This window comes from Pseudomonas fluorescens (assembly GCF_902497625.1).
Lineage (GTDB): Bacteria > Pseudomonadota > Gammaproteobacteria > Pseudomonadales > Pseudomonadaceae > Aquipseudomonas > Aquipseudomonas fluorescens_BQ.
In genome coordinates, this window is record NZ_CABVGX010000033.1 from 1 (window position 1) to 57,671 (window position 57,671).

Genomic DNA, 57,671 nt, shown 5'->3' on the forward strand with positions numbered 1-57,671 from the left:
GCGCAGCAGTCGTGAACATCTCCGTGCGAATGTCGTGGGACGTCTGCTTCGCAGCCGGACGCAGCCTTCGGCAGCTGCTACAGGTTTCATTTACGCCACGGACTATGTTTACACCACGGCCTACGTTTACCCCACGACTATGTTTACACCACGGACCATGTAGCAGCTGGCGCAGCCTGCGTCCGGCTGCGCAGCAGTCGTGAACAGTACCGTGCAAATCCCGTTGGGCGTCTGCTTCGCAGCCGGACGCAGCCTTCGACAGCTGCTACAGGTTTCATTAACGCCACGGACTATGTTTGCGCCACGGCCTACGTTTACGCCACGGACTATTTTTACCCCACGGACCATGTAGCAGCTGGCGCAGCCTGCGTTCGGCCGCGCAGCAGTCGTGAACATCTCCGTGCAAATCCCGTCGGGCGTCTGCTTCGCAGCCGGACGCAGCCTTCGGCAGCTGCTACAGGTTTCATTTACGCCACGGACTATGTTTGCGCCACGGACTATGTTTACGCCACGGCCTACGTTTACCCCACGGCCTATTTAACGCCACGGACCATGTAGCAGCTGGCGCAGCCTTCGGCAGCTGCTACAGGTTTCATTTACGCCACGGGCTATGTTTACGCCACGGCCTACGTTTACCCCACGGCCTATTTAACGCCACGGACCCATGTAGCAGCTGGCGCAGCCTGCGTCCGACTGCGCAGCAGTCGTGAACAGTCCCGTGCGAATGCCGGCGGCGGGCGTCTGCTTCGCAGCCGGACGCAGCCTACGGCAGCTGCTACAGGTTTCATTTACACCAGGGACGTTTACGCCACGGACCCATGTAGCAGCTGGCGCAGCCTGCGTCCGGCGGCGCAGCAGTCGTGAACAGTCCCGAGCGAACGCCGTCGGGCGTCTGCTTCGCAGCCGGACGCAGCGTTCGGCAACTGCTACAGGTCATCACTCAACTACGATGTGGAGTGACACGCCGCTTTCGCGAGCAAGCTTGATCCTGCGGGGAATCGCTAAACTCTGTGTCAGGTTCAGTCTTCCTCGCGAACCGTTGCCACCTCGTCAGCCCGGACTTTTACCTTGGAACCTGAGATGTCTTCAAATTCATAAAAACCATCCTTGGTTTTGGTTTTTGGCATGTCCTTGGTCAGGTACTGCGTACCGTTCTGCAGCGTCACAACCGTTTGCGTCGAGCACCCGGCGAGGGCCAGAACTGCTACTGCGACCAGGGGCAAACCCAGATGTCTGATATTCATAACCACCTCTCATCCTGAAAAACCATGCGATTGCCGGATCCAGCAATCGGTATTTACCTATCGCGGTTGGTGCAGTGGATCACTGGAAAGTTCGATGCCCGCTTAAAAAAACCTGAATAGTGCCGCCGCTTATCCCTTTCCATTTGCGTCGGACCGGCCCTAGCTGGTATCTGTACGCATAACCAGTAATCGCTCGCCATGGCCCTGTTTTCCCGTGATCGCAAACCCGCTTGAAAATCCGCTGTATTACTTGAACAACTTCATGCAAGTGCTTGATTGGCTTGAACATCGGTATGCCGATGTATTGAGCGAAGATGAGCAATCCTTCATCAGGCAGTTCGTCCAGCTGCCCCAGGCATCCCGAGCGTTGCTGGTACGGCTGGTCATGCGCAAGGGTCTGCATTTTCGTGCGAGCAAACTCCATTACATGGAAATTGGCGACATCCCATCGGCCGCCGAGCCTCTACTCGCACTGGGATGGATTGACGAGCACGCGCCACTGCCACTGGACGCTTTATTCGATGTATTGCTCAAGGCAGAAATACTGCAATGTTTCGGTCACGCCATCGAACAACCCAAAGCCAGAAAAAACGACTGGCTGCCAGGACTGACCGAACGCTTCCCCGGGGCGCTCGCCTTTACCCAGTGGTGCCCTGCATTGGCTGATCGCCTGCTCAGCCTGACCGTCATGGACGTGTGTGACCGGTTGCGTTTAATGTTTTTCGGCAACCTCTATCAGGACTGGTCAGAGTTTGTCCTCGCGGACTTGGGCATCTTTACCTATGAGAAGGTCGAGTTCAGCGCCGACTCAAGGGGCTTGCGCAGCCGCGACGATGTGGATGCCTGCCTGTTTCTCCACGGATGTCAGCAGCGATTCGAGGCCGGTGAAGCGGTGCTGGACATTGTCGAACAGGTCAACGGGCTGGCCCTGAACAATCCGTGGCTGCAAAAACGCCGCAACAAATTCCTCTTCCAGATCGCGCAATATTGCGAGCGCAGCGCAGATTTTCCGACTGCCCTGATGATCTATCGCAACTGTGCCTGGCCCGGCTCGCGCCGTAGGCTGATCCTGGTGCTGGAACGCTGCGGTGAATACGCATTGGCCCTGGACATTGCTGCGACTGCCGAGCAAGCACCGGAAAGCGCCGCCGAGCAGCAGCAACTACTGCGCATGTTGCCCAGATTGCGCCGCAAACTCGGCGGGCCGCCGATCAAACGTGCTTCTCGCCGGGACATGCTGCGACTGGATTTGCAATTACCCAGGACTGATCCGCTGCTGTCGGTGGAGTTTCACGTCAAGGCGCACCTGGCCCAAGACCTGGCGCCGGTGCACTACGTCGAAAACAGCCTGATCAATTCATTGTTCGGCCTGCTGTGCTGGCCGGCGATCTTTGCGCCATTGCCGGGCGCGTTCTTTCACCCGTTTCAACGTGGCCCTGTGGATCTTCATCACGAAGACTTTCATGCGCGCCGGGCCGAACTGTTCCAGAGGTGCCTCGAACAGCTCGACGACGGGCGCTATCGGCAGACGATTCGCGAGCGCTATGCGGCCAAATGGGGCGTGCAGTCACCGTTCGTATTCTGGGGCGCACTGAACGAGGAATTGCTCAATCAAGCGCTCGATTGCTTGCCCGCAGACCACCTCAGGCACTGGTTCAACCGCCTGCTGCTGGACATCAAGGCCAATCGCACCGGCATGCCGGACCTGATCCAGTTCTGGCCGCAGGAAAAGACCTACCGCATGATCGAGGTCAAAGGCCCCGGCGATCGTTTGCAGGATAACCAATTGCGCTGGCTCGACTTCTGCCATGAACACCAGATGCCCATCGCCGTATGTTACGTGCAATGGGCGGAACCGAACCCGTGAGTTACAGCGTTGCCGTGCGCGCATTGTGCGAGTTCACCGCCAAGGCAGGCGACCTCGATTTGCGTTTCACTCCGTCGCCGACTGCACTGGAAGGCATCGTTGGCCACCGTACAGTGGCGTCGCGCCGCAGCGAGGGCTATCAAGGTGAAGTTGCCCTGGAAGGTGTTTTTCAGACCTTGAAGGTCAGGGGCAGGGCGGATGGCTACGATGTTGCGCAAAACTGTCTGGAAGAGGTCAAGACGTATCGCGGCGATCTGAGCAGGCAACCGGCCAACCATCGCCACCTGCACTGGGCTCAAGCGAAAGTCTACGGCTGGCTGATGTGCCAGAAACTCGACCTGCAGCACATCAACGTGGCGCTGGTGTATTTCGACATCGTCAGCGAAAAGGAAACCTGTCTGGTCGAGGCCTTCAGTGCCGCAGACCTCAAGGCGTTTTTTGAACAGCACTGCCGCCTTTTCCTCAAATGGGCCGAGCAGGAAATGGCGCATCGCGAGGCACGTAATGCGGCGGCGCAACAACTGGCGTTTCCGCACGCGGAGTTTCGACCCGGGCAACGGCACCTGGCCGAATCCGTGTTCAAGGCCGTGAGCACCGGCCGTTGCCTGATGGCCCAGGCGCCGACTGGCATCGGCAAGACCGTCGGCACACTGTTTCCGATGCTTAAGGCCTTGGCACCGCAACAACTGGACAAGGTGTTCTTCCTGACGGCAAAAACGCCGGGGCGCAAACTGGCCCTCGACGCCGCCCAGGTGATTGTCGACAGCGCCGATGCGCCACCCTTGCGGGTACTGGAGATGATCGCCCGGGACAAGGCCTGCGAGCATCCGGACAAGGCCTGCCACGGCGATTCCTGCCCGCTGGCGCAAGGGTTTTATGATCGCCTGCCAGCGGCTCGTCAAGCCGCCAGTGACCTGACAATGTTGACCCGGAACGCCTTGCGCCAAGTAGCCTTGATGCACGACGTCTGCCCTTATTATCTCAGCCAGGAGATGGCGCGCTGGGCGGACGTGGTGGTGGCTGACTACAACTATTACTTCGACTTCAGTGCCTTGCTCTTCGGACTGGCCCAGGCCAGCAACTGGAAGGTCGCGGTGCTGGTGGATGAAGCGCACAACCTCGTCGAGCGCGGCCGGCAGATGTACAGCGCCAGCCTCGACCAGTCTGCGCTCAATGGCGTAAGAAAAAGTGCGCCTGAAGTGCTGAAGAAGTCCTTGCAGCGGCTCAACCGGGAATGGAACGCTCTGCATAACCAGCAGTCCGGCGTTTACCAGGCGTACGACAAGCCGCCGGAGAAACTCATTCAGGCACTGTTCACCTGCAGCGCCAGCATCGGTGATTACCTCAACGATCACCCGCAGGGCCTGGACAGTGCCCTGCAGAGTTTCTATTTCGACATGCTGCAGTTCTGCTGGGTGGCCGAGCTTTATGACGAGCAGTTCCTGTTCGACATCAGCAAGCGCGACCTCGACCGCAAGCGCAACCTGTCAAACCTGTGTTTGCGCAATGTCGTGCCCGCCGGATTTATCCGCCCCCGCTTGACCGCTGCACGCAGCACCGTACTGTTTTCGGCGACCTTGAGCCCGCAGCACTATTACGCAGATCTGCTCGGAGTGCCGGCAGGCACCGTCTGGATTGATGTCGAGTCGCCGTTCCACGCTGACCAGCTGGCGGTTTCCATCGTCAGCCAGATTTCCACGCGTTTCGTCCACCGTCAGGCCTCGCTGATCCCGATCGTCGAGTTGATTGCCCGCCAGTTCAGCCAGCGGCCGGGTAACTACCTGGCGTTTTTCAGCAGCTTCGATTACTTGCAGCAGGTAGCGCAGTTACTCGCGGAGCAACATCCTCATATCAATATGTGGTTGCAATCGCGCGGCATGGCGGAAGGGCAGCGTCAGGACTTCCTCGATCAATTCACCACGCACAGTCAGGGGGTTGGGTTTGCCGTACTGGGGGGCGCTTTCGGCGAGGGCATCGACCTGCCCGGAGCACGGCTGATCGGCGCATTTATCGCTACGCTCGGGCTGGCCCAGTTCAACCCGGTCAACGAACAGATGAAGCATCGCATGGCGGCCATATTTGGCGCGGGGTATGACTATACCTACCTCTACCCGGGCGTTCAGAAAGTAGTCCAGGCCGCGGGAAGGGTGATTCGGACCCAACAGGATCAAGGGGTGGTGATGTTGATCGATGACCGGTTTGGCGACAGCAAGGTCAAGCAGCTACTGCCGCGCTGGTGGTCAGTCGGCACTGCAGATATGTCCTTCATTAGATAATTGATCGCAGCGTCCATGGGCGGACTCAATAGCCGGTTTGATGCGGGAAATGCTTTTGCCCTTTCCAAATTTTCGGTTTGTTTCATACTCCACAAAAGCATTCTGAAGTGAGAGCTCAATGAGCGAGGATCGAAGCAAAGCCAGTACCCTCGAGGACGGTCGTTTACGCCTGTTGATCGATGCTGTGATTGATTATGCAATCTACATGTTGGATCCCGAAGGCATCATCACCAGCTGGAACGCCGGAGCCAAGCGGTTCAAGGGGTGTGAGGAAGCCGAGATTCTCGGGCAACACTTTTCGCGTTTCTACACCGACGAGGATCGCCGGACCGGGCTTCCGCAACGGGCGCTTGACACAGCGATTGATGAGGGGCGCTTCGAGGGCGAAGGCTGGCGGGTGCGTAAAGACGGCTCCCATTTCTGGTGTCATGTAGTCATCGACCCGATCTTCAGTAGCACCGGAGAGTTGCTGGGCTTCGCCAAGATCACCCGCGACCTCACCGACCGCAAAATGGCAGAAGAAACCCTGAAGCAAAGCGAGCAGCAGTTTCGGCTGTTGGTACAGAGCGTCACCGACTACGCCATCTACATGCTTGCCCCGGACGGACGGCTCACTAACTGGAATCCCGGTGCGCAGCGAATCAAGGGCTACCGGCCCGAGGAGGTCATTGGCCAGCATTTTTCGCTGTTCTATACACCTGAGGACCGCGAGGCGGGTGAACCGCAGCGTACTTTGGACAGCGCTGTGCGCGAAGGTCGTTTTGAACACAAGGGTTGGCGAGTGCGCAAGGATGGCACGCGGTTCATGGCCCACGTCGTCGTTGATCCTATTTGGGGCGAAACCGGCACTTTGCTCGGGTTTGCCAAGATCACCCGTGATATCACCGAAGCGACGCTTGCCCAGCAGACCCTGGAGAAAACCCGGGAAGCGCTGTTCCAGGCGCAGAAGATGCAGGCGATCGGCCAGCTTAGCGGCGGCATCGCCCATGATTTCAACAATCTGCTGACGGTGATACTGGGCAATCTGGAAATCGTGCGCAAACGAGTGGGTGACGACCCGCGCATCACTCGCCTGCTGGACAATGCCACTCAGGGTGCCCAGCGCGGTGTGTCTTTGACTCAGCGGATGCTTGCCTTCGCTCGACGCCAGGAACTCAAGACCGAAGCGGTTGATATACCTCAGCTGATACTGGGCATCAGTGGGCTGTTGCGCAGTTCCCTGGGGCCTTCAGTCGTTCTGGAAACGCGGTTCCCGCCTGCGCTTGAGGCGGTAATCGCGGACGTCAACCAACTTGAACTGGCGGTGCTGAACCTGGCGACCAATGCTCGCGACGCCATGCCCCATGGCGGCAAGATCACCATCAGCGCCAAAACCGAAGAAGCCAGCGCACAGCCACAGTTGCCTCTGGAGAGCGGGCGTTACGTTTGCCTGAGTGTGATCGATACCGGGGAGGGCATGGATGAAAGCACGTTGGCCAAGGCCATGGACCCTTTTTTCACCACAAAAGGTGTAGGTAAAGGCACCGGGTTGGGGTTGTCGATGGTGCATGGTTTCATCGAACAATCGGGTGGCCGCTTTATTCTCAAGAGTCAGAAGGAACAGGGCACGATCGCCGAATTGTGGTTGCCGGTATCCACCCGCGATGCGCGAACCACGTCGGCAGCGCAAGACGTCGCGCCGCCGGTGCCTCGTTTGTGCGTCATGGTGGTGGACGACGACAGCCTGGTGCTGACCAGCACCTGTCTGTTGCTTGAAGACCTCGGGCATCGAGTGATCAGTGCGGTGTCGGCGGCGCACGCGTTGAAAGTGTTAGACAGTGATCAGGCCGTCGATCTGGTGATCACCGATATGGCCATGCCGCAGATGGATGGCGCACAGCTGGCACAAGAAATCAGAAATCTCAAACCGGACCTGCCGATTATTCTCGCGACCGGTTACGCCGAGAGGCTGGAAGGCTTTGCGACTCGATTGCCAAGGTTGTCCAAGCCTTTCACTCAGCTCAATCTGGTAGAGATCATTGCCTCGACGATGAAATAAACGATGCACCGTGGGGGAAATGTTTCGGGCGCAGTGAATTTTTCACCGTCGTGCAGCTCAGAAATATAAGGCCTTGCGGAGCTGTTGATCATGCATCCTCACACTGGAAATTCGCTGGTTCAGTTGTTCTTCGCAGATGACGGACAGACGCCCAATAGTCGCCTGCCGGTGCTGATCTACCAGAACGTCGCGCTTGACTCGGCAGATAAGGCCCGAGCGTTCGAGGTATTGTTCGCTGCTAACGACTGGCCCGCGCAATGGCGCGCGCAAGTATTTGACTATCACCATTACCACTCCAATGCCCACGAAGTACTCGGCGTTGCCAAAGGTCGGGCGCGGCTCAAGCTCGGTGGCCCAGCCGGGGCGGAGCAAGTGCTGGAGGAGGGCGACGTGTTGATTCTGCCCGCCGGTACGGGCCATTGCAGTCTGGAGCAGAGCGCAGATTTTCTGGTGGTGGGAGCCTATCCGCGAGGCCAGGGAGACTACGATATTCAGCGTCCCGACCCCGATACCCACGCCGCGTCCATGGCCCGCATCGCCAAAGTGAAGCTTCCCGATGCCGATCCGGTTTACGGCAACAAAGGTCCTTTGGTCGACACCTGGCTTGCCGTCTGAACTTGTCGGCAGACGGTTCTTCTAACTGCTTTCGATTTCGTGCGTGATTCCCGTGCCAAGAATACTGACTGACATTCCGTTGGAAGAAACCCTCACCGAACATAACGCCAAGATGTTCGGCTCTCCCAAGGAGCGCCTGGATTTCTACCGGCGCGAAATTCAATACGAAACCAGCATCCTTGCCAATCGCACCGACGCTTACCTGACGGCGCAATCTTTTCTGGTGATTGCCTTCGCGTCGTGCATGGCTAATCTCAATCCGGAATGGGGGAAGTTGTTCACATTGGTGGTGCCGCCGTTTCTGGCACTGCTGGGCGTACTCAGTTCTTTGAATGCCTGGCCTGGCATCCGTGCTGCTTATGACATCATTGACCACTGGCATTTCAAGCAAAGTGAGTTGCTGCGCAGCGAACCTCTGATGGGAATGGCCTACGACGAGTCGCCGTTATTCAGTGAGATGGAGTCATCGCACAAGGGCTATCGCAAGTCGCTACTGTTCTCGGTACGCACGCCCTGGATCTTCGCAACGTTCTGGATCCTGCTCGGGTTCTATGCGTTTTATATTCAGGTCACCGACCCGCTGGGTTGAACCCGAAACCTTTAGCAGCTGGCGAAGCCTGCGTCCGCTTCGCCCACTGCCACAGCGTCATCACTTCATTTACGCCGCCAGATGACTCGTACTCATTTCTTTCTTGTACTGAGCTTTCATTTTTTCCATCTCAGCACCCAGCTCTTCCAGGGTAGCGTTGCCCAGCAGCTTCTTCGCCTGCGGGAACATTTCCTCTTCCTCCTCTTCAATGTGGTGCTCAAGTAGTTCCTTGACCACTTTCACACGCCCGGAAAATTCCAGACTGGCCGGATCAGTAGCTTTCAGGTCTGGCAGTACCAGCGCATCAACGGTGCGGTGTTCTTCCTTGGCTTCGTAATACATGATGTCCTGTTCCTTACCCCCCGCTTCTTTAAATGCCGGATAAAGAATTTCTTCTTCAAGACGCGTATGGATAGTGATCTCCATCTCCAGTTTGGCGAGCAGGTCAGTACGTTTTTTCACACCGCGTTCAGTGGACTCGCTCAACTGCGCCAGGATGGCTTTTACGCGTTCATGGTCGGCTTTCAACAGGTCAATGGCGTTCATGGTCTTTCTCTCATCAAGTCAGGGGTTGAGCGCGAACGGTCTCTAGGCCGAATGTCGCTTATACTGATGGAGCATATGTCGTGCCGTTCCGGATGATCTTCAAAACACCTTTTGATTCAATAACTTAAATGCCTTGGTCATTATTGTTGATCGTGCAGGTTGCATGAGCCGGTAAATTGACTCATGCAGTACGCGGCACTACGGTAACAGGCACTTACTAGACCGCGTTTGTACCTTGAACCGCTGATCAGATTCGCCATATTTCTGACTGAACTAGCACCCTCCCGATGCTCCCTTAATACAGACAACCATTGTCTCTATAAACTAGCGAGGATGCAGCCATGCGTGCGATGACTTACCACGGAGCACATGACGTCAGGATTGAAACCGTGCCCGATCCTGTCATAGAAGCACCCGACGATATCATTCTGCGCGTCACGGCCACTGCCATCTGTGGTTCTGATCTGCACTTGTACCGCGGGAAGGTTCCGACTGTTGAACACGGCGATATATTCGGTCATGAGTTCATGGGTATCGTCGAGGAAACCGGCAAGGATGTGACAGCCGTTCAACGCGGTGATCGCGTAGTCATCCCTTTCGTCATCGCCTGCGGCGACTGTTTTTTCTGCCAGCAAGAGCAGTTCGCCTGTTGTGAAACTACCAACAAAGGCCCGGGTGCGAGTCTTAACAAGAAAATCATTCCACCACCGGCGGCCTTGTTTGGTTTCAGTCGTCTGTACGGTGGCGTCCCTGGTGGCCAGGCCGAGTTGGTCAGAGTGCCCAAGGCCAATACCGGCCCGTTCAAAGTCCCCGGCACGCTCGCGGATGAAAAGGTATTGTTCCTCTCGGACATACTTCCGACTGCCTGGCAGGCGGTCCTCAATGCAGGTGTCGGACAGGGTTCAAGTCTGGCCATTTATGGTGCCGGTCCGGTCGGGCTATTGAGCGCTGCGTGCGCCAGAATGCTGGGTGTCGACCAGATTTTCATGGTCGATCATCACGAATATCGGCTCGCTTACGCGCAAAAGACCTATGGGGTTATCCCGATCAATTTTGATGACGATGACGATCCTGCCGACACCATCATCCGTCAGACGGCCGGCAACCGTGGAGTGGATGCGGTGATCGATGCTGTAGGGTTCGAGGCCAAGGGCAGCACGACTGAAACCATACTGGCTACTCTGAAGCTGGAAGGCAGCAGCGGCAAAGCGTTGCGCCAATGCATCGCCGCTGTGCGTCGAGCCGGGGTCGTCAGCGTGCCGGGGGTTTATACCGGATTTATTCATGGCTTCATGTTCGGTGATGCATTCGACAAAGGTCTGACATTCAAGATGGGGCAGACCCACGTGCAGCGCTATCTTCCGGAGTTGCTTGGCTATATTGAAACCGGACGTCTGCAACCGGACGCGATTATCTCTCACAGGATGTCACTGGAGCAGGTCGCTGAGGGTTACAAGATGTTCGACAAGAAACAGGAAGAGTGCCGCAAAGTCATTCTGACCCCGGGATCGAGTGATGTGCCGCTGACCGAGAACGTTACTGACGCCTCGCCAGTTCCGGCCATGTAGGTTGAGCGACCTTCTCCGGCAGTAAAACGCGCAAGCGCCAGGCTTGCCAGCGAAGACCATTTCAAATCGTCTTCGCTGACAAGCCTGGCGCTTATACGTTTATACCCGGGATTCGTTCGAATGCTGCGGACGTTGAGTCGCAGACGCGGACAAGGGCATTGATGGGAACTCTTTATTCAGCAACTGCAGATGCTCGATGGCCTCCTGGTATTTCGCATCCGCTTTCCTGCGCACGGCCTGATAACGATCGAACTGTTCAGCGTCCAGTTCGCTACCTTCCAAGAGTTCAAAGGCAATGTTACTCAATGCCTGTGCCTCTTCAAACAGCTGGCGATTTCGATCCAGGGCAAACGCCCGGCAAGCGCTGTTTTCGTCGCGGGTGGAATAATGAATCATGTCAGGCACCTTTGATCTAGGGGTTCCGTCTCAGGCCATCGCCTTAAGGAACCGGACCGAAAATTCACATCCTGCGCAGGCAGGGCTGGGTTAAAGGTAGGACCGGCAAAGTTGGCGCAGGATTGCAATTTTATGAGGGCAAAAACTCGATCAATCCGCACGTATAAGAGCCGCGCTGATATCAGGCTTTTCGTTTCTTGTGCTGTTCATAACGGGCGAGGATCGGCTGCGTACTGATGCCGTGGGCGAGGATACTTAAAGCCACCACCGACAAGGTCAGGTTCAAACACAGGTTCGCCACCGACGGTTCCAGCCCATGGTTCAAGGCGTAGAACAGATAGTAGAGGCTGCCGATCCCGCGGATACCAAACCAGCCGATCAACAGCCGCTGACGCATGGGCAGCAAACTGCCCCACGGCATGGCGACCACGCAGAGGGGGCGAATCAGGCAAAACAGCACCGCGGCAATCGGCAGCGCCCGCCAGTCCCAGTGCGCGATCAGAACCACGCCAAGCAAGGTGACCAGGAATACCTCCATCGCCCTTTCCACCAAACCACCAAACGCCAGCATGTCGCTCATCATGATGCCGGCGGCTACCTGACTGTCTTCAAGATTTTGCGTATCGCCATGAACGGCGTTTTGTGGGTCGACGTTCAGGTGGCCAACCACGGGTTGCACAAGATGTTCTGCAGGTAATTCGTCGTCGCCGGTGGAGTTGACTTCTTCGTGTCGCAAAGCGAGGCCGGCTGCAAACACCGACAGGAATCCATAACCGTGAATGGCTTCGGCGCCTACGTACGCCAACGCGATCAACGCGAGGGCCAGGTAGTCGTTGGGTGAAAGGGTGCTGTCTTCGTTCTTGATGCGCAGGGTCAAGGTCACCCGGCCGATGCCGCGCCCCATCAGATAGCCCGTCAGAAAACCTGCGGGGACCGCCCATACCACGTCGCGCAGTGCCCATTCGCCGATCCAGCCGGAGCCGCCGCCCTGTTGCAACATCAGCAGGCCGAGGATCACGAACGGGAAGGCAATGCCATCGTTGAGCCCGGCTTCACCGGAGAGCCCGAAGCGCACACTGTCGTCATCGCGGGCATCATTCACCTGCACCAACGCTGCCAGCACCGGATCGGTGGGCGCGAGGATCGAGCCGATCAACACCGATGCGCCCCATGACAGTTCGAACGCGTAATGCAGCAGCAGGCAAACGCCGCCGATGGTCAATACCATCACCGGCCCCGCCAGCCCGTACGCGACTCGCCAGGTTTTATCCTTGAGTGGCAAACGCAGCTTCAATCCGCAGACGAATAGAGAAAATAGCACCGCGACTTCCGTGAGGTGCTCCATCCAGACGGCGGCATCGTCGGTTGCCAGCTGCAAAAATCCCAGGCCCGAAGGCCCGATGGCGATGCCCAGCACCAGGCACACTGCCGAGGTGGTCACCGGCATCCAGCGCAGGTGAGCTGAGGTCAGCGCCAATGTCAGCAGAACCGCACCAAGCACGGCAACCCATACCACGAAACTCACGATGGGCTAGCGCCACAAACGGTCGAAGTGAGCCTGATCAAGGTATTCAACCGACTGTCGCGCGCACGTATTCCGGCGTCAGGACGTTGAACCAGAGCAGAATCATTTCAACCAGGATAGTCACCAGCACCAGCAAGCCCACACCCCACACGCAGGCGGAATTGAGCAAGCCTTGCTGTTTGCGTTCATGCATGAAGGTTGGCAGACCTACGAACAGCAGGAAAGTGGAATACACCCCGGCGGCGCCCAGGACGATGATGGCCAGCCAGCGGCTTGGGTACAGCCCCGCGATGCCAGCGAGGAAAAAGGGTGTCGCGGTGTAGGCTGCAAAACCGATGCACTGGTTCAGAGTAGGGCGTGAATCGAACGCTCGGGACATCCAGCGAATGAACAGACCCATCACTACAACGCCGATGATGATGGTTAGATAAAGCATGAAGCACAGCTGCAGGGCACTGCCTGTACTGAGTTTGACAATCTCGTTTTCCGCCAGACTCCATCCTACATAGGTGGTCCCTACAAACAGGCATACCGCCGGGATCAGGGCGAGCAACAGCAAGTGAGCCAGGTAATGGCGTGGGTGTGCTTCTTCTTCCTTGCGAATATCCGTCCACGCGAAGTTGGGTTGGGTGAACAGCTTGACGATTGGTGCGGACATGACGACCTCCTGATCTGGATCGGCCTGTGACAGAAGCCGCTTAACGTATTGATGTCCGGATTTCGCCTGGGGTTCATTTTTTCAGTGGTGTATCGAGCAGTGCAGCAATAGACGGAATGTTTAATCGCAGTCAGGGTCAACCACGCAGGTATGAATGGGGAAATTGCCATGACGCTCAGTGAATCGGTTGTCGAGTACTTGCGCGACAACACCCTGCTGCTGACCACTGCGGAATCCTGCACTGCCGGCAAAATCGTAACGCTGCTGGCGGAAGTGCCACACAGTGGCGATCTTATCGAGAGCGGCTATGTGGTCTATTCCCCTGAGGCGAAACAGCGGTTGCTCGGGGTTAATCCCTATACGATCGAAACGTTCAACCTGACCAGCTGTGAAGTGGCCAGGGAAATGGCGTTGGGCGCATTGCGCGACAGCACGGCCAACGTAGCGGTGGCCACCACCGGCATTCTCGGACCGGAAGATGTTGATGGCATCCCTGCGGGAACCGTGTGTTTCGCCTGGGCTTTTCAATCCGGAGGCGGGCGATGCGTGTTCAGCCGACGCGAGCGATTTTTCGGGACGCGTTGCGAGGTTCAATTGATGGCTGCAGAACATGCGTTGCGGGAGTTGGAGCATTACCATCGGCGGGCGTTGGCGGGGGAGCGGGAATAGAAGTCTTGCGCGCAGGCCAGAGGGTTCGCAGGTTTCTGATGAGCGTAAGCGACTGCTGCGCAGCCGGACGCAGCCTTCGGCAGCTGCTACAAGGCCCGTGACCGGCGCAAAACCTGTAGCAGCCGGACGCAGCCTTCGGCAGCTGCTACAAGGCCCGTGACCGACGCAAACCCTGTAGCAGCTGGCGCAGCCTGCGTCCGGCTGCGCAGCAGTCGTAAAAATCCAAAGGCGGACGAAACGGTCGCAAAAACCTATAGCATCGGCTTGCCACCGGTGATGCCATACCGCTGACCGGTGATATAACTTGCTTCATCCGACGCCAGCAACACATAAATCGGCGCGACTTCCACTGGCTGGCCCGGGCGACCCAGTGGCGTCTCGGCACCAAAGTTTTGCACTTCCTCATCCGGCATCGTCGAGACGATCAGCGGCGTCCAGATCGGGCCAGGGGCCACGCAATTCACACGGATATTCTTCGGACCCAGGATCTGCGCCAGCCCGCCGGTGAAGTTCGCAATGGCACCTTTTGTCGTGGCATACGCGAGCAGGGAAGGTTTGGGCATGTCGGAATTGACCGAGCTGGTGTTGATAATCGAGCTGCCCGGTTGCATGTGCTTCAGCGCGGCCTGACAGATCCGGAAGATCGCCGTGATGTTCACGTCGAACGTCATCACCCATTCGTCATCAGGGATGTCTTCGAAATTTTCGTGAGTCATCTGGAAAGCAGCGTTGTTGACCAGAACATCGATTCGGCCGAAGCGCTCGACGGTTTTGTCGACCAATGCCTGGCATTGCTCTTTTTTCGCCAGGTCACCCGGCAGCAACAGGCACTGGCGCCCGGCTTGTTCGACCCAACGTGCGGTTTCCTGGGCGTCTTCGTGTTCGTTGAGGTAGGCGACCACGACATCGGCGCCTTCGCGGGCAAATGCGATGGCAACCGCACGACCGATTCCGCTGTCAGCACCGGTGATCAGGGCAATCTTGCCTTCCAGCCGGCCCGAACCTTTGTAACTCTGCTCACCGCAATCCGGGTACGGGTCCATTTTTTTCTGGGAGCCAGGGACGGGTTGAGCTTGTTTCTGGAACGGTGGTTTTGGGTAGTCGATCATCGGAATTCTCCTGTTCAAGGTAAACGAGCCAAAGGGTTGACCCGCTACTTTTGCCTTGAGTTCGGTTGGATTTCCGGAAGTTGACCAACGCCCTGACGACACCAAAACTGGTAGGAGCTGGCTTGCCGGCGATGACGGCGCTACATCCAATATCATCGTTGGCTGAACGACCGCCTTCGCAAGCAAGCTTTGCTCCTACAAAGTCTGGTCATTTCACGGGGCAACCCTATCAAGCGTTACGAGCCCGCAAACTACGCTCCATCCGCGCAACACCTTCCTCCAGCAATGCCCGCGGACAGCCGAAGTTCAGGCGCACGAACTGTTGGCAGGCGTCGCCGAAATCCAGTCCTGCACTCAAACCAACCTTGGCCTGTTCAAGAAAGAATTTTTGCGGATCGGCCAGCCCCAGCGCCGAACAATCCAGCCAGGCCAGGTAGGTGCTTTGCGGCACATTGATGCTGACTCCCGGCAGACGACTGCGAACCGCGTCCACCAGATAATCGCGATTGCCCTGCAGATACGTCTTCAGCTCTGCCAGCCACGGCCCTGCTTCGCTGTAGGCGACCCGCGTGGCTTCCATGCCCAGCGGGTTGACACTGTCGACCATGCCGCAACGGGCATGATTGACCCGTTCGCGGATGGCGCGGTCCTGGATGATCATGAATGAAGTCTTCAGCCCTGCGATGTTGTAGGCCTTGCTGGCCGACATCAGCGTGATGGTGCGGCGGGCGATGTCGTCGCTCAGCGACGCGGTCGGAATGTGCACGCGACCGTCGTAGCACAGTTCGGCGTGGATCTCGTCGGAGATGATCCAGGCGTTCTGCGCCAGGCAGATGTTCGCCAGGGCTTGCAGCTCCTCCCGGGGGAAGGCCTTGCCCAGTGGATTGTGCGGGTTGCTGAGCAGCAGCGCGCCGCCGCCCTTGAGCGATTGGCGCAACGTTTCCAGTGGCGTGGCATACGTGCCGTCCGCCAGCGCGTCGAAGCTCAGCTCGATCTTGTTCAGCCCCCAATGGCCCGGCGCATGCCGCAACGGCGGGTAATTCGGCACCTGCACCACTACGTTCTGTTGTGGCTCGACCAGCGCCCGCAAAGCCATGTTGAAGCCCGACTCCACGCCCGGCAGGAAAATCAGCTCCTGCGGCTGGACGCGCCAGGCGTATTTGTTCCACAGATCGGCGACGATGGCTTCGCGCAATCCCTCCTGCGCCACGCTGTAGCCGAGCAACGGATGCTCCAGACGTCTTTGCAGGGCCTGGACGATCACCGGCGGCGCGGCGAAATCCATGTCGGCGACCCACATCGGCAAGACATCGGCCGGGTAACGGCTCCACTTGGTGCTGCCGGTGTGGTGGCGGTCGAACACCTGATCAAAATCGAAAGTCATGCGCAGTCTCGTAGCAACAGGAGGTAGAAAGGGACGCCATGATAATCCCCCGCACCAGTGGGAGCGAGCCTGCTCGCGAAGGCTGGGTTCAACGCCTGCGCAATGCCTTGCGTCTTCCCGCAAACGTCTATGCTGGGCTAACCAATCCCGCCATTGCCGCGATAGGCACGGAGTCGTCCATGGAGCCCACGTCCCTTTCCGAAAAGGCATTCACGCGCAACCTGCTCGACGTGCTGATTCGCGCCGGGCTTATCGCCGTGCTCGTGTTGTTTTGCTTCGAGATCTTCCGCCCGTTCCGCGACCTGATGCTGTGGTCGCTGATCCTGGCGATCACCCTGTATCCGCTGCAAGAGCGGCTCAGAGGGCCGTTGGGGCGAAAAGAAGGGCGCATAGCGACGCTTATCGTGCTGGTTGCGGTGCTCATTCTGATGGTGCCGGTCTATCTGTTGGGCACTTCGATCGCCGACTCGGTCGACAGATCGATACAGGTGGTCAGGACCGAAGGCTTCGCCATTCCACCGCCTTCCGCGTCGCTCGCCGAATGGCCGTTGGTGGGCAAGCCGCTGTCGGCGATCTGGCTACAGGCGTCGACTGACCTGCCTGGGCTGACCGAGAAATACATCCCGCAGATCAAAGGCGTGAGTCTGGGCCTGCTAGGCAAACTGGCCGGCGTCGGCATGGGTTTTCTGACGTTTATCTTCGCCCTGATCATCGCTGGCATATTCATGGCCTATGGCGAAAGCGGCGCCCGCAGCGCGGTGCAAATCTCATCGCGTTTCAGCGGCCCGGTCCGAGGCCCGAAAATCGCCGGGCTGTGCACGGCGACCATTCGTGCGGTGGCGTTGGGGGTGGTCGGCATCGCGTTTATTCAAATGCTGCTGGTGGGCCTGGGCTTCGTGTTCAAAGGTGTACCCGGTGCCGGTCTGCTCGCGCTAGCTGTGTTGCTGCTGGGGATCATGCAACTGCCAGCTACCTTGATCACGTTGCCGGTGATCGCCTATGTGTTCGCCACAGAAGGCGCGAGCACCGCGACCATCATCTTCGCCATTTATGTATTCGTCGCCGGCCTGGTCGATAATGTACTCAAACCGCTGCTGCTCGGGCGTGGCGTAGACGTACCGATGCCGGTGATCCTGATCGGCGCACTCGGCGGCATGGTCACCGGCGGCATCATCGGTTTGTTCATTGGCCCGGTCGTGCTGGCGGTTGGTTATCAGCTGTTCTGGCAATGGGTGGATGACACCCCTGATGTGGCGACGGGGCCCTGATCAAGCCTCTTCAGGGCAAACGCGGCCTAGTTGCCGCGCTTCCACACTTTGACGTAGTCGATGCGGAACGTGGAGGGCAGGTCGGCGTCGTCGACCACACCGAACCATTGCCACATCGCCTCGCTGTCGAACACGATCTGCATCGGGAAGAAGAAGTTGGTGTTTTTCGCTTCACGGACCAGCACGCCATCGACGTACCAGCGCAGCTTGTCCTGTTGCCAGTCGAAACCATAGACGTGAAAAGTGCTCGCCAGCCGCCACGGCGCGACCCAGGTGCTGCCGTCGCTGAGGTGCTCATCGCTTTGCGGCGTGGCCCAGACGTGGGCGTTCATGTTGTATTTCTTGTCGAAAGCGCCGTCCTTGGTCTTGCCGCCGATTTCGAAGATGTCGATCTCGGTGGCATTGTCGGGCAGGCCGGTCCACGCCAGCCAGAACGCACTGGAACCGGCCGAATCCATGGGTTTTGCCCGCGCTTCGTAATAGCCGTACAGCCCGCGTTCAATGGTGCGGACCATGGCCGAGCTGTAATCCTTGTAGCCCAGTTTCACGTACTTCTCAGGCAGGGTTTCCTTGCGGAAATAGATGTTCAGGTTGCCATTGTTGACGACCGCATTGGTCGGCAGAAACAACGCCGGCTTACGCCCCAGCGAGTCGGTGCCGGTGGCGTTGTTGACATGCCAGCGCGCCGCGTCGAGCGTTGTTCCGTTGAAGTCATCGGAGAGCCGCGTATCCAGCACCCACTGGCCCGCGTTGGCCTGATCGGACAAGGGCACATCAGGGTTGGTATGTTGCGGCACTTCGCCGAGAGGACCGACACGGGTCCACGCTGTGGATTGCGAGGGCACGGCCACTGACCATTTTTGCGCCAGATAATCGAATACGGTTTGCCGCTCGGCCTGCGAGCTCAGCGCGCGGTCGTAGACCAGCACTTCGGCGACGTCACCCCGGAGGATTTCCGAGGTGCCCACTACGTTACGCGCCACGGCAAACGGGCCGATCGGCACATCGGTGATTTCGAGAAAGGCCAGCCTCGGCTCGTAGGCCGTGGTCTGTTGCACACTGATGCCGAAGTTCGGCAGCACGTTGTCGTTGTCGGCAATTTGCGGGCGCGAGCTGAACAAGCGCTGCCAGGCTTTGCCGCCGGCCTGCTCGGTCATGCGCCGTGACACCACGAACACCGTGGCCGGGCCTTTGCTGGTGCGAATCGCCGGGCCGGAAAACGCCGCAGTACCGCTGAAACGCACCACCGGACGGCCATTCATGGCGCTGTCCACCCGCAATGGCAGCGCCGTGGCCGCGACAGGGTCGACGGTCACGGCGGTGGCTTTGGCGGATTTGTCTTGCCAGCGGGTCACGCGGTTTTCTGCATCGACGGTAAGGGTCGAGGCATCAGCAGCGTCGAGCCACAGCACCAGCCCGTTGAGTGGCGGGCTGGAGACATTGGCAAACGCATTCAACGCTGCCGACATCAGCAGCGCACCCAGCAATATTTCCCTGACCATGTGCATCTCCTTCCATCTGAGCCAAAGGCTTACTTGTGGGCAAATTTCAGTGCCGGTTGCGAGCGATAACCGAGCGGGTTGTGTGACTGCCAGCGCCAGCTGTCGACGATCATCCGTTCCAGGTCACGTTCGGCAGCCCAGCCCAGTTCTCGTCCCGCCTTGCTTGCATCGGCCCAGCACTGGGCAATGTCGCCGGCGCGACGCGGGGCGAACTGGAACGGAATGCTAATCCCGGTGACGGCCTCGAAATTGCGGATCATCTGCAGCACGCTGTAGCCAACCCCGGTGCCGAGGTTCCAGACATTCACGCCGCTGCTGTCGCGCAAGGCGTGCAGGGCTTTGAGATGTCCGTCGGCAAGGTCGACGACGTGGATGTAATCGCGCACGCAGGTGCCATCGATCGTCGGGTAATCGCTGCCGTAGACGGTCAGTTCAGGAATGCGGCCGATGGCGACCTGGGTCAGGCACGGCAGCAGGTTGCTCGGCTTGCCTGTAGGGTCTTCGCCGATCATGCCGCTTTCGTGGGCGCCGATCGGGTTGAAATAACGCAGCAACGCGATGCTCCAGCGCGGATCGGAGAGCGTCAGGTCGGTGAGCATTTCCTCGATCATCAATTTGGTGCGGCCGTACGGGTTGGTCGGTTTGCCGGTGCCCAGGTCTTCCAGAATCGGCGTTCGCGCGGGGTCGCCGTAAACCGTCGCCGATGAGCTGAACACCAGATTGAACACCTTCGCACGCGCCATCGACCGACATAGGTTGAGCGTGCCGGCAACGTTGTTGGCGTAATAGTCGAGCGGATTGCTGACGCTTTGCTCGACCGATTTGAGGCTGGCGAAATGCACCACCGCATCAATGTCGAAGTGACTGAAGATGTCATCCAGCAGCTTCTGGTTGCGCACGTCACCTTCGATGAACTCGACCCGGGTGCGGGTCAGTTGCTCGAGACGGGTGATCGACTCGCGACAGCTGTTGCTCAGGTTATCGAGCAACAGCACTTGCTGGCCAGCGTTGATGAGGGTCAGCGCGGTGTGGGAACCGATAAAGCCGGCCCCGCCTGTGATCAGCGTGGTTTTTCTGAGCATGATGTGTGATTCCTGTGCGAGAACCGTTTCAGCGGGAGGTGAAAACCGACTTGAATTCTTGCGGCCAGCGCGGGTGCAGCAGGCTGTAGGCGAGGGCATATGTCAGGGCGCCGATGGCGATGTTGGCGATCAGGTGCACGTAGCCGGTCAGGCTCACTTGTGTGGAAAAGGTCACCACGCTGGCGGCCATCACCAGTGAGGCGATGACGCTGCGGTAGTTGCACTCGACAAATGCGCGCCAGCCGTACCCGATGGCGGTGTTCAGGCCGCGAATCTGCAGGGGCGTGATGATCAGCATGCGGATTAACAGGGCCAGCGCTGCGGCCATGCCGCCGTAGACCGGGCCGAGGCTGTAAACCAGCGCCAGGGCGAGCAGGGTGGTGCCGACTTCAGCTTTGAGGGTGAGGCGGCTGCGATTGACCGCGACCAGCGCAGTGGTCGCATACATGGCCAGGTTGCCGAGTGCGGCGGTGCCGGCCAGCACTTGCAGCAAAGGAATGGCGTCGGCCCACTTGGCGCCAAAGATCAGCAGGATGATGTCGTCGGCGGTCAATGCGATGCCGATGAACAGCGGCGTCAGCAGAAAACCGCTAAGCGCGGTCGAGTTGCTGATGATGCCGATCAGCCGCGAAGAATCCGCGCTGCGTCGGGCGAATGCCGGCAAGGCGTAACTCATCAAGCCGTTGTAGATCGCCGTGCGCGGCAGATCGATGATGCGCATCGCCAGGTTGAACATGCCGACGGCGCTCGCTCCGGCAGTCATCCCGAGCACCACGTTGACGCCGCGTTGCAAGGTTTGCGAACTGAGTACATTGATCGCGACCGGCGTGCCCGACCTGAGGGTTTCGCGCAGGAACCGGGTGTCGATATGGAACGCGATCCGCTTGGGCTCGCCACGCATCAGCACGATGACCGAAACGAACTCCATGATCAGCGCCTGCGCGATCACCGCCCAGGCGCCAAAGCCCCACAACGCCACCGCAATGCCGCCGACACCGCCCAGCACCTTGCCCAGCAGCGTACGGGTGGCGAGCATTTTGAAGTTGCCGCTGCGGCGCATTTGCACCACGTACACCCGAGCCATCATGGTGAAAAGGATCTTCACCGATGCAACGGCCGTCATCCATGCCAGCGCCAGCGAAGGTGCAAACTGCAGCGCCAGGCCGCTGATAAGCAGAATCGACACCAGACTGATCAACACGGAAAACCAGAACGCGGTCGAGATATGCCGGTCGTCCAGCTTTTCCTGGCGCACCAGCGGATCTTCGAGCACGGAGGAGTAGATGATGCCGACCACTTCGACAATGGCGATGATCACGGTGCCAATCCCCAGTTCCGCAGGCGACAGCAGGCGGGCATACACGACGAACGTGATCATCGAGAGGAAAATCAGGCCGAATTTCTCGGTGAAGATCCAGATCAATGTAACCAGACGATGATTGGCCATGGAAGGAACCTGGGTATTCGAACAAAAAAGAAGGAAAGCAACGAACCGAAGGAACCAGCACCCGTAACACCCGTAACACCCGTAGCACCCGTAGCACCCGTAGCAGCTGCCGAGCCTGCGAGGCTGCGTCCGGCTGCGCAGCAGTCGTAAACCCAGACGATGCGGCGCATCAGGGAAACCGCGTTTACCGGATTTGCGAGTGCTGCGCACTCGGACGCAGGCTGCGCCAGCTGCTACAGAATTACGGGGTCGGGGGCGCGTGGTCAGAGTTCGCGTTGTTACGGCCGCATAGTCGGTTTTCGCGTTATCACGGACGCGTGGTCAGGTTTCGCGTTATCACGGACGCGTGGTCAGGGTTCGCGTTATGAGGAACGCGTGGTCAAGGGTTCGCGTCGTCAGCACCCGTAGCAGCTGCCGAGCCTGCGAGGCTGCGTCCGGCTGCGCAGCAGTCGTAAAACCAGACTATGCAGCGCATCAGGGAAACCGCGTTTACCGGATTTGCGAGTGCTGCGCACTCGGACGCAGGCTGCGCCAGCTGCTACAGAATTACGGTGTCGGGGGCGCGTGGTCAGGGTTCGCGTTATCACGGACGCGTGGTCAGGTTTCGCGTTGTCACGGGCGCGTGGTCGGTTTCGCGTCGTCAGCACTCGTAGCAGCTGCCGAGCCTGCGAGGCTGCGTCCGGCTGCGCAGCAGTCGTAAAACCAGACTATGCAGCGCATCAGGGAAACCGCGTTTACCGGACTTGCGAGTGCTGCGCACTCGGACGCAGGCTGCGCCAGCTGCTACAGAATCGCGTTATCACGGCCGCGTAGTCGGTTTTCGCGTTATCAGGGGGCGCGTGGTCAGGTTTCGCGTTATCAGGGGCGCTTGGTCAGGTTTCGCGTTGTCACGGGCGTAGTCGGTTTCCCGTCGTCAGCACTCGTAGCAGCTGCCGAGCCTGCGAGGCTGCGTCCGGCTGCGCAGCAGTCGTAAAACCAGACTATGCGGCACATCAGGGAAACCGCGTTTACCGGATTTGCGAGTGCTGCGCACTCGGACGCAGGCTTCGCCAGCTGCTACAGAATTACAGTGTCGAGGGCGCATAGTCGGGTTTCGCATTTTCACGGGCGCGTGGTCAGGGTTCGTGTCGGACGCGGCCAGGTCAGGGGGCTTTGCGCAGTGTTTTCATCCGCGCATACAGGTAGCGCAGGGTCGGTTTGCCGTTGAAGAAAATCAGCGTCTGCCAGGAGTGCTTGAGCATCTTCTGAAAAACCTTGATTACCTGTGCGTGTTCGCCGCGTCGGGAGAACGTGCCGAGGAAATCGGCATGGTTGGCCAGCACAAAATCAATGCGCTGCTGGCGTGTCAGCCGGGTGCCGTAAAGCTCCAGGTACAACTCAATGAACTTGAGTTTGTGCGGGTAGTATTTTTGCGGCTGCGCGGTGATGTTGCTGGCGTTGACGCCACGGCGGATCAACACTTGCGGCACGGTGTGAACTTCCCAGTGCTCGGCGATGCGCGTCCATAGCAAGCGGTCTTCGGCGTAACGCAGCTTTTGATCAAAGCCGCCCAATGCAACAATCGCCTCACGCCTGACGACCACCCCGGAGGTGCCGTTGATGACGTTCTCTCGCATGAAATCGGCGAAGTGATTGCCGCTTTTACAGCGTTCTTCACGTTGCTCCTTGCCGTCACTGAACACGCTCAGTTGATAGCAATCGATCAAACCGACCCGATGCCCCGTGCGCGTCAGCTCAGCGTACAGCGCCAACTGCTTTTCGAGCTTTTCCGGGTGCCACTGATCGTCGGCATCCAGAAATGCAATAAAGGTCTCCTTAGCCTTGAAAATGCCTTTGTTGCGCGCACTCGCGGGCCCCTCGTTGGCCTGTTGCAGCAGCGTCACGGGAAACGGCGCCACAAAATCCCTGACCATCTGCGGCCCTTCGTCGCTGGAGCCGTCGTCGACGATGATCACGTTATCCGGCAAGCGGGTTTGCTGGCTCAGCGATGCCAGTGTCTGCTCGATGCTGGCGGCGGCGTTGTACAACGGAATGATCACGCACACTGTTCCGGGTGATGGGGACGCGTCGTTCAGCATGGGCTTTTCTCCTTGGACCGGGTCCCGGAGGACAGGCTCTGTTGACGGACCGCCTGGGCCGGCGCATACGCGTAAGGTGCCGGCGCGGGGCGTCTGGCGTGGTGGTGGCGGAAGGTCAGCGCCAGCGTGCAGAACACCAGGAACTCCGCAGAACGGTAGTTCGGGATCACGTACGCCACGTAATTGGTGACGATGAACAGCGCGATAATCACCAGTGCACTGGCGCGAAACTGTGCCGATCGGTCAGCCGTCACCGCGCGGTACTGCTTGATCAGGGCCTCGGCGAACAGCAGGACCAACGCCGCCAGTTGCAGCGCGCCACCATTGAGCAAGGTTTCCATATAACCGCTGTGCGCATTACCGATGTAGCCCCAGCGCTTGATGAACTCGTCAGCATCGGGGCTCGACCAGAACGCGCCATAACCGTAACCGTTGAGAAACTTGCTATCGATCAGTGGCGTCAGCAGTTCCCAGATGAGCGTGCGGTCGGTCAGCGACGGATCGCGTCCCATCATCTCCAGCAGCAGCGTGTAATTGCCGTACATGAAAGCGCAAATCAGCAGATAGACAATGGTCGCGGCGAAGAACGCCAGCATCGATCGATTGACTCGTAGGCGGATCATTGTCAGGAAGTACCAATAGCTGGCCGCTCCTGTGACGATCAGCGCAATGCCGGTGGCCGACTGCGCAAGCAGAATCGCGACCAGCGAAAAGCTTGCATACAAAATCGCCATCAGATTGCGTTGGCGGATCATCGGCAGCAGTAACAGGATCGCAATCGCGTTGATCCGCGCGCCAGCGTTCTTCTCGGTGAAAATCCCTTTGAACGCGCCATCGCGAATACCGCCCGAAATGAAAGCGATGTCCGGCCTGATCACGGCGAAGATCAGCCCGATCAACGCTGCGGCGCCAATGACCGAACCGATCATGAATGCAATTTTCTCAATGCTGTAGTTGTAGGCAACGAACCCGGCAAAGAACACGACGCTGAGCATCGCGATAAAACGCTTCAAGCTCAGCATCGGGTCACTGGACCAACTGATCGAGGCGGCCACGCATGCAAGGAACAGCAACAGAAAGAAGTTGTTGCGGTAGAAGCTTTTGCTCAGGAACACCTTGTTGCGGATGAAGAAAAACAGCGGGACCAGCAAGGTGACCAGTCCGCCGATCTGATTGACCACGTTGCCCTCCATGTCCCTCTGCGCATCGTCCAAGGCAGCGCCTTGCCCGAGGAAAAAAGCAATCACCTGGATGTAGAACAACACGCCGAACAACGTAAACCCGTCGCGCAGCGTGGAGTACCTGACTTCCAGCTTTCTCATGAGCGTTCGCCCCCCAGCAGCGCTGCCAGGTAGGTGTGTACGGCGCGACCGCTGACAAACCGGTTGGCGGCGGCGAGGCGCGTCTTGCGATGCTCTTCGCGAGTGGCGCTTAACTCACCGGCGATTGCGTGCGCCAGCGCCGCGGGATCGTCGACGTCCACCAACGGTGCGACGGCGCCATTGTCGAGAATGTCTTGCGGACCGTGCGGGCAGCGCGTCGAGACTACCGGCGTACCAGTCGCCAATGCCTCGACCAGTGCATTCGGGCTGCCTTCAAAACGTGACGACAATACAAAGCAATCGGCCGCCGCGACTTCGGCCATGGGCTGGCGCGTGTAGCCCGGCAGATCAACGCGGTTGGCCACCCCCAGTGCAGCCGCTTGTGCCTGCAACTGCGCCCGAAGGTTGCCTTCGCCGAAAATAATCAGACGCGTGCCTGAATCCGGCAGACGAGCAAAGGCTGCAATCAACGTATCGAAGCCTTTCTGGGGAGCCAGACGACCTACCGCAACCACCACCGCTGTGGTTTTATCCAGCAGCCAGGGGTGGCTGGGCAGGCCGGGTGGATTCTCGAGGAAATCATTATCGAGCACCGGATTATCGGCAATCGTCACATCGCGTTTGCGCGCAATTGTTGTATCGACCAGGTCCTGCGCGACGCCGCGTGATACGCAGATGACCGGGTTGGGAATCAGCCGGTAGAGCAACGGCGCCAGCCAGTACGCCGCGCGCACCGCGACCGCCGGGTTGACGTGTTTGTCGTGGGAAAATGCATTGCGTTCGCTGACGTGCAGGCGCTGCAGCGTCCCGGAAAGCAACGAGGCAGCAATGGCCACCACATTGACGTGGGTCAGGGCGGCCAGATGCGCATCGAAACGGTTGTGCCGTAAAAAGCGCGCCAGCGCCGGGACTGCACTGGCGCTACGCGGGCTGTTCAGTTCAACCTGTTTGACCCGTGGATCGACCAAGGCGACGTTAAGTCCGCCACCGGTGAGCAGCAACAGCGTGACGTCATTGCCAGCGTCGACAAACGCTCCGGCCAGCCGTGCCATCATTTTTTCGGCGCCGCCAGCGCTGAGGTCGTGGAGAATGATCAGCAGCTTTTTCATGATTGGTTCCATACCTGGTAATAAGCCTGCGCAGCGTGATGGCTGGTGTAGGGTCGTACGGCGTCGGCCAGCGATTGTCCGCCTGGCGTGAGCGCGGCAGACATCGCCAGGCTTTGCAGCAAGCCTTCGGCGAGCGCCGGCACATCGTTGACCTTGACCAATTGCCCGAAGCGGCCGTGATCGAGTATTTCTCTTGGGCCGGTTTCACAGTCGCAGGCCAGCACCGGCGTGCCCAAAGCCAGTGCTTCAATCAGCACCGTCGGCATGCCTTCATGGAAGGAGCTGAGCACCAGCAGCCGGGCTCGTCGGATCAGCGGATAGGGGTTGCGCAAAAAACCAGTGAAATGCACCCGGTTTGCAACGCCCAGACGTTGCGCTTGCGCGGTCAACGCGCCGCGCTGGGGGCCGTCACCGGCGATTACCAGATCCGGCAGCGTTTCGCGCCGTAATGCCAGCGCATAAGCGTCGAGCAATAAGTGAAAACCCTTGAGTTCCACCAGCCGACCGACCCCTAGCCAGAATTCGCTGGGCAAGTTGGCGGGCACGGGCGTCTGCGCGGCATTGAGCAGGTGCTCGGTGACCACTGCGTTCGGGCAATAGCTGATGCGTCGGCGGCCCCAAGGGATCCAGTCGGCGAGGGCGCTGCGCAGACCTTGAGAAACCGTCACGACCTTGCCGCTGCTGCAAAGGTAGAGGGCGTAGAGCAGCCGCAGGCTGGTGACGCCGGTTCTCTGCTCGGCACAATCAAGTGCAGTGTGGCGGGTGTAGATGACCTTGCATGAACGGCCCATGGTGGCGAAAAAGGTGCACAGATTGGCCTGTTCCTTGGCGCTGATCAGGTGAGTGACTTTTTCGCGCCGAATAATCCGGCGCAACAAAACAATTGATTTGAGCATGCCGATCACACCGCTGCCGGCGCCATTGAGGGCTGCTGCGCCCATGGCGTCCGGGGTATCGCCGTTGATCACGAAAAAACTGACGCGCTGGCCATCCTTGAGAAATTGCTCGGCCAGACGTTGCTGTACCCGTTCAACACCGCCATCGGGCTCGAAATCTTTCAGAATAAACAGAATATGCATGGTCAATGGCCCGCTGCTCAGGGTGCGCTGATGTTGATCGACAGCTTGCGTCGCACAATCATCGCCAACAGGTGGCAAAAGTTGCTCGGGTAGTCGATCAGGTAGCGCTTGATCGTGTGCGGCTCGCGGTACATGCGATAGAACGCGCGCAAGTGCAGGCGATCGATCAGCGCCGGGTAATACTGCTGCGTGGCCATGGCTTCTTGCCGAATGAAACCGCCGCAGGTGAACGCTACACCGCTGAAGCCCGCGTGCAGGGCATTCTGGACAAATCGTTCCTGCAACCCGGCGCCCAGACCGACGATCAGGATGTGCGTATCGCTGCGGCAGATGTCGGTGTGAATCGCTTCGACCGAGTGCGCATCGAAGTAGCCATTGTGATGCCCGGCAATTTGCAACGCGGGATAACGCAGCAGAATCTTTTCGATGAACAGCTCCAGCTCCGCCTGCCGCGCCCCGACGAAATAAACCCGTTTGCCTTGCGCCTCGGCGCGGCTGAAGACCGGGTCGGCGATGGAGGTGAAGTCAAAGCTGACCCGGCCTACCTCACGTCCGGTCAGGCGCGACATGAAGGTCGACATCAGCATGCCGTCGCAAAAATAGGCGACAGCGTGAGAGGGGTGTTTGAGGAAGCTGCCGATGGAGGCAAAGTTGACGAAGGAGAACGCTTTGTTCGCCTCCAGTAACGCTGGCGAATATTGCTCGATCACATTCAACTTGATCATTGCATGCCTCCATCAACGACATCCGGCCAGGTTTGCCGGCCGACGGAAACATAGGTGAAACCGCGTTTGCCCAGGCGTTGCGGATCGAACAGATTGCGCCCGTCAAAGATCAGCGGCTGCTTGAGGTGGCGGGCGAGCAGGTCAAAGTCCGGCGCACGGAACGCCTGCCACTCGGTGACGATGATCAGCGCATCGGCATTCTTCAGCGCGGCTTCCTTGGTGCCCGTGAGCATCAGGTCGTCGCGTTCGCCATACAGGCGCTGGGCTTCTTCCATCGCCTTGGGGTCGAAGGCCTGCACGCGTGCCCCGGCCCTCCACAGCCCTTCCATCAACACCCGGCTCGGGGCTTCGCGCATGTCGTCGGTGTTGGGCTTGAAGCTCAAACCCCACAGCGCGAACGTCTTGCCCTGCAGCGCACCACCGAAGTGCTCGAAAATCTTGCTGAACAGCGTGGTCTTCTGTTCGTTGTTGCGCGCTTCGACTGCCTTCAAAACGCGGGCATCGATGTCCACCGCTGTCGCCGCGTGGATCAACGCTTTCACGTCCTTGGGGAAGCACGAACCGCCGTAGCCAACGCCGGGATAGATGAACTGGTAGCCAATGCGCGGATCGGAGCCGATACCGTGGCGGACCATTTCGATATCGGCGCCGAGCTTCTCCGAGAGCGTGGCCATTTCGTTCATGAAACTGATCTTGGTGGCGAGCATGCAATTGGCCGCGTACTTGGTCAGCTCGGCACTGCGAATATCCATGACGATAATCTTCTCGCGGTTGCGATTGAACGGCTCGTACAGCTCGCGCATGACCTCCTCAGCGTGTGCGCTGTCGGTGCCGATGATGATCCGGTCGGGGCGCATGCAGTCGTCGACGGCGCAGCCTTCCTTGAGAAATTCCGGGTTGGAGATCACGTCGAAGGTCAGATCGCTGCGTCCCTGTTCGGCCAGTACCTGGGCAATGCGCGCGCGCACCACGTCACCCGTACCGACCGGCACTGTGGATTTGTCGACGATGACTTGATAGCGGTCCATGTGCAGCGCGATGGTTTGCGCCACGTCGAGCACGTATTGCAAATCTGCCGAGCCGTCCTCGTCGGGCGGTGTGCCGACCGCGATCAGTTGCACATCACCGTGGCGCACGGCAGCTGCCAGGTCGGTGCCGAATTGCAGGCGGCCGCTCTGGTAGTTCTCGCGCACCAGGCTTTTCAAGCCGGGTTCATAGATGGGCAACGTGCCTTCGATCAGCGCCTGGACCTTCGCGGCGTCGACATCCACGCACATCACCGAATGACCGACTTCCGCCAGCGCGGCGCCCTGTACAAGTCCAACATAACCGATGCCGAATACGCTCACATTCATGGTGAAACCTCAGGCCGGGGGCGTCAGTAGATGTTTTTGGAAAATAGGGTGAACGGCGTTTTCACGAGGATTTTGATGTCCAGCCACAGCGACCACTGGTTGATGTAATTGAGGTCCTGGGCGACGCGCTGCTGCATCTTTTCCAGCGTCTCGGTTTCACCGCGGTGGCCGGTGATCTGCGCGAGGCCGGTGATGCCCGGCTTGAGGCGATGCCGGGCCATATAGGCGCGGACCTTGCCGGTGTAATAGATGTTATGGGTGACTGCGTGGGGACGAGGCCCGACCAGGGCCATGGCACCAAACAGCACGTTGAACAACTGCGGGAGTTCATCGATCGAGCTGCGGCGCAGGAAGCGCCCGAGCGGGGTAACGCGATCGTCGTCGCGGGTGGCCTGACGCACTTCGTCATCCTTGTGCACGCGCATCGAGCGAAATTTCCACACCCGGATCACTTCCCCGTCACAGCCATGCCGGTTCTGTTTGTAGAGCACCGGCCCAGGGGAGGTGAGCTTGATCGCCACGGCCACGGCCAGCAGCAGCGGGCTGAGCAGGGCAATCGCCACCGCCGCCAGGGTACGTTCGAACAGGTCTTTGCAGAACAGGCTGCCCGGGTGCGAGCTGATCAGGCTTTCATTGAGATAGAACGCCGGCATCCGTTCGATTTCCGAGATCGATTGGTTGAGCAGCACCAGGCTGCTGAAATCGGGGATCCAGACCACGTCGACGTTCATGTCCAGCAAGTCGATGTAGAGCGCCTCGATGATCGCGGCCTTGTCCATCGGCAGCACCAGATAGACGCGGCGGATTTCCATGCGATCGATGATCTCGCGGATGTCATCGACCGAGCCGAGCAGCGGCAGAATGCTCGGCGCCGGGCCGGCATGGTCGGCGGTGGCGACAAATCCGAGCACCCGCGCACGGTTCGGCCGCGATAGCTTGCGCGCCAGTTCATGGGCGGTCGGGCAAGTACCGAGGATCACCGAGCGACGTTCGTTGCAGCGTTTGCTCGAATGCAGGCGGGTCAGGCAATGCAGGGGGATGAAACTGGCGGCTTGCAGCAGATAGCCGGCGATGGCCCAGACGATGATTACCTGGCGCGAGAAAATCGCGCTGGTCTGGGTGATGAACGCGATGCTGATCAGCACTCCCAGCAGGATCAGCCATCCGGCCAGCAAACGCGCCAGTCCGACCAGCAAACCATGGCGCTTGTGGTAGACCTGCATGGCGCCATAGATCGGCACCGAACCGAGCACCGTGAGAATCATCAGCACGCGGTAGGGACTGGTCAGATCGCCAACGCGCCAGTAGACGAGCACCATCAACAGCACGTTGACCAGGGTCAGCGCGCACAGCCATTGGCCCCAGAACGTCAGGCCTTTGCGATGGGCAACTTGAGCGGTGTATTGCGGAGTCATCGGCTCAACCTCTGGACATGGGGCGTGCACCGGCGCCGAACCCTGGATCGGAGCGGCGCGTGGTGTGCACGCGGGTATGTGACTCGATTGAGAGAACAGCAGGGTTCAGGCGCGGTACGCACAGGCAGTGCGTGCAAGCAGAGCCACTGTGCAAGCGAGTTCGCTTGCGATGGCTGTCTAGGGTTCTACATCTGTGCTGACGGGGGCGACCTCAGCGCGAGCAAACTCGCTCCCACAAAGAGCGCTATTACCTGGAGGCGTAGTCGTAATCGTAGAAAGTGTCCGAATGGCTATAGCCGTACTTGCGCGCCTTGCGCAGGTCGACCTGATTGAGCACGATCCCGAACACTGGAGCGTGGCTCTGCTGCAACGTGGCGAGTCCTTTCTGTACTTGGCTGACCGGGGTGCTTTCGGCCTTGACCACGTAGATCACCGCATCCGAATGCTTGGCCAGCAGCAGTGCGTCGCTGACCATTTCGGCCGGCGGCGAGTCGATAATGATATGGCGGTAGCGGCTTTTCAGCGCGTCGAGCATGCGCGCCACACGTGGCGAGCTGAGCAGGTCCTGCGGCGGCGGCTGACGTGAGCCATGCCGGTGTTCACCTGGCCCTGGCAAACGTGGCGAGCTGAACATGTCAAGTGAGGAGGGCGAGACATTGCCCGCCGGCAACATATCCAGGTTACCCACCGTGCGGATGCAGTCTTCCAGGCGTGCGGTGCCGGCAATCACGTTGGCCAGCCCAGGGGCATCGGCGGGGAAATCGAAGTTCGACGACAAGGTCGGCTGGCGCAGGTCGGCGTCGATCAACAGCACCCGCTCCAGGGGCGTCAGCGAGCAGGCGAGGTTGTTGGCGATGGTGCTTTTGCCTTCGCCAGAGACGGTCGAGGTGACCAGTACCACCTGCGCCGGCCGCTCATTGCTCTGCAGCATCAGCCAGGTGCGCAGGTTGCGGATGGTCTCGGAAAAACGCGGGTGATCGTTGTCGTCAAACAGGCGTGCCAGTTGCCGGCGGCTTTTCTTCATGACCAACGGCACAACGCTGAGCAGCGGAGTATTGAGCGTGCTTTCGATGCTGTCGTCAGTCTTGAAGGTGTTGCTCAAGGTATCGAACAGGAACGCCATGATCACCCCGATCAACGCGGCAACCACCGCGACGATCGCCACGATCAGCGCTTTGCGCGGCTTGCTCGCTTCCAGCGGGGCAATGGCCGGGTCGACGATGCGCACCTTGGTGGAATCCATATCCGAAGTGGCGGCGGTTTCCTTCAAGCGAGTGATGAAGGTTTCGTACAAGGCACGGCTGCTGTCGACTTCACGCTGGAATTCACGCAGCTGAAACTCTTTGCGCGAGATGTCCTGAATCTGCGCCTTGTTGGTATTGAACGAACCTTGCAAGGCCTGTTCGCTGGCCACCGCCAGCTGATACTGGCGCTCGATACCGGCGATCACTTGCTGCACTTGCAGGCGCAAACTGGTGGTGGCGGCGCGCAATTCCGACTGCGCCGACGCCAATGCCGGGTGTTTCGGCCCGTAACGACCCGATAGCTCCTCGACCTTGGCCTGCGCCTTGGCCAGTTCGCCCTGAAACTGCTGCACCAGTGGATTGGTCAGCACCGCCGGCACACTCGACAACCGGCTGAGATCGCCATTGCTCAGGGACTTGGCCTGACGATATTGACTCTCGGCTTCAGCCCGATTGCGCCGCGCATCGATCATGCGATTGCCGGTCATCTCCAACTCGTTGGCACTGATCGTGGCCACGCCGCCGACATCGACCAGGCCTTGCTCTTCGCGGTAGCCCTGCAGTTTGTTCTCGGCGCGACGCAGATTGTCGCGCAGTTCGACCAGGCGGGTATTCATCCAGCTGGTGGTGGTTTGCGAGGACTTCACACTGGTGTCGAGCTGGCTGTCGATAAAGCCCTGAGCCAGCGCGTTGGCTACGTCGGCGGCCAGTTTCGGGTCAGGCAGTTCCACTTCGATTTCCAGTAGCTGACTCTTGCCGACAAATTTGATGCTGGTGTGCAGCATCAGGTTCTGCGTGACCTGATTGAAGATGTCCTGTTCCGTCGGCGTGGCTTGCACTGGAGTCAGAAAGGCCAGCCCCGGCAGCCATTGGCCGCTGTTCAGTTCGGCCAGCCATTTGCGCGGGGTGAACCAGGGCTTGGGTTGTTGCCTTGGATCGGTGATCGGGTTGGTTGTGAGGTTGAGCTTTCTCACCGCCCGTTCAGCCAGTTCCCGCGATTGCAGCAGCGCTTGCTGGGTCTGCAGGTAATCGGAGGAATTGCTCGACGAGTCCTTGACCTGCTGAAACGACATCAGCGGCGGGTTTTTTTCGTTGATCAACAGGGTCGCGCTGCCCACGTACTGAGGAGTGATCATCGACACCGCCGCAATCGCCAGTGCCACGCTGAGCAGCACCAGCCAGCCGATGTTCCACTTGGCGCGCCAGATCACCCGCCACAGCTTCATCAGGTCTATGGTGTCCTTCTCTTCGCTGTGCGGCTGATACAGATGCGCTTGAAGAGGGCGTTCTATGTAGGTGCTAGGGCTGTTGTCCATGATTAGAAAAACCCTTGTGCAATGGAAATGGTGTCGCCGGGAGCAATGACAGTGTTGCGGGTCACCGCATCGGTAAGGGTTGGACCGCCGTCACCGCGCACGATGGTGACGCGCTTGATCGAGGCCCGCTCCGTCAGCCCGCCGCCCAGGGCGATGGCTTTTTCCAGCGTCAGCCCGGGCACGAACGGATAGCTGCCGGGTTTCTGCACCTCGCCGTTGATGTAGAACGAGCGGTATTCGACCTGACTGAGGCTGACCTTGGGGTCGACCAGATAGCCCTGCTTGAGGCCGTCGACGATGATTTTTTCCACCTGGCCCGGGGTCAGTCCCAAGGCGTTGATTTCCCCCAGGAACGGGTAGGAAAAGGTGCCGGCATCGCTGAGCCGGATCTTTTTCATACTCAGATCCGGCTCGCCGAACACGATAATCCGCAAGACGTCACCGGCCGCCAGTTTGTATTGAGTGCCGGGTTCCGCTGCGTGAGCGCCAGGCAGCAGCCAGAGCGCGAGCAGAAGCACGAAAATGCGCGAGTTCATGGGGGGAGAACCTCTAGAGGCTTACGTTGAAACTGATCTGGAAGACATTGCGTTTGAAGCTTTCATTGTCGGCATCGGAATCGTTGTCGCGGTGCCGATAGCCCAGCTCAATGTCCAGCCAGCGCCGCATCTCGTACACCACCGCCAGGTTGTAATCCTGCAGATTGTCGGTGCGGTCCTGACCTTCGTATTCGTAGCGACCCATACCGGCTTCAGCCACGGTGGTAATTCGATCGGTCCAGCCGTGGCGCCAGCCGACCTGGGTGAACGTCGCTTTGACGGCATCGGAGCCATCGTCACCTTCGGCCATGGCCTGCCTGGCCAGGAAGGTAAACTTGGAATAGGTCCGCGGTTTCCAGTCCAGATTGACCTGCCAGGTCGGGTTACTGAGATCGCCGGACTCGTTTTCATCGAATTCCTTGCGCTCATAGCCAATGCGCACCTTGCCGGTGGTACGGGCAGTCACATCCCACTCGGCACCTGCCAGCACGGCATTGGATTTACTGCTGCGCGGGCTGTTCGGTTCGACGTAGTCGAAAATCTTGTGGTCGTACTCGAGCAAACTGCGCGTGTTGCTGCCGAGGCGGTGATACCAGGTGGTGGACAGCGCGGTGGTATCGCGTTCCTTGTCATCGTTGATGCCGTCGGCGTTGTCATAGCGAAGCCGATCGTAGCTGGCGCCCAGATCAATCTGATTCAGAGCGCTCTTGGCCCCGTAGGTATAAATGCCGCCAACGCGCTGGCTGCTGATCTCGTCGTTGATGCCGTCGACCGCGGTGGACGTAGTGCGTTCGTACTTGCGCGCCTCAGCTTCGAGTTTCAGGCGATGACGGTCGGTGAACTCCATCACGCTGTCTGCGCGCAACCGTTGCGCGGTGTTCGAGGCATCGGAGTCCTCGTGATAGATGTATCGAGTCGGCTGCCAGATCAGGCGCGTGCCGCTGTTGCGGTCTTCGGCCTTGAGTTCAAATGTGGGGGCAATTCTAGTCACCATCGTTGACTCGGCGTCGTGCTCCAGCTCGCGGAAGTTGTCGTCGTAACTCTCGGAAAATAACAAAGTGGGGGTGAAGTCGAATCCGTAAACATCGATCGGTTGCGGTTCCAGGCTCCAGGCAATGCCAGGATAAAAAGAGACCATGACCAGCATGAGAGGGCAGTTGGACTTCAAACCCATATGTTTGCTCCTGATGAGAACAGCTTGGCTTTCATTTATTAGTCATTTGTTTATAGCTGCCATTGGCTGTCGTTCAAGGTGACTCAAGGGCACACATACCTGCTGTTCTCTGTTTAGAAACTGCAATAAAAGCATGACGCGCTCGGCACCGAGCATGGACATGAAAACGCCTTCCAGTGGCGACAGCGGGCCGCGGATGATTTGCAGCGTGTCACCGGGTTCAAGGGTGGGCTCGGAATGCGGTTCCAGGGAATTGATGCAGCGTGTGCGCAAATGCTCGATGACGTGATCGGGCACTGTGGCAGGACCGTGATTGAATTCGACGATGCGGCTGATGCCCCGCGTGGAACGGATAGGGCCCCAGTTATCTTCGCGGCTCAACCGAATGAACAAGTAGCCCGGAAACAGCAGCTCGAGCGTTCGCAAGCGCTTGCCCCGCTGCAAGCGTTCACCAACCAGTTGAGGGCAAAAGGTTGTGTAGTTCTGTTGCAGAAGGTTGATTTGAGCTCGCTCATCTTGCCGTGGCTTGCATTGCAACAGATACCATTTGGAAGGGTGGGCGATTACTTCTTGCATGGGGGAGCTCCATACATAGCGTAGATAGTTCAGCAGGCGACAGGAACACCGATGCCATCGCGCTTGCCATCATGCAGCTAGTAGGCAGTGGCCCATGGAGGCCGGGGAATCGTCAGTAAACAAGCGTCAATTGTTATTGTGGGGGAGTTGGTGTATCAGTAATGAAACAGTTGTGAGCAGTAGTTAAAATAGTTCGGTCAATTTCGGCCAGGCGATTAATCACAACTGCTCAAATCGCCTTTGGTTCTAACTAAATTCACATCGGCAATGAAAGGGTCATCGACTTTTGTCAGGGCAAAGCTACCGCACGGTCGATACTTGCGACCCTAAGTAAATATCTTTGCGCTGGTTTCGCTCTGCCCAGAGAGACCTAAGTTGCAGTACGCAATTAGGATGGATCTCCGAGCCGATATAGTTATCGTCCAGTCTTCATGAACTGTCAAACGCTACAAGTCAAAAAGAATGCCTTTTATCGAAAAGCAAAAATGATGGCTCGTAAGCTATTGATGAGTAATGGGATTTATTTTCTGTCGGAGGAATTAAACTTTTTGCTAGTTTTACAGTCTTAGCCGCTACTAACAGCAAATGAAGTCATTGTGATGTCATTTTAGTTGAGAAATGGAGTTACGGATAACATCGGTATCAACTAGGAAGGATGCACTCCCCAACTGTGGGGACTGCACCTTATTGGTGAGCGAACCCAGTCACTTAATGAATAGGTGTACGGGTTCATGGCGCACACTGTACAGCATAGTCTGGCAGTGTCGATTCTGGCGTCAGTGCGACAGGGCTGCCTGATCACTGAGTTGCGGCAAAATTCGAACGAAAGAAAGCCCGGCTCCTTGCAGGAACCGGGCGTCGTACATCTGAGCCGAGATTACACCTGGCGCGCAACCATTGCCGAGTAGCTGTTCATCAGGTTGCGATAGTTCGGGATGCGCTGGGACAGCAGGTTGCCCAGGCCCTCGATGTCGTTGCGCCAGTCGCCTTGCAGCTCACAGGCTACCGAGAACCAGTTCATCATTTGCGCCCCAGCTTGGGTCATGCGGTTCCATGCAGCCTGCTGCACGCTGGTGTTGAATGTGCCCGAGGAGTCTGTGACCACAAACACTTCAAACCCTTCGGCCAGTGCGGACAGCGTCGGGAAGGTCACGCAGACGTCAGTCACCACACCGGCAATGATCAGCTGTTTACGACCAGTGGCCTTGATGGCTTTGACGAAGTCTTCGTTGTCCCAGGCGTTGATCTGGCCAGGACGGGCAATGTATGGAGCATCCGGGAACATCTCTTTCAACTCTGGAACCAGCGGACCATTAGGACCTTGTTCGAAACTGGTGGTGAGGATGGTCGGCAGCGCGAAAAATTTGGCTACGTCAGCCAGGGCCAGCACGTTGTTCTTGAACTCGTTGGGCGAGAAGTCCTGTACCAGCGAGATCAGACCGGTCTGGTGGTCGATCATCAGGACTACGGCGTCATCTTTGTTCAGGCGGTTGTAAGTGGTCATGGTGAATTCCTTTATCGAGTGGGTTGGCTGTCGTTCAACATGGGCTCAGATTAAGGAAGTCCTGCGAGACGATAAAGGGGCTGAAAACGGTTTGACTGTCCACTATAACGGGACAATGGCTCAGGTTCATTGCATCGGCAAAACGACCGCGAATTTTGTCCCGGTCTTGGTCGCCGAGGACACTTCGATGCAGCCGCCATGTGCGCCAACGATCTGATCGGCAATGAACAGACCCAAACCAAGGCTGGAATAGGGCCCGTGATCAATCGACGCTTGCGGCGAATAACGTCCCATTGGATTGAAGATGAACGGCAGGACCTCTACCGGTATCACGGTGCCACTGTTGTGAACGCTGAACAGCAGCTTGTCTGCGGTGACTTCCAGCGTGACTGTAACGGGCTCGCGACCATCGCCGTGCTGCACGGCGTTATTGATCAGATTGGAAAACATCTGCTCCAGCCGATCGCCGGCGTACCAGCCTTCGCCCGTTTCATCCAGTGACTGATCACGCTCGCGCGCAACGCGCGGAACTCCGACACCAGTTGATCTATGGTGAACCCGGACATCAACCGGGTAATGGCGTGTGACTTGGCTGCGGTTTCATCCTCCGACACGCCATGCCCCCGGGATTTGCTGACCTGTTCCTGCGCGGTCTGCTCTGTCTGCAAATCCGCCGCAATGGTGCGCAACATCAGTTCGGCATGGTCACGCAATGCCTCGGTATCGAGTGGCTTGCCCGGGGCGTCCATGGTCCGGGCGAAGTTTTCCCATTCCTGGACGATGGCTTCGATATTTTCGAGGATGAAACCGGATAATCGCATGGCAGTCCAAACCTGAACGTTCAACCGCGCATCATGCTGGCTCGATTGTTCAGTAGAGCATCAATCGTGCCCGCACGGTCAGAAACGTCGGTCGGTGACTTCTGACTCGTTCAAACCCCGCCATGACGCTGATGCTCATTCAAGCCCCGTCGGTTAAATGCAGGTCAATTATGAGCGTTTATAATCGGGCCACGCATTTGATCTCGATCATGGCGGTGGACACGCCAAGCGCGACCACCTCCACCAGCGTTTGAGCAACCTGCGGTTCTTCACCATAGGCTTCGGCGCGAATCGCAAACAGTTCGTCCGCACGTGACGGCCTTGGCAAGTTCGTTTTGCGAGCTGAATGCAATGGCCCAGGTCGTCCCCGTTCGTAATGCTTACTTCAGTGCTGGATCCTTGGGATTGATTTTTTTCCACGCTTGCATCACTGCCTGAGCTTTCGGCTCCTGCCCGCTGTCGAGGTAATACTGGATCAACGATAGACGCGCATTTCTGTTTGCGGGCTGTACTTTCAGCAGACGCTCCAGTTCCTCGCAGGCTTGATCCACTTTGCCGCTCCCATGCAGGGCCACCGCCAGCACATAACCGTATTGCGCGTTCTGCGGCTCCAGTTGCGCGGCTTTCTCCAAAGGCGTCATGGCGGCGGCCGCGTTACCGGCGCGAATCAGCGCCAATCCTTGGGCGTGCTGCAGCAACGCTGCGTCTGGATGTTGTTGCAGAGCGCTGGCCAGCAATTGCTGCGCTTGCGAGCTTCGCCCGCCAGCCTCCAGCCATTGCACCAGCGTGACCAGCGCCGGAAAAAAGTCCGGATCGCGTTTGAGCGCAGTGCGCAGCAGACCTTCAACTTCCGAACGGTGGCCACTGGCCTGATACAACATCGCCAGATTCAGGTTGGCCTCTGCGCGCTCCGCCACGCTTTTTTGCACGGCCTCGTATTCACCGATCGCCGCCTGCCAATTGGCTTGTGCCGCGCCGAGGCCATTGATGCCGACACTCAGCAGCTCCCACGCCGCCGCGATGCGCACGGCCTTGACCGGATCTGCCAGTAACGGCGTGAGCAACGGCGCGCGCTCCGGCGGTAGGAGAAACGCACTGATCGCGCGCACTGCGCTTTCGCGTACTTCGGGCGCGGTGTTGCGAAGCGCCTCGGTCGCCCGCGTGAGCGCCTGTTCGCTGGGGTATAGCGGCAGCTCAGCGAGCAACGTGGCGCGTCGAATCGCCGGCAGATCACTGTGTTGCAGCTGTTCATCAAGGGCTTGCGCTGCGCCCGGCTGGCCATTGCGGATCAACCACAGGCTCTCATCGTAACGGGGAGACTGAGGCGCGCTGGAGGCGTTCCATGTTTTGAACTGGGCCGTGATTTTATCACCCGCCTTGCCTTGGTGGCAGGTGAGGCACGCGTCCGGTGTGCCGAGTTTTTGCGCCCGCTCCGGGTTCGGGATGCTGAAGCTGTGGTCGTGGCGAAAGTCGTTGCCCATGTAAAACCTGCCGGGCATGTGGCAATCCACGCATTGCGACCCGGGTGTACCGGCAGCGTGACGGGTGTGTTCGATGGAGTCGTAGTTCTTCGCTTGCAGGCCCTGGCCGTCTACGCCTGCGACCCGGGTCTGGCCGGCGCTGTTGTGGCATTGCAGGCACACGCCGTTGCCGGGGGCTTTCAGTTCATTGCTGTGCGGGTTGTGGCAATTGCTGCAACGCACACCTTTGTCAAACATTTTGCTCTGGGCAAACGAGCCGTGCTCGAAAACTTCGTCCTTGATTTTGCCATCCAGTGCATAGAGTTCACGCGTCAGCGTGCTGGGCAGGTAATCATCCATGAGCCGCTTGCCGACGGTGAAACCGTCACCCAATGGCGCCCGGCGCGCGTGGCAGCGAGCGCAGGTTTCGATCTCGACGGTGGAGTCCTTGTCCTTAAGGTCCACGGCAAAGCCGGCATGGATCAAATCGGTTTTTTTCGCCGACCATTCGAGGTGATTCGAGGCCGCGCCATGGCAGGCCTGGCAGCCTACGCCCAGGCTGTTCCAGCGACTGGCGAAGGTCCCGGAGTTGGCGTCGAAATTGCGCTTGAACCCGGTGGTGTGACATTCCACGCACATGAAGTTGGCGTTCTGGCTCGGCTTGCTCCAGTGCAGTGGGTTCTTGAAATTCACGCCCTGACCGGCATACAGGTGAAACCAGCGATGTTTTTCCGTATCCCACGCCACGCCCAAGGCTTGCAAGCGACCTTCGCCGACTTCGATCAGGTATTGCTGCAACGGCGCGATGCCAAAGGTGTAGGCCACTTTGAAGTCATTATTCTTGCCATCGAGACCGGGCGTGTTGACCCAGAATTCATCGCCTTTGCGGGAGAAGCGCACGGTCTCTTTTTCGGCTTTGACCGTGACATTGTTGAAGTCCCCCAGCAGGGTCTGGGCCGTAGCCGGCTGCATCGCCAACTGGTGATGAGAACCCTGCCAGTATTTGACCTGCTCACTGTGGCAACGTTGGCATTGCTGTTCGTCGACCATCGTGGCGGGTGTGACCGCCGGTTGTGGCGTGCTGACCGGTGCCGCGACGATAGCGGCAGGTGGAGCTGCAGGCTTGGGCGTCTCCGGGGCCCGACTCAACAAAAACCAGCCGATGGCAGCGACTGCCGCCAGCAAAACACCGATGGCAACCGGGTACAGATATCCACCACTTGCTCCGGTAGATGCAAGGGGTCTGGCAGCGACTGCCTTGTTTTCGCGTTTGGGCATTGCGACTTCCATAGTCCTGGTGCGGGGCGAGCAAAAGGCTGTCGATGAGCCTATACCGACTTCCTGCAAGGCGTCACGCACCGTTTCTTGCTGAAACGCCGAGTGATTTTACCGGCGTCAGCAGGCAATCGCACCGAGCGTGTTCGCCGTGTACGGCTGACCGCCGCTTTTTCCGGTATCAGCAGTCAGGGGCCGCAGCAGCATCGGCTGAGTACAGGTTTGTGTAGGCTGCAGGCATGGTGTCGGGAGCAGGTCCCGTAGGGGCAAGCTTGCTCGAATTGCGGAGTATCGGTGGCTGGGCGCAGATCACCGGCCACAACACGATTTTCGTGGACGACAGAGATCCGTTGCGGCATGGTTTTCAACTTGCCTGATACGGGGTGAACGACTGACTTCAGCCGTCCCGGCCAGACCCTGGGTCAGGGCAGGATGATCACTTGCGCGCGGCTGATGTCACGGGAGCAACATGACTTACCGAACAGGAACAGAAGCTTTCTTACATGGGGTCCGCACGCTCATTCCGTTAACGCCCGGCGTCATTCCCTTCGGCCTGGTCACCGGCGTTCTGGCGATCGAACTGGGCATGTCGCCGGGTATGAGCATCGGCATGACGCTGTTGTTCTACTCGGGTTCGGCGCAGCTGGTGGCCCTGCAGCTTCTGCACAATGGTGCCCTGCCAGCCGCGATTATCGCCACTGCCCTGATCATCAATTCGCGCTTCATCATGTACAGCGCTTCGCTGGCTCCCTACCTGCACCATTTACCTCGTCGCTGGACCTGGCCCGTGTCCTACATGCTGTCCGACCAGTCCTACGCACTGTGCAGCCTGAAATTCCTGTCCGGAGAACCGGGCCGATTTGCGCCGCATTTTTTTGCCGGTACGGCGATTGCGATGTGGCTGACCTGGCAGCTTTCGGTGATTGTTGGTGTGTTTCTGGGCGCCAGCATCCCGCCGACGTGGTCGCTGAGCTTTGCCGTGCCGCTGTCGTTCCTGGCGCTGCTGGTTCCAAATATTCGCAGCGCGCCGACCTTGGGCGCCGCTGCGGTGGGCGGCCTGATTGCGGTGATGGCGGTTAATCTGCCCTACAACCTGGGTTTGGTTACCGCTTCAATCGGCGGAGTTCTTGCCGGCCTGGTGATTGAAAGCATTCGCGAAAAAAACGGCGAGCAGCACCTGGATAATCAGGAAGACCGTCCATGAGTGATCTGGCGTTGTGGGGCGTGTTCCTGGCGGTCGGCGTCGGGACTTTCATCATGCGTCTTTCGTTCATCGAGCTTCACGGGCGCTGGCGAATTCCCCTGCTGCTGAGTAGGGCATTGGTGTATGTGCCGGCGAGTGTGCTGGCAGCGCTGGTGTTACCTGCGGTGGTGTATCCGCCGGGCCAGGGTCAATTTGCCGTCGATAATCCTCAGATACCCGCAGCCATCCTGGCTGCGTGGGTCGCCTGGAAAACCCGAAGCACAGTGCTGACACTCGTTGCAGGAATGGCAGCGCTGTGGGGTATCAAACTCATGCTTTGATGAAGGCCAACCCAGATGTCAAGCCACACTTTTGGTGGCAGGGCGTGCCCCTGCAATAGGTGCACGCCGACTCAGGCGTATTCGCTTTTTGCTCTGGCTATCGGTGCTTGGGTGTACGCCGTAGCACACCCCAGACAACCCCCACTATTGCTGCAGCACTTGAAGCGCACAGCACGCTGAGCTTTGCCGCCGCCAGCAGGGCGGCATCGTTGAAAGCCAGCGACGCAATGAAGATCGACATGGTAAAGCCGATACCGGCGAGCAGGCCAACGAGGACGATGCCAGACCAGGTCACGCCGGTGGGCAGCTCACAGCATTTCATTTTGACGAGCAGGCACGAGGCCAAAATCACCCCTACAGGCTTGCCGACTACCAGTGCCAGCGCCACCGCGATGAAGACATGCTGGGACAGTGCGTTGCCAAGATCGGCGCCGGCGAAGCTCACTCCCGCGTTGGCCAACGCGAACAGCGGCATGATGCAGAATGCCACCCATGGATGAAGTGCCATTTGAATACGCTGTACCGGAGACAGCATCTCGCGCTGAGCTTGAAGGAGTTCTTTCAGTGGCTTGGCGACCGATTGATCGGGAGCATCCCTGGAGGAGAATCTGTCCAGCAGATCGTGGAAACTTCTCTGGATCATATCCAATGGTCGTTCCTTCATAGGCATTGAACGCACCGGACTCATCAACCCGAGAATCACGCCCGCCAGGGTCGGATGCACACCCGTTTTCAGCAATCCATACCAGATGATCGCACCCGGCAAGATGTAAAGAGCCATCCTGCTCAGGCCCATTCGCTGGAACATCAGCAGCATCAGGATACCGACTGAGGCGATGGCGATTCCTGTGTAGTCCAGGCTGGCGGTGTAGAACACCGCGATGATCAGAATGGCCACGATGTCATCGATGATCGCCAGCGCCAGCAACAATACCCTCACGCCTCCGGGGATCGACTTGCCCAGCAAGGCCAGCACGCCCACAGCAAACGCGATATCTGTTGCAGTCGGCACGGCCCAGCCATTGCTGGCTGCCGTCCCATGGTTGATCGCGATGTAGATCAGGGCCGGAACCACCACGCCACCGAGTGCCGCCCCCAGCGGGAGCAAAGCCATCTTGAAGCTGGCCAGAGCGCCATCATGGATTTCCTGACGAATCTCCGCACCGACGACCAGAAAGAAGATGGTCATGAGGCCGTCATTGACCAGGAAATGAAGGGAACGCGAGACGCTGACGTCACCGTAACCAAGGGTGATCTGCGTGTGCCACAGGTGTTCGTAGCTCTCGGCAAAGGAACTGTTTGCCCAGACTAGCGCTGTTATGGCTGCAATCAGCAGCACGATCCCGCTGACAGCTTCGATGTGTGAAAACCGTTCAAGCGCTGCAAGCGCCTTCTCTGTGAGCACTTGAGGACGGGGGATGAGGGCAGGCGAAGGCTTATTTTCGGGCACTGGTTTTCTCCGCTGGCGGCCCGACCAACGCTTGAGATTAACCTGCACTGCGCCTCATGCAGCAGTGCACCCGCCCCGATGGTATGTATGTAACGGGCTGCCTGCAAATCTTTTGACACAAATTTGCCGATCGATTAAGCACTGATCTGCTGCGCAGTACCGGTGCGCGGGGGTTGAGCGTAGTGCTGGACGGTTGATCACGCCGCGTGGAGATCAGGGTTTGCCTTCCTTGGTTCCCAGCACATCGCGGATGCTGTCCACCACATTGCTGTCTTTGATCACGTCGTTCAGCCATCCTTCGAGCGGCATGTTGCCCCATTTGATCGCGCGTTCGATCAGATAAGGGACGGGGCTTTGGGGTTCGGTCTGCTTGAAGAACTGGGCGATGCCCGCCAGCAGGGTGAACGCTTCGTCGCTGCGGGAATGCCTGAAAATTATAGTGATTATGAAAATCCCCTGCTTAAAAAATGTATTATGCGCTAAAAGTTAGCATCGTATATTGTGGCTAATCCTTGAGCATTAAAGGTTTTCTGATGTCCAAGGTTTGGCGATGAAATCGCCCACACCAGTGCTCTGGGCGGGTTCCTGATCGGGGCCGCGCTCGAGATTGCGCTGATCGCTACGGTTGCTATCGCGACGTTCACCTGTGGGTTTGGTGTGGCTCTGTTAGCGGGTCTGGCCGCAGGCGTCGGAGGTAGCCTGTTGACTCCTGCAGGGGAGGCGATAGGCAGTATGTTTTCCTCGCCCTCCGGGACCATCGTCCTCGCCTCGGCGAATGTTTTCATCAATAGTCGCAAAGCCGCCCATGTCGAAAAGAGCATTGGCGCCTGCGACAAACATCCCGGTCCGGTGCAAGTCGCCGAAGGCTCGACTAACGTCTTCATCAACAGCACGGCGGCGGCTCGCAAGGGTGACAAGATCACTTGCGGCGCCACAATTTCCAGTGGCTCTGACAACGTATTCATTGGGGGTGGCACCCACCGTTACCTGCCGGTAGACGACGAGATTCCGGGCTGGCTGCGCACCACGGTCGATATCCTGATGGCGGTCGCCGGTGCAGCGGGCGGTATTGCCCAATTGATCAAGGCCGGGACCCAGGCCGGCATGAAAGCGGTCATGCCCTGCGTGCTGAAATTCACTGCCGGTTTCGTCGCCGGTGAAGTTGCCAGTCGTTATGTTGTCGGGCCGGCCATAGAGCGCGCAGTAGGTGGTCTGGTCGGCAACCCGGTCGACGCTACCACTGGCCGCAAGGTCATTCCTGACGAAACCGACTTCAGCCTCCCGGGCCTGATGCCCATCGAATGGTCACGCTTTTACGCCAGCGACCTGACCGTCGACAGTGTGCTCGGCAAGGGTTGGGTGCTGCCCTGGGAACAGAGCCTGCGGCGCAGCGGCCGATTTGTTTACCTGACTGACAATCAGGGACGCACCGTGCCTTTTGTAGACGTGCAGCCCGGCGAGCGGGTCTACAACCCTCACGAACAGGTCTATCTGGTGTGCACCTAGGGTGGCCATTACCTGCTGCAAACCCTCGATAACATCTTCTTCTACTTCGGCGAAGTACCGGACGACAACGTCCCCGTACCGCTGCAACGCATCGAAAACGCTCTCGGCCATTTCCTGCATTTCACCCATACGGTCGAAGGCACGCTCATCGACATCAGCGCCACCGGCGGCGTGCGGGTGCATCTGCATTACGACAATCCGCTGGGTCGCCTGACCGCCGTTAAACGCGTGGTCAACAATGAGGCCGTCGAAACCCTGGTGCACTATCGTTATGACGACAATGGCCAACTCATCGAGGTGATCAATCGCAACAGCGATTCGGTCCGGCGCTTTAGCTACACCGACGGCGTCATGGCCAGCCACAGCAACGCCCTGGGTCTCACATGCAACTACCGCTGGGAAACCATTGGCGACCAGCCCCGCGTGGTGGAACACTGGACCAGCGATGGCGAGCACTTCCATTTTCGCTACGACATAGCTGCCCGCACCACGTGGATCACCGATGTACTCGGGCGCGAAGCTGAACTTCATTACAACAGCGATAACCGCGTCACCTCGAGCCGCGACTTCGGTGGCGAACACTACGTTATAGAGATTGACGACACCGGCGACATGACCGGCCTCACATTGCCCGATGGCAATACCGTCAAGCTCAAGTACGACGAGTACGCTCGACTGGTCGAAGAAACCGATCCGCTCGGTCGCAAGATCAAATACCAGCACCACCACCTGACCACCCTGGTCACGCAGGTTGATTACCCAGACGGCAGCACCTGGAAAGCCCGCTACGACGCCAAAGGCAACCTCGTCGCCGTCACCGATGCCCTGAACCAGACCACCACCCTGGAACGCAAACCCGACGGCGAAGTGCTGCGCATCCAGCACCCGGACGGCAGCGCTGAGTCCTTCACCTACAACGCCCTCGGCCAGGTCCTGACGCACACCGACGGCAAAGGCCAGACCACACGCTTGCTACGTACCGCCCGAGGTCTGCCAAGCAGCCGCCAGGACGCCAAGGGCCAGCGCATCCGCTACGAATACAACCAGGCCATCCGCCTGACTGCGTTGGTAAAGAAAACAACGCGACCTACCCGTTTGCCTACGACGCCTCCGACCGCCTTTAAGAAAAACGCATCCCGTGTTGCCTGGATGGCACCAGGCACCGCGCTGAGATTGGCCGTCGCCATGGCAATACTTTGGGGGTTCAGGCTGGTAGGGTCGTAAGGTATGAATCGCGGTTCGAGACCTGTCCCCCAACCTCAAGTGAATTCGGCAAGAATCCATCCTAGCCAGTCAAGAAAAAATCAGGATAATCGTAGGGAATCAAGATTTTCCTGGCGCGCTGAAGAAAATCGCGCGGCAACAGCACAACATTAAGGATTTGCGCCATGAAATCAGCTGGCTATGCCTGGCTGCTGGAATCGCTGCGGCTTTCAGCGTTGCCTTTGTCCCGCCCGGCGAGGGTTCAGCCGGTTACCCGCATCAAGCGGATCGGACAAACCCTGGCGGTGCCATCCAATATTGTGCCCGCTGCCGAGGATCTGCTGGGTCATCTGCTATTCGCGCTCAAGCATGAAGGTATCAACCTCGCCATTCTGGCCCAGGCGCTACCCCGCATACCGGCAGGGAACCTGGAAGCAGAGCTGGAACGCGCCCCCAACGGTATCTACATCCGCAAAGCCTGTTATCTGCGTGAGGCCTTCACAGGTGAAGCACTGCGCCAGCACTCGCCAGTGCGCGGTGCGTTTGTTCCTCTGTTCGACCCGAAACTGTACGTGACCATGGCCGGCGAGCGTAATTCTCGCTGGCGGGTGGAGTTCAATGGCATAGGCACGATCGCCTATTGCGCCACCGTTGAACGCACCCCCGAAATTGTTGCGCTGATTGAGCACGATATTCTGGGCCGTGCGCAGGACTTCATGCAAAACCTCCCATCGGGAATGATGGACCGCGCGATCCAGTGGGCGTACCTGCATGAAACCCAGGATTCATTTGCGATTGAGAGAGAGTCACCGACGGAGGACAAGGCGCGCAAGTTCATCAAATTGCTTCGTCAGGCGCACGAACGCATTCCCTTGAGTGAGGAGTATCTAGTCCACCTTCAGAATGCGACCATTTCCAACCCTTTTGACATGGCCGCAGGGTTTCGTCATGAGCAGAACCATTTAGCCAGCGGCCTGCAAGGCGCGGCGGGCGTCACCTATGTCCCGCCCGAGCCAGCGCTGTGCCGTGAGCTGATGGAGCAGCTCATGGCGCTGGGCAATGACGCCCCGGAGCGTATCGATCCTTTGATCGCGGCAGGCGTCATCTCGTTCGGCTTTGTCTTCCTCCATCCCTTCATGGACGGTAACGGGCGTCTTTCGCGTTTTCTGATCCACCAGACCTTGTGCCGTGCCGGCGCACTGGAAAACGGCTTGCTGCTGCCTGTCTCTGTCGCGATGAAACGCGAGGAGCGCCTGTACCTGGAAACGCTGCAGCAGTTCTCCCGCCCGGCGCGAGAGTGTTGGGATGTGCGCTGGATCGATCAGGGGCAATACGCTTTTGACTTTATTGGCGATCCGGCCATTTATCGCTATTGGGATGCCACGCCCGGAGTCCGTTTCACCCTGGAAATGGCCCAGCGGGCACTTGAAGTCGAACTCCGTGAGGAGACGGTTTTTCTGGAGAACTACGACAAGGTGGTCGGCGCAGTCAATGAAGTGTATGACGTGCGCGGTAGCGACCTGGCAAATCTGGTCATGATGTGCCTGAGCAACAACGGCGTGGTGTCCAATAATCGCCGCAAGCAGTACCAATACTCAGTTCAGGCTGAAGTACTGGATTACATTGAGCAGCTCACACAGTCTCTGATCAGGGAGCAGGAACACAGTGAGGACGGCCATGCGTAAGTGCAATCAGCTATCACCGTGGAAACCATGAATCGTCCTCTCTTCGTTTCTCTGGATGGGCCCAAGGGCACCGGCAAAACCACGCTGCTGGAGGCCGTTACGAAAGTATTGAGGGCCGCTGACAAAATGGTGATCCGACTCTCCGAGCAAAAAAGTGATCCTTTCCGGGGGGACACAATGGCGCTGGTTAACCGGTTCGTCAGAAACCCCACGCGAGATCTGCAGTGGGCTGTGTGTGAGCGCTTCGCTTGCAGTCGTGCGTGGATTTCCAAGCATGTGCTGACTAAACAGCCACCGGACAGCATCATCCTGATCGATCGCTGGTACCCCTCTGACGCAGCGTTTCGCCGTTTAATCCCGTTTTCAGAGATTCTTCAATTAAACGTCGATCGACACGTGCAAGTGCCGGACCTGCACGTCGGGGTTGTCACCGCCCCTGAGATTTCCTGGGCGAGGGCAGCGGCACGCCCGCGTGGGCTGAGCAGTACCGTGATCCACACGCTGGAAGACCAGGCCGTCTGCACCGAGGCGTTCGAGCGCGCGGTTGCAGATCACGGCTGGCTGTTATGCCGTAATGAAGCAACGATCGAAGACGCAACGCTGCAGGTGGTGTCCGAGATCAATAAAGCAGCCTTGCGCTTGACCTTCAACACATAAACAACATGAATGAAAGATGGGCGACAGTCTTGAGGCTACTCTGCGGGTTCAACTGGACAGCCTCAGAGCAGCGACATCGGATAGCTGACGAACAGTCGGTTCTCATCAAACTCATTGCTGCTGAAGTTTTTACGGATACTGGAGTTGCGCCATTTGACGCTGAGATTTTTCAAGGCGCCCGACTGAATCACGTAGGCCAGTTCTGATTCCCGGCCCCATTCCTTGCCATCGGTGAACGCACCTGAGTGCACATTGTCGCCGCTGATGTAGCGGTTCATCAGGGTCAATCCGGGTACACCGACGGCTGCAAAATTGAAGTCGTGCCGAACTTGCCAGGAGCGCTCTTGAGCATTATCGAAACTTGAGTTGTAGCTGTCGTTCGCCAGCGTCCCGCCACTGGCACCGTTGACTCGCATCCAGGCGCTGTCGCCCGTCAGTTTATGCAAACCCAGGTAAAACGTGTTGCCGCCCAATTTTGCCGAAAACAGGCCGAATGCGGTTTTGTTGTCCATGTCGCCGGCAATGGCGGCACCGTCTTCCTTGCCAATGAACAAACCGACATTGGCACCCAGTGTCCAGTCGCCCAGCGCCTGGCTGTGCGTCAGGTTGATGTACTGCTGCTGATAGATATCCTTGAGTTCGTCGTACCAGACGCCTACGGTGGTGCGCTTGTCGTTGAAGGTGTATTCACCACCGCCGAAGTTGAACCGGTCGGAAGTGAAGGCGGCTTTGCCGTTCATGGACAGGTCTTCCATGCTGGCATCATTGCGCGGGCTGTTCTGCCTGATTTGTCCGCCATAAAGCGTCAATCCGTTGATCTCCTGGGAGGTGATCTGCGCGCCACGAAATGTCTGCGGCAACGAGCGACCATCATCAGAACGCAGAATTGGCAGTGTGCTGACCCACTCGCCAAACTTGACCACCGTCTTCGAGACCTTGGCTTTTGCCGCAACGCCAAGCCGTCCGAAATCATCAGCAGGGCGTCCGTCATCATGAACAGGTAAAAGCTGGGTGCCGCCCGTGCCTTTGCCACCGTCGAGCTTGAGTGAATAAAGGCCCAGGACATCGACACCGAACCCCACGACTCCTTGGGTGAAGCCGGAGCGGGCATCGAGGATAAAGTTTTGCGTCCACTCTTCAGCCTTGCCCTGTGGCGCGGCACTGCTGGGGTATGCCGGGTTGACGAAGTTGCGGTTGATGTAAGCGTTGCGCAGATTCAACGTGGCGCTGGCACCCTCGACAAAACCGCTGTTTTCCTCGGCCTGGACATTGGCGGACTGTGCCGCGCCGAGTGCCAACGCCAGGCTGACCAGTGAGCGGCGGACGGGCACTGTGCAGTGAAAAAAAATGAGATCCATGATGGTTTACTCGCAGTGTTTTATTGTTTTTGTGAGTGCACTTGTGAGGCCTGCAGCTGAATGTCAGGCGCAGGCAGCCCGGGCAGGATTTGCCACGGGGACTGCCGTATCAGTAAAAGGCCGGTGCGTATCAGTCGGCGGGCCGTTGGCGGCTCAGGAGAGCAGCAATGGCCCTCACCGCCAGAGGATAACCGTCGGCACCCATGCCGCAGATCACCGATTGAACGACGCCGGACATGATCGAGTGGCGATGAAGTTCATCCCGGGCATGGATGTTCGACAGGTGCAATTCGATCAGCGGCGCATCGATCAGCTTCAACGCATCCAGCACCGGAATCGAGTGAAAGGAAAAACCCGCCGGGTTGATGATCAGTGCGGCGCCTTGTTCGAAGGCTTCCTGGATCCAGTCGACCATGACGCCTTCGTGATTGGTCTGTCGGAAATCACAGACCAGGCCGAGCTCCCCGGCCAGCGACACACAGCTCTGGCGGATCTGCTCGAGCGTGGTGTGGCCATAGATGTGCGGTTCACGACGGCCCAACAGGTTCAGGTTGGGGCCGTTGAGGATGAAGACAGTGCGGTTCATGGTGTTCCTGCTGCTTTATTTGGAGTAGAGGGCGGTGGAGGTGCTGTCTGCGGGCGCTTGGTCGGCGACGGCGTTGAGGTCAACGCCACGGGTTTCCGGGCCAATGACGATCATGGCCAGCGAAATCAGGTTGATCACCGCGCACAGTGTTACCAGCGGCCACGGTGAATTGCCGGACTGGCTCATCAGCCAGACAGCAATCATCGGCATAGGGCCGCCGACCAGCAGGTTGGCGCCGGTGTAGGCCAGGGCCGAACCGGAATAACGCACCTGGGTCGGAAACGCCTCGGCGAAAGCCACTGGCTGGATGCCGCTCTGGAACTGGGTGAACCCCAGGAACAGCCCCATGATGGCCATGATCGCGGTGACGTTTTGCGTATTGAGGATCGGAAAGTAGACCATCAGTATCAGCAACGTCATGCAGGAACCAAGGATCAAGGCTTTTTTGCGACCCCAACGGTCCGACAAATAGCCGCCGGCCAGCGCACCGAAAATCGCACAGACGTTGGCCACCATCAGGGACATGAAGCCCATCGACTGGCTCATGCCCAGATTTTTGGTCAGGTAGCTCAGGGAGAAGATCACGATCAGGTAGAACAGTGCGGCCGGCGAGCAAAAGAACAGCATCAGCCGCAGGATGGTTTTGTAGTGGCCGCCGAGCGCCGATTTCAGCGGGCTTTGTTCCTGCTTGACCGGCGCATTTTTCAGCGCGACGAAGGCCGGTGTTTCATCGACTTTCAGGCGGATGAAAATAGCCACTATCACCAGGATGAAGCTCAGGACGAAGGGAATGCGCCAGCCGAAGCTTTCGAATTGATCGCTCGTCAATGTCGCAGCGAGCCCCATCAGCACGGCGTTGGCCAATATTTGACTCAGCGGTGAACACAAACCCAGCAGGCCGGAATAGCGCCCGCGGCGATCGGGCGATGCATGTTCCAGCGCCATGAGTTGTGCACCGGTGGACTCACCGCCCAGCGCAAACCCCTGAATGATCCTCAGCACTACCAGGAGGATTGGCGCCCAGACGCCGATCTGGCTGTAAGTGGGCAGGAGGCCCATCAGCACCGAAGCCAGGCCCATCATGGTCACCGTGGCAAGCATCAGATTGCGCCGCCCGAGTTTGTCACCGAGGTAGCCGCAAGTGATCGCACCCAATGGCCGTGCAGCCAGGCCGACACCGAATGTCGCCAACGAAGCAAGGAGACCGGCCGTAGGCTCCATGGCTGGAAAAAACAGCTTGGGCAGTATGGTCGCGGATATGGCGCCGTACAGGGTGAAGTCGAACCATTCCAGGGCAGTGCCGATGGTTGCGGCAGTCACCGCTTTGCGAGGCATGCGCAGATCATGAGTCTCGTTGCTTGTCGTGCTCATAGAGGTGCTCGTCATTGTTTTTATGGTTATGGGTACTCAGGCGGTCCCGCTCGGGTCGAAACATTGGCCGGACGCGTTGAAGTGAGTAGACGTTAGCGCATCCTGCTTGCAGAATAATTATCGAAATCTGCACAAATGCATAAGACAACCTTATGAGTAGGCATCATGGAATTGCGTCACCTGAAAGCGTTCGTCGTCGCGGCCGACCTGCAACATTTCAGCAAGGCCGCCGAGCAACTGGGGATTGCGCAGCCGGCATTGAGTCAGTTGATGCGCACCCTGGAATCCGAACTCGGCCTGGCACTGTTCAGGCGGGAGAACCGGGGCGTGGCATTGACCGCTGCCGGCAGGGCGTTTCTGCCCCATGCACGGCAATCCATTGATTCCAGCGAACTGGCCAGTGCAGCGGCACGACGCGCCAGACGGGGGGAGGTCGGCGAGATCAACATCGGGTACCACTCGGCCTTGTTCGAGGCCAATTTGCCGCAACTGCTGCGGCATTACTTCAGCACCTTCCCCGAGGTCAATGTCTCGCTGGTGGATGCGGGGATTCGTGCGCAGTTCGACATGCTGCTCGATCACACGCTTGATCTGGCGTTCGCCAGGGTGTTCAAGGATCACCTTCCAGACCGATTGCGCACGCACCCTTTCAGTCACTCCAACCTCGTTCTGCTGATGCCGGACAACCATGACCTGGCTGAGGGTTTTACCGGGGAACTGGCGATGCTGCGGCATGAGAAGTTCGTGTTCCTTCAAGACACTGCCGGCATCGGGTTGACCTCGCATACGCTGCAGGCCTGTCGACAAAATCAACTGCATCCGGAAAACATCATGTATGTGCCGTCGCTGATGAGCATCCCGGGGCTGGTGGCGGCGGGTATCGGCGTGAGTATCGTGCCTGAAACAATGACCCGGTTGACCATGCCGGGCATACGGATTGTGCCTTTGGCGCATCCGGAAATGGTCAGCGAGCTATCGCTGATTTCGCGAATTGACGAGCGATCCAGTGCCGTGCTGCACTTCATCGACGAGGCGCATGGCTGGGAGTGAGCTCGCGACATGAAGCGGGGCCGAGCGCGCAGATACGTTGATAGCCTGCTACCCGCACTTGCAGACTCATTGAAGACTGTGAGGAATGAAAATCGACTGTGACAGTTTGTTCAGTATGGATATGCCGCCGTGATCGGGCCGTGGTGGGCATGACCCGTCCGTCAGCCTGATATCGTGATTGACGATACCTCGCAACGGCGCACGCGATTGGCGCGACGGTGGCGTACCCGATAGGGTTGGCAGGTCATTTGATCCAAACACGCAGCCATCAACCCTCAGCGGAAGCAGCATGCGGTATCGACGTCTGGACCTTAATCTGTTGGTCGCACTGGATGCGCTGCTGAGCGAATGCAGCGTCAGCAGGGCGGCTGATCGCCTGTGCCTGGGCCAGTCGGCGGCAAGCTCAGCCCTTGGCCGTTTGCGGGTACATTTCAACGACCCGTTGCTGGTTCAGGTGGGGCGGCGTCTGGAGCCGACGGCACTGGGCCTGGAGTTGCTGCCAAAAGTGCGAGCGGCTCTGGCATTGACCCGGGAAGTGGTTGACGCACCGCTGAGCTTTGATCCGGCCAGCTGCGATCGGCAGATCACCCTGGTGGCCTCCGATTACGTAGCCGGAGTGCTGTTTCCGGCGCTGAGCCGTGCGTTGGCGCGTGTCGCACCGGGTATACGCTTGAGCCTGCGGGACATGCCTGTCACGCGCGATGGGGATGTCGTCAGCGAGGCGCTCGACCATCGGCGCAGTGATTGTGTGATTGTGCCTCAGCGCCGCTTGAATCCGGCCTATCCGCACGTGCCGCTGATGAGCGATCGCCTGTGTTGCATCGTCTGTGCGCAGCAAACGCAGTTCGCCGAGGGTTTGAGTCTCGCCGATTACTGCGCCGCCGAGCACGTGGTCAGGGAATTTGCTGACGGGCAAAATCTGGCCATGGATGCTGCGCACCTGCACGAGTCAGGCGTGGTGCGGCGGGTGGCGGTCGCCGTTGAAAGCTTTGTGCTGATGCCGGAGTTCATTGTCGAAACGGCGCGCATCGCCACCGTGTTTCATCGACAGGCCCAGCGCTTCGCTCAGCGTTATCCGTTGCGTATCCATCCGGCCCCGCTGCCTTTTCCCGAGGCCGTTCAGGTGCTGCAGTGGCATCCCTATCAAGAGCAGGACCCGGCCATGCGGTGGTTTCGCGGACTGCTGCTGGAGCAGGCCAGGTTGCTCGATCAGCCCGGGGGCTGATCGCCGCAGTCGGCCATCAATCCTGCCTGTTCGATAGCCTGCATGGCGCAGCGTTCGTCATTGTCCGAGGTGTCGCCGCTGATGCCGATGGCACCCAGAATCAGTCCCTCGGCACTGCGGATCAGCACGCCACCCGCCACTGGAATCACCTCGCCGGCGGTCAAGCTGTTGATCGCATCGAAAAACGCCGGCATGGCCTGCGCACGACGCGCCAGCTCACGCCCGCCGAAACCCATGCCCAGACAACCGCGCGCCTTGCCGGTGGCGATCTGTGGTCGAAGGAAGGTTGCCCGTTCATCACGCAGGACTGCCAGTGGATGGCCGGCGGCATCCAGCACGGCGACGCCGAGCGGTTTGATTCCGCTTTCCCGGGCGAAGCGGATGGCGGCGCTGGCGATGTTCGTGGCAGTCAGCAGGTCGAGTATTGGCATGGCATCTGTCCTCATACAGCCCACTTGCCCAGCTGGGCAACACGGTCGCGGGTGTAAAGATCAGTCCATTTCAACGTGTTGAAATCGGACACCTGCTTGGGATTGTAGGGGCTGCGATCCATGCGCACCGGCTGGCCGGCCTTGTACACGGCCTTCAGACGCGAGCGATCCTGCAGGATGCGGATGTCATCCAGCGGTGAACCGTCGAGCAAGAGAAAGTCCGCCAGCTTGCCCACTTCCAGTGAGCCAAGCGTTTCACCTCGCGGCATGCAGCGCGCGCCTACAGCGGTCGCGGCATACAAGGCCTCGGCCGGCGCGAAGCCCAGACGGGTGACCAGCAGTTCCAGTTCCCGGGCGTGCCACTCGCCATAGGGCGTCACTGCAAAACCGCTGTCGCTGCCACAGGCGAAAGGCACTCCGGCGGCCTTGGCGCGTTTGAGCACCGCGGACCCGACCTCAAGGGTGCGCGCGCAATAACCGGCATAGCCGGTGCTGATCGCAGGGTCATGGGGCTGGCAAAAATCCACGGTGTTCTGCGGGAAGGTCATGGTCGGGGCGAGAATACTGCCCGCCTCAAGTAACGCCTCAATGCAGGCGTCGTCCATGTAAAAGGCATGGAAAACCAGATCAACGCCTGCGCGGGCCGCGTACATCACCGCTTCGCGACCGTAGGCATGCGTCGCCACCTTGCAGCCCAGGCGGTGTGCTTCCTCGACCATCTCCAGGGTTTCGTCGGCGGTGAAGGCGGCAATGATTTCACCATTCGGACGACGATGAGTGCCGTCCATGGCGATCTTGATCAGGTCGACACCGTCCTTGGCCTGTTTGCGGATTTCCGCGAGGGCGTCGCCGCGGCTGGTGACCAACTGGGCGGTGAAGTATTCCGGGGCGCCGACCCGGCTGGGGAACCAGTCGTTCAAACTCTGTCGATTGGTGATGACACGGCTGCTGGCCGCGATGCGCGGGCCTTCGAACAAACCCGCGGCGACGGCGTTACGCACGGCGATGCTGAGCTGGCCGCTGTCACCGGGGCACACCATGCTGGTAACTCCGGCGGCCAGCACGTGCTGGGCGAAGAACATCCCGCGCAAGGCGCGAAACTCATCGCTGGTCCACAGATCAATGTCTTCTTCGCTTTGCGCGTTGCCGAAAGCCAGATGCGTGTGCACATCCACCAGCCCCGGCATGACGAAATTGTCACCGGCATCCAGTTGTGTGTCGCCCGGCCGGGGGACGGGCGCCAGCGCGGTAGGTCCAACGTAGCTGAGCAGGCCGTTTTCGACGATCAATGTCTGTTGCTGGCAGGTTTCAAGTCCGGTGCCGTCGAACAGGGTCTGGCATTTCAGGTGCAGGGCAGTCATGGCGTCTTCGCTTTTGTGTTTGTCAGGCAAAGCGAGGCTAGAGACCAGGCGAGGGCGCCACCAGCAGATTGCATCGATGCCGGTCTATCGATGGCATCAATAGGTGCGCCCGGCCGAATTTTTTAATGCAAAACGCCGGACAATCGAAGGATTGTCCAGCGTTTTCTTGTGCGTGTTTTCCAGTGGATCAGTCGGTGTGGCCACCCAGCGTTTCGGCGACCCAGTCAGCGATGTACTGACCGGCGTTGATGCTGTTGTCGAAGCTGGAATGCTGCACGCCACCTTCGCGTTCAGTGAATACTTTCAGTTCCCTTTTCGGGCTATTGACCAGTTGTTCGTAAGTACGATGCGCCCACTTCAACGGGATCTGCGAATCCTTTTCGCCATGGGTGACCAGGAACGGCACCCTGATCCGCTCCAGCACGCCGTCCAGATGCACGTTTTCGGCGATGGCCATGAAGTCATCGATGTCTTTGGCACCCCACACCCAGCAGACGTGCGACCAGTAATGCGGTACCGGGAAGCTGCCTTCTTTTTCCAGGCGACGCTTTTGCACATCGCGCCAGTCGTGGTTCGCACCCCAGACGACGCCGCAGGCAAAGCGCGGCTCGAATGCAACCGCGCGCGGACAGTAATAACCGCCGAGGGAAACGCCTTCCAGGCCGATACGTTTGGCGTCCACATCGCTGCGGGTTTCCAGCCAGTCGACCACGCGACTGGCCCAATGCTCGCTGTCATAACGTGCAATCAGGTTATGCAGGCGCAACGCTTCACCCGTTCCTGGCTGGTCGATGATCAAAGACGACACGCCACGTTTGGCTAGCCATGCAGGCAGGCCCACGCGATATTTCATTTCCTTGGTCGAGTCCAGACCATTGACCTGCACCAGAATCGGCGCCGGCCCCTCTATGCCCTCGGCGCGTACCAGCAACCCGGAAATGTGTTTGCCCTCGTAAGGGATTTCCACCCGTTCGCAATTCTCCTGCGACAGTTCTATACCGCGTGTGAAAGTCGACAGAAAACGTTGGTACAGCTCTGTGCGACCTGGCGAGCCGTGGGCCTGCAAGCGTTCACACGTCAGATAATAAGTGGCGGCGCGGTTGTATTTTTCGCCGGCGGACAACAACCGACCTTTGCCTTCGTCTTCCTCGGCAAGACCGCAAAGTTTGTCGGCCATCTTTGCCCAGGTATCACGAAAGGCTTTGCTGCCGGCGGCGTCGGGCTGTTTGGCAGCCTCTTGCAAAGGCGCGCACATCTCTTCGATCTCACCCATGCGGGCGCCCATCTCAATGGCCAGGTCGACAGACAGATTCCACACGTAGTTGGTCGGGAAGTAGCGGAACATTATTGTTGTCCTTGTGGTTACCTTGATGATTGCAAGGCACGTTAAGGACGGCCCGACTATTTGGCCAATCGTGACTCGGGATGGGAGGTATCGCGAGCGGCGATAGGAGCCGGTTCCAGGTGCGTGATGAATTCGCTGATGCGCTCG

45 protein-coding genes and 4 pseudogenes (1 of these 49 running past the window's edge) are annotated in these 57,671 nt (G+C 58.8%); 16 read left to right on the top strand and 33 right to left on the bottom strand.

The features are described from left to right. Positions 1-1,019: 1,019 nt before the first annotated feature. The gene (locus tag F8N12_RS19095; RefSeq protein ID WP_150581870.1) at positions 1,020-1,244 is read right to left on the bottom strand and encodes a YgdI/YgdR family lipoprotein; all 225 of its coding nucleotides are present in this window, start codon (positions 1,242-1,244) and stop codon (positions 1,020-1,022) included. A 214-nt stretch (positions 1,245-1,458) separates the two neighbouring features. Here F8N12_RS19095 and F8N12_RS19100 point away from each other — a divergent pair, with 214 nt between their 5' ends. From F8N12_RS19100 to F8N12_RS19120, 5 genes are all read left to right on the top strand, one after another. Then, positions 1,459-3,111, top strand: a complete 1,653-nt coding sequence (locus F8N12_RS19100) for a VRR-NUC domain-containing protein (RefSeq protein WP_412072156.1) — start codon at positions 1,459-1,461, stop codon at positions 3,109-3,111. Continuing rightward, a complete protein-coding gene (locus F8N12_RS19105) occupies positions 3,108-5,387 on the top strand; it encodes an ATP-dependent DNA helicase (protein WP_150581871.1) in 2,280 nt (759 codons plus the stop codon). The genes F8N12_RS19100 and F8N12_RS19105 overlap by 4 nt, the downstream gene beginning before the upstream one ends. Before the next feature lie 118 nt (positions 5,388-5,505). Further along, on the top strand, positions 5,506-7,425 hold the full coding sequence (locus F8N12_RS19110) for a PAS domain-containing sensor histidine kinase (protein ID WP_150581872.1): 1,920 nt from the start codon (positions 5,506-5,508) through the stop codon (positions 7,423-7,425). Positions 7,426-7,515: 90 nt separating this feature from the next. Continuing rightward, entirely contained in the window at positions 7,516-8,040 is a 525-nt protein-coding gene (locus F8N12_RS19115; RefSeq protein WP_150581873.1) for a cupin domain-containing protein, read from the top strand. A gap of 52 nt (positions 8,041-8,092) precedes the next feature. After that, entirely contained in the window at positions 8,093-8,629 is a 537-nt protein-coding gene (locus F8N12_RS19120) for a hypothetical protein (protein ID WP_150581874.1), read from the top strand. A gap of 69 nt (positions 8,630-8,698) precedes the next feature. On the opposite strand, the gene F8N12_RS19125 is transcribed toward F8N12_RS19120, so the two are convergent. Beyond that, entirely contained in the window at positions 8,699-9,175 is a 477-nt protein-coding gene (locus F8N12_RS19125) for a hemerythrin domain-containing protein (RefSeq protein WP_150581875.1), read from the bottom strand. Positions 9,176-9,516: 341 nt separating this feature from the next. Here F8N12_RS19125 and F8N12_RS19130 point away from each other — a divergent pair, with 341 nt between their 5' ends. Then, positions 9,517-10,743 (top strand): zinc-dependent alcohol dehydrogenase, encoded by a 1,227-nt coding sequence (locus F8N12_RS19130; protein WP_150581876.1) that lies wholly within the window; start codon positions 9,517-9,519, stop codon positions 10,741-10,743. A 99-nt stretch (positions 10,744-10,842) separates the two neighbouring features. Here F8N12_RS19130 and F8N12_RS19135 read toward each other — a convergent pair whose 3' ends face one another. From F8N12_RS19135 to F8N12_RS19145, 3 genes are all read right to left on the bottom strand, one after another. After that, positions 10,843-11,139, bottom strand: a complete 297-nt coding sequence (locus F8N12_RS19135) for a hypothetical protein (protein ID WP_150581877.1) — start codon at positions 11,137-11,139, stop codon at positions 10,843-10,845. Positions 11,140-11,320: 181 nt separating this feature from the next. Further along, positions 11,321-12,664, bottom strand: a complete 1,344-nt coding sequence (locus F8N12_RS19140; protein WP_150581878.1) for a cation:proton antiporter — start codon at positions 12,662-12,664, stop codon at positions 11,321-11,323. Between the two features lie 46 nt (positions 12,665-12,710). Beyond that, positions 12,711-13,322, bottom strand: coding sequence for a Yip1 family protein (locus tag F8N12_RS19145; protein WP_150581879.1), 612 nt, complete (start codon positions 13,320-13,322; stop codon positions 12,711-12,713). 168 nt (positions 13,323-13,490) lie between these two features. On the opposite strand from F8N12_RS19145, the gene F8N12_RS19150 reads away from it, so the two are divergent. Then, a complete protein-coding gene (locus tag F8N12_RS19150) occupies positions 13,491-13,991 on the top strand; it encodes a CinA family protein (RefSeq protein WP_150581880.1) in 501 nt (166 codons plus the stop codon). A gap of 251 nt (positions 13,992-14,242) precedes the next feature. Here the strand turns inward: F8N12_RS19150 and F8N12_RS19155 are convergent, their stop codons facing one another. Continuing rightward, on the bottom strand, positions 14,243-15,100 hold the full coding sequence (locus F8N12_RS19155; RefSeq protein WP_150581881.1) for a glucose 1-dehydrogenase: 858 nt from the start codon (positions 15,098-15,100) through the stop codon (positions 14,243-14,245). Positions 15,101-15,329: 229 nt separating this feature from the next. Next, a complete protein-coding gene (locus F8N12_RS19160; RefSeq protein ID WP_150581882.1) occupies positions 15,330-16,484 on the bottom strand; it encodes a MalY/PatB family protein in 1,155 nt (384 codons plus the stop codon). A 179-nt stretch (positions 16,485-16,663) separates the two neighbouring features. Here F8N12_RS19160 and F8N12_RS19165 point away from each other — a divergent pair, with 179 nt between their 5' ends. Beyond that, entirely contained in the window at positions 16,664-17,752 is a 1,089-nt protein-coding gene (locus F8N12_RS19165; protein ID WP_150581883.1) for an AI-2E family transporter, read from the top strand. A gap of 26 nt (positions 17,753-17,778) precedes the next feature. On the opposite strand, the gene F8N12_RS19170 is transcribed toward F8N12_RS19165, so the two are convergent. From F8N12_RS19170 to F8N12_RS19250, 17 genes and pseudogenes are all read right to left on the bottom strand, one after another. Next, complete coding sequence (locus F8N12_RS19170; RefSeq protein ID WP_191623190.1) at positions 17,779-19,254, bottom strand: family 16 glycosylhydrolase; 1,476 nt, start codon at positions 19,252-19,254, stop codon at positions 17,779-17,781. A gap of 29 nt (positions 19,255-19,283) precedes the next feature. Beyond that, positions 19,284-20,336, bottom strand: coding sequence for a UDP-glucose 4-epimerase GalE (gene galE / locus F8N12_RS19175; protein ID WP_150581885.1), 1,053 nt, complete (start codon positions 20,334-20,336; stop codon positions 19,284-19,286). A 28-nt stretch (positions 20,337-20,364) separates the two neighbouring features. Further along, the gene (locus F8N12_RS19180; protein ID WP_150581886.1) at positions 20,365-21,783 is read right to left on the bottom strand and encodes an oligosaccharide flippase family protein; all 1,419 of its coding nucleotides are present in this window, start codon (positions 21,781-21,783) and stop codon (positions 20,365-20,367) included. A gap of 1,142 nt (positions 21,784-22,925) precedes the next feature. Beyond that, the gene (locus F8N12_RS19185; RefSeq protein WP_150581887.1) at positions 22,926-23,861 is read right to left on the bottom strand and encodes a glycosyltransferase family 2 protein; all 936 of its coding nucleotides are present in this window, start codon (positions 23,859-23,861) and stop codon (positions 22,926-22,928) included. Further along, on the bottom strand, positions 23,855-25,183 hold the full coding sequence (locus F8N12_RS19190; protein WP_150581888.1) for an O-antigen ligase family protein: 1,329 nt from the start codon (positions 25,181-25,183) through the stop codon (positions 23,855-23,857). The genes F8N12_RS19185 and F8N12_RS19190 overlap by 7 nt, the downstream gene beginning before the upstream one ends. Next, a complete protein-coding gene (locus F8N12_RS19195; protein ID WP_150581889.1) occupies positions 25,180-26,292 on the bottom strand; it encodes a glycosyltransferase in 1,113 nt (370 codons plus the stop codon). Before F8N12_RS19195 ends, F8N12_RS19190 begins: the two co-directional genes overlap by 4 nt. Further along, the gene (locus F8N12_RS19200) at positions 26,289-27,371 is read right to left on the bottom strand and encodes a glycosyltransferase (protein ID WP_150581890.1); all 1,083 of its coding nucleotides are present in this window, start codon (positions 27,369-27,371) and stop codon (positions 26,289-26,291) included. The genes F8N12_RS19195 and F8N12_RS19200 overlap by 4 nt, the downstream gene beginning before the upstream one ends. 17 nt (positions 27,372-27,388) lie before the next feature. Further along, complete coding sequence (locus tag F8N12_RS19205) at positions 27,389-28,096, bottom strand: WecB/TagA/CpsF family glycosyltransferase (protein ID WP_150581891.1); 708 nt, start codon at positions 28,094-28,096, stop codon at positions 27,389-27,391. Then, a complete protein-coding gene (locus F8N12_RS19210; RefSeq protein WP_150581892.1) occupies positions 28,093-29,451 on the bottom strand; it encodes a UDP-glucose dehydrogenase family protein in 1,359 nt (452 codons plus the stop codon). Before F8N12_RS19210 ends, F8N12_RS19205 begins: the two co-directional genes overlap by 4 nt. A 23-nt stretch (positions 29,452-29,474) precedes the next feature. Next, positions 29,475-30,866: an undecaprenyl-phosphate glucose phosphotransferase gene (locus tag F8N12_RS19215; protein ID WP_150581893.1), complete on the bottom strand. Its 1,392-nt coding sequence runs from the start codon at positions 30,864-30,866 to the stop codon at positions 29,475-29,477. A 247-nt stretch (positions 30,867-31,113) separates the two neighbouring features. Beyond that, entirely contained in the window at positions 31,114-33,426 is a 2,313-nt protein-coding gene (locus F8N12_RS19220; protein WP_150581894.1) for a GumC family protein, read from the bottom strand. 2 nt (positions 33,427-33,428) lie between these two features. Then, entirely contained in the window at positions 33,429-33,962 is a 534-nt protein-coding gene (locus F8N12_RS19225; RefSeq protein WP_150581895.1) for a polysaccharide biosynthesis/export family protein, read from the bottom strand. Positions 33,963-33,975: 13 nt separating this feature from the next. Then, positions 33,976-35,136 (bottom strand): outer membrane beta-barrel protein, encoded by a 1,161-nt coding sequence (locus F8N12_RS19230; protein ID WP_150581896.1) that lies wholly within the window; start codon positions 35,134-35,136, stop codon positions 33,976-33,978. Between the two features lie 42 nt (positions 35,137-35,178). Next, the gene (gene rfaH, locus F8N12_RS19235) at positions 35,179-35,712 is read right to left on the bottom strand and encodes a transcription/translation regulatory transformer protein RfaH (RefSeq protein ID WP_150581897.1); all 534 of its coding nucleotides are present in this window, start codon (positions 35,710-35,712) and stop codon (positions 35,179-35,181) included. Positions 35,713-36,589: 877 nt separating this feature from the next. After that, positions 36,590-37,216 carry an isochorismate family cysteine hydrolase YcaC gene (gene ycaC, locus F8N12_RS19240; protein WP_150581898.1) on the bottom strand — a complete coding sequence of 209 codons (627 nt, stop codon included), beginning with the start codon at positions 37,214-37,216 and terminating at the stop codon, positions 36,590-36,592. Positions 37,217-37,342: 126 nt separating this feature from the next. Next, positions 37,343-38,037 (bottom strand): annotated as a pseudogene (locus tag F8N12_RS19245) (ATP-binding protein). A 380-nt stretch (positions 38,038-38,417) separates the two neighbouring features. Further along, on the bottom strand, positions 38,418-40,775 hold the full coding sequence (locus F8N12_RS19250; RefSeq protein WP_150581899.1) for a tetratricopeptide repeat protein: 2,358 nt from the start codon (positions 40,773-40,775) through the stop codon (positions 38,418-38,420). 284 nt (positions 40,776-41,059) lie between these two features. Between F8N12_RS19250 and F8N12_RS19255 the strand changes: the two are divergent. The 3 genes and pseudogenes from F8N12_RS19255 to F8N12_RS19265 all read left to right on the top strand — a co-directional run. Further along, positions 41,060-41,149 (top strand): annotated as a pseudogene (locus F8N12_RS19255) (proline racemase family protein); the annotation flags it as partial. Positions 41,150-41,241: 92 nt separating this feature from the next. After that, entirely contained in the window at positions 41,242-41,976 is a 735-nt protein-coding gene (locus tag F8N12_RS19260) for an AzlC family ABC transporter permease (protein WP_150581900.1), read from the top strand. Beyond that, entirely contained in the window at positions 41,973-42,296 is a 324-nt protein-coding gene (locus F8N12_RS19265) for an AzlD domain-containing protein (RefSeq protein ID WP_150581901.1), read from the top strand. The genes F8N12_RS19260 and F8N12_RS19265 overlap by 4 nt, the downstream gene beginning before the upstream one ends. Positions 42,297-42,393: 97 nt before the next feature. On the opposite strand, the gene nhaA is transcribed toward F8N12_RS19265, so the two are convergent. After that, on the bottom strand, positions 42,394-43,746 hold the full coding sequence (gene nhaA / locus F8N12_RS19270) for a Na+/H+ antiporter NhaA (RefSeq protein WP_150581920.1): 1,353 nt from the start codon (positions 43,744-43,746) through the stop codon (positions 42,394-42,396). Positions 43,747-43,959: 213 nt separating this feature from the next. Beyond that, positions 43,960-44,160 (bottom strand): annotated as a pseudogene (locus F8N12_RS19275) (type VI secretion system protein TssA); the annotation flags it as partial. A gap of 141 nt (positions 44,161-44,301) precedes the next feature. Between F8N12_RS19275 and F8N12_RS19280 the strand changes: the two are divergent. From F8N12_RS19280 to F8N12_RS19290, 3 genes and pseudogenes are all read left to right on the top strand, one after another. After that, positions 44,302-46,373, top strand: a pseudogene (locus tag F8N12_RS19280) (DUF6531 domain-containing protein); the annotation flags it as partial. Positions 46,374-46,640: 267 nt separating this feature from the next. After that, the gene (locus tag F8N12_RS19285) at positions 46,641-48,140 is read left to right on the top strand and encodes a Fic family protein (protein WP_150581902.1); all 1,500 of its coding nucleotides are present in this window, start codon (positions 46,641-46,643) and stop codon (positions 48,138-48,140) included. Between the two features lie 27 nt (positions 48,141-48,167). Next, complete coding sequence (locus F8N12_RS19290; RefSeq protein ID WP_150581921.1) at positions 48,168-48,797, top strand: dTMP kinase; 630 nt, start codon at positions 48,168-48,170, stop codon at positions 48,795-48,797. A gap of 62 nt (positions 48,798-48,859) precedes the next feature. On the opposite strand, the gene F8N12_RS19295 is transcribed toward F8N12_RS19290, so the two are convergent. The 3 genes from F8N12_RS19295 to F8N12_RS19305 form a co-directional block, all read right to left on the bottom strand. Continuing rightward, positions 48,860-50,155 carry an OprD family porin gene (locus F8N12_RS19295; RefSeq protein WP_150581903.1) on the bottom strand — a complete coding sequence of 432 codons (1,296 nt, stop codon included), beginning with the start codon at positions 50,153-50,155 and terminating at the stop codon, positions 48,860-48,862. Between the two features lie 130 nt (positions 50,156-50,285). Continuing rightward, on the bottom strand, positions 50,286-50,741 hold the full coding sequence (locus F8N12_RS19300; protein ID WP_150581904.1) for a type II 3-dehydroquinate dehydratase: 456 nt from the start codon (positions 50,739-50,741) through the stop codon (positions 50,286-50,288). Between the two features lie 15 nt (positions 50,742-50,756). Further along, on the bottom strand, positions 50,757-52,112 hold the full coding sequence (locus F8N12_RS19305) for an MFS transporter (protein WP_150581905.1): 1,356 nt from the start codon (positions 52,110-52,112) through the stop codon (positions 50,757-50,759). A gap of 165 nt (positions 52,113-52,277) precedes the next feature. Here F8N12_RS19305 and F8N12_RS19310 point away from each other — a divergent pair, with 165 nt between their 5' ends. Further along, positions 52,278-53,162 carry a LysR family transcriptional regulator gene (locus F8N12_RS19310; protein WP_150581906.1) on the top strand — a complete coding sequence of 295 codons (885 nt, stop codon included), beginning with the start codon at positions 52,278-52,280 and terminating at the stop codon, positions 53,160-53,162. Positions 53,163-53,451: 289 nt separating this feature from the next. Then, positions 53,452-54,387 (top strand): LysR family transcriptional regulator, encoded by a 936-nt coding sequence (locus F8N12_RS19315; RefSeq protein ID WP_150581907.1) that lies wholly within the window; start codon positions 53,452-53,454, stop codon positions 54,385-54,387. Here F8N12_RS19315 and F8N12_RS19320 read toward each other — a convergent pair. The 4 genes from F8N12_RS19320 to F8N12_RS19335 form a co-directional block, all read right to left on the bottom strand. After that, the gene (locus F8N12_RS19320) at positions 54,372-54,818 is read right to left on the bottom strand and encodes a GlcG/HbpS family heme-binding protein (protein WP_150581908.1); all 447 of its coding nucleotides are present in this window, start codon (positions 54,816-54,818) and stop codon (positions 54,372-54,374) included. The genes F8N12_RS19315 and F8N12_RS19320 overlap by 16 nt on opposite strands. A gap of 11 nt (positions 54,819-54,829) precedes the next feature. Then, the gene (locus F8N12_RS19325) at positions 54,830-56,179 is read right to left on the bottom strand and encodes a metal-dependent hydrolase family protein (protein WP_150581909.1); all 1,350 of its coding nucleotides are present in this window, start codon (positions 56,177-56,179) and stop codon (positions 54,830-54,832) included. Between the two features lie 187 nt (positions 56,180-56,366). Next, positions 56,367-57,524: an alpha/beta hydrolase family protein gene (locus F8N12_RS19330; protein ID WP_150581910.1), complete on the bottom strand. Its 1,158-nt coding sequence runs from the start codon at positions 57,522-57,524 to the stop codon at positions 56,367-56,369. Between the two features lie 56 nt (positions 57,525-57,580). Continuing rightward, a protein-coding gene (locus F8N12_RS19335) for a LysR family transcriptional regulator (protein ID WP_150581911.1) crosses the window boundary here: on the bottom strand, positions 57,581-57,671 show its end. The gene runs 872 nt beyond the window's last position; only the last 91 of its 963 coding nucleotides appear in the window; the start codon falls outside the window, past its right edge — the gene reads right to left on this strand; its stop codon occupies positions 57,581-57,583.

Coding starts and splice junctions, on each gene's coding strand:
- F8N12_RS19195 (WP_150581889.1), bottom strand. CDS start 26,292: ATGAAAAAGCTGCTGATCATTCTCCACGACCTCAGCGCTGGCGGCGCC.
- F8N12_RS19320 (WP_150581908.1), bottom strand. CDS start 54,818: ATGCCAATACTCGACCTGCTGACTGCCACGAACATCGCCAGCGCCGCC.
- F8N12_RS19160 (WP_150581882.1), bottom strand. CDS start 16,484: ATGACTTTCGATTTTGATCAGGTGTTCGACCGCCACCACACCGGCAGC.
- F8N12_RS19225 (WP_150581895.1), bottom strand. CDS start 33,962: ATGAACTCGCGCATTTTCGTGCTTCTGCTCGCGCTCTGGCTGCTGCCT.
- F8N12_RS19330 (WP_150581910.1), bottom strand. CDS start 57,524: ATGTTCCGCTACTTCCCGACCAACTACGTGTGGAATCTGTCTGTCGAC.
- F8N12_RS19230 (WP_150581896.1), bottom strand. CDS start 35,136: ATGGGTTTGAAGTCCAACTGCCCTCTCATGCTGGTCATGGTCTCTTTT.
- F8N12_RS19265 (WP_150581901.1), top strand. CDS start 41,973: ATGAGTGATCTGGCGTTGTGGGGCGTGTTCCTGGCGGTCGGCGTCGGG.
- F8N12_RS19285 (WP_150581902.1), top strand. CDS start 46,641: ATGAAATCAGCTGGCTATGCCTGGCTGCTGGAATCGCTGCGGCTTTCA.
- F8N12_RS19115 (WP_150581873.1), top strand. CDS start 7,516: ATGCATCCTCACACTGGAAATTCGCTGGTTCAGTTGTTCTTCGCAGAT.
- F8N12_RS19145 (WP_150581879.1), bottom strand. CDS start 13,322: ATGTCCGCACCAATCGTCAAGCTGTTCACCCAACCCAACTTCGCGTGG.
- F8N12_RS19130 (WP_150581876.1), top strand. CDS start 9,517: ATGCGTGCGATGACTTACCACGGAGCACATGACGTCAGGATTGAAACC.
- F8N12_RS19110 (WP_150581872.1), top strand. CDS start 5,506: ATGAGCGAGGATCGAAGCAAAGCCAGTACCCTCGAGGACGGTCGTTTA.
- F8N12_RS19205 (WP_150581891.1), bottom strand. CDS start 28,096: ATGATCAAGTTGAATGTGATCGAGCAATATTCGCCAGCGTTACTGGAG.
- F8N12_RS19210 (WP_150581892.1), bottom strand. CDS start 29,451: ATGAATGTGAGCGTATTCGGCATCGGTTATGTTGGACTTGTACAGGGC.
- F8N12_RS19305 (WP_150581905.1), bottom strand. CDS start 52,112: ATGAGCACGACAAGCAACGAGACTCATGATCTGCGCATGCCTCGCAAA.
- F8N12_RS19150 (WP_150581880.1), top strand. CDS start 13,491: ATGACGCTCAGTGAATCGGTTGTCGAGTACTTGCGCGACAACACCCTG.
- F8N12_RS19165 (WP_150581883.1), top strand. CDS start 16,664: ATGGAGCCCACGTCCCTTTCCGAAAAGGCATTCACGCGCAACCTGCTC.
- F8N12_RS19220 (WP_150581894.1), bottom strand. CDS start 33,426: ATGGACAACAGCCCTAGCACCTACATAGAACGCCCTCTTCAAGCGCAT.
- F8N12_RS19095 (WP_150581870.1), bottom strand. CDS start 1,244: ATGAATATCAGACATCTGGGTTTGCCCCTGGTCGCAGTAGCAGTTCTG.
- F8N12_RS19310 (WP_150581906.1), top strand. CDS start 52,278: ATGGAATTGCGTCACCTGAAAGCGTTCGTCGTCGCGGCCGACCTGCAA.
- F8N12_RS19170 (WP_191623190.1), bottom strand. CDS start 19,254: ATGGTCAGGGAAATATTGCTGGGTGCGCTGCTGATGTCGGCAGCGTTG.
- F8N12_RS19215 (WP_150581893.1), bottom strand. CDS start 30,866: ATGACTCCGCAATACACCGCTCAAGTTGCCCATCGCAAAGGCCTGACG.
- F8N12_RS19250 (WP_150581899.1), bottom strand. CDS start 40,775: ATGCCCAAACGCGAAAACAAGGCAGTCGCTGCCAGACCCCTTGCATCT.
- F8N12_RS19295 (WP_150581903.1), bottom strand. CDS start 50,155: ATGGATCTCATTTTTTTTCACTGCACAGTGCCCGTCCGCCGCTCACTG.
- ycaC (WP_150581898.1), bottom strand. CDS start 37,216: ATGACCACTTACAACCGCCTGAACAAAGATGACGCCGTAGTCCTGATG.
- F8N12_RS19155 (WP_150581881.1), bottom strand. CDS start 15,100: ATGATCGACTACCCAAAACCACCGTTCCAGAAACAAGCTCAACCCGTC.
- rfaH (WP_150581897.1), bottom strand. CDS start 35,712: ATGCAAGAAGTAATCGCCCACCCTTCCAAATGGTATCTGTTGCAATGC.
- F8N12_RS19315 (WP_150581907.1), top strand. CDS start 53,452: ATGCGGTATCGACGTCTGGACCTTAATCTGTTGGTCGCACTGGATGCG.
- F8N12_RS19180 (WP_150581886.1), bottom strand. CDS start 21,783: ATGGCCAATCATCGTCTGGTTACATTGATCTGGATCTTCACCGAGAAA.
- galE (WP_150581885.1), bottom strand. CDS start 20,336: ATGCTCAGAAAAACCACGCTGATCACAGGCGGGGCCGGCTTTATCGGT.
- F8N12_RS19200 (WP_150581890.1), bottom strand. CDS start 27,371: ATGCATATTCTGTTTATTCTGAAAGATTTCGAGCCCGATGGCGGTGTT.
- F8N12_RS19185 (WP_150581887.1), bottom strand. CDS start 23,861: ATGCTGAACGACGCGTCCCCATCACCCGGAACAGTGTGCGTGATCATT.
- F8N12_RS19325 (WP_150581909.1), bottom strand. CDS start 56,179: ATGACTGCCCTGCACCTGAAATGCCAGACCCTGTTCGACGGCACCGGA.
- F8N12_RS19300 (WP_150581904.1), bottom strand. CDS start 50,741: ATGAACCGCACTGTCTTCATCCTCAACGGCCCCAACCTGAACCTGTTG.
- F8N12_RS19125 (WP_150581875.1), bottom strand. CDS start 9,175: ATGAACGCCATTGACCTGTTGAAAGCCGACCATGAACGCGTAAAAGCC.
- F8N12_RS19290 (WP_150581921.1), top strand. CDS start 48,168: ATGAATCGTCCTCTCTTCGTTTCTCTGGATGGGCCCAAGGGCACCGGC.
- F8N12_RS19190 (WP_150581888.1), bottom strand. CDS start 25,183: ATGAGAAAGCTGGAAGTCAGGTACTCCACGCTGCGCGACGGGTTTACG.
- F8N12_RS19135 (WP_150581877.1), bottom strand. CDS start 11,139: ATGATTCATTATTCCACCCGCGACGAAAACAGCGCTTGCCGGGCGTTT.
- F8N12_RS19260 (WP_150581900.1), top strand. CDS start 41,242: ATGACTTACCGAACAGGAACAGAAGCTTTCTTACATGGGGTCCGCACG.